At 72.1% G+C, this 57,390-nt stretch carries 48 protein-coding genes (1 of these 48 cut by a window edge); 21 read left to right on the plus strand and 27 right to left on the minus strand.

Annotated features, from left to right (window positions below; genetic code table 11):
- Positions 1-306: 306 nt before the first annotated feature.
- Positions 307-2,751: an RICIN domain-containing protein gene (locus AB0F29_RS28755; RefSeq protein WP_361877777.1), complete on the plus strand. Its 2,445-nt coding sequence runs from the start codon at positions 307-309 to the stop codon at positions 2,749-2,751.
- Positions 2,752-2,812: 61 nt separating this feature from the next.
- Positions 2,813-5,164: an AbfB domain-containing protein gene (locus AB0F29_RS28760; protein ID WP_361877780.1), complete on the plus strand. Its 2,352-nt coding sequence runs from the start codon at positions 2,813-2,815 to the stop codon at positions 5,162-5,164.
- 373 nt (positions 5,165-5,537) lie between these two features.
- Here AB0F29_RS28760 and AB0F29_RS28765 read toward each other — a convergent pair whose 3' ends face one another.
- Positions 5,538-8,930 carry a LamG-like jellyroll fold domain-containing protein gene (locus AB0F29_RS28765; protein ID WP_361877783.1) on the minus strand — a complete coding sequence of 1,131 codons (3,393 nt, stop codon included), beginning with the start codon at positions 8,928-8,930 and terminating at the stop codon, positions 5,538-5,540.
- Positions 8,931-9,632: 702 nt separating this feature from the next.
- Here AB0F29_RS28765 and AB0F29_RS28770 point away from each other — a divergent pair.
- Positions 9,633-10,049, plus strand: a complete 417-nt coding sequence (locus AB0F29_RS28770) for an ATP-binding protein (protein ID WP_361878022.1) — start codon at positions 9,633-9,635, stop codon at positions 10,047-10,049.
- Between the two features lie 103 nt (positions 10,050-10,152).
- Here the strand turns inward: AB0F29_RS28770 and AB0F29_RS28775 are convergent, their stop codons facing one another.
- From AB0F29_RS28775 to AB0F29_RS28805, 7 genes are all read right to left on the minus strand, one after another.
- Positions 10,153-10,539, minus strand: coding sequence for a YkvA family protein (locus AB0F29_RS28775; protein WP_361877786.1), 387 nt, complete (start codon positions 10,537-10,539; stop codon positions 10,153-10,155).
- An 85-nt stretch (positions 10,540-10,624) separates the two neighbouring features.
- Positions 10,625-10,891, minus strand: a complete 267-nt coding sequence (locus tag AB0F29_RS28780) for a WhiB family transcriptional regulator (RefSeq protein WP_361878024.1) — start codon at positions 10,889-10,891, stop codon at positions 10,625-10,627.
- Between the two features lie 96 nt (positions 10,892-10,987).
- Positions 10,988-11,524, minus strand: coding sequence for a pyridoxamine 5'-phosphate oxidase family protein (locus AB0F29_RS28785; protein WP_361877789.1), 537 nt, complete (start codon positions 11,522-11,524; stop codon positions 10,988-10,990).
- Positions 11,525-11,593: 69 nt separating this feature from the next.
- Entirely contained in the window at positions 11,594-12,052 is a 459-nt protein-coding gene (locus AB0F29_RS28790) for an SRPBCC family protein (RefSeq protein ID WP_361877792.1), read from the minus strand.
- Positions 12,052-12,402, minus strand: coding sequence for a metalloregulator ArsR/SmtB family transcription factor (locus AB0F29_RS28795; RefSeq protein WP_361877795.1), 351 nt, complete (start codon positions 12,400-12,402; stop codon positions 12,052-12,054). The genes AB0F29_RS28790 and AB0F29_RS28795 overlap by 1 nt, the downstream gene beginning before the upstream one ends.
- A 169-nt stretch (positions 12,403-12,571) precedes the next feature.
- Positions 12,572-13,675 (minus strand): PP2C family protein-serine/threonine phosphatase, encoded by a 1,104-nt coding sequence (locus AB0F29_RS28800; protein ID WP_361877798.1) that lies wholly within the window; start codon positions 13,673-13,675, stop codon positions 12,572-12,574.
- A 94-nt stretch (positions 13,676-13,769) separates the two neighbouring features.
- On the minus strand, positions 13,770-14,603 hold the full coding sequence (locus AB0F29_RS28805) for a Scr1 family TA system antitoxin-like transcriptional regulator (RefSeq protein WP_361877801.1): 834 nt from the start codon (positions 14,601-14,603) through the stop codon (positions 13,770-13,772).
- Positions 14,604-14,790: 187 nt separating this feature from the next.
- Here AB0F29_RS28805 and AB0F29_RS28810 point away from each other — a divergent pair, with 187 nt between their 5' ends.
- On the plus strand, positions 14,791-15,201 hold the full coding sequence (locus AB0F29_RS28810) for an ATP-binding protein (RefSeq protein WP_361877804.1): 411 nt from the start codon (positions 14,791-14,793) through the stop codon (positions 15,199-15,201).
- A gap of 92 nt (positions 15,202-15,293) precedes the next feature.
- Here AB0F29_RS28810 and AB0F29_RS28815 read toward each other — a convergent pair whose 3' ends face one another.
- A complete protein-coding gene (locus AB0F29_RS28815; RefSeq protein WP_361877807.1) occupies positions 15,294-16,007 on the minus strand; it encodes a ribonuclease H in 714 nt (237 codons plus the stop codon).
- A 205-nt stretch (positions 16,008-16,212) separates the two neighbouring features.
- On the opposite strand from AB0F29_RS28815, the gene AB0F29_RS28820 reads away from it, so the two are divergent.
- Positions 16,213-18,111 carry an ABC transporter ATP-binding protein gene (locus AB0F29_RS28820; protein ID WP_361877810.1) on the plus strand — a complete coding sequence of 633 codons (1,899 nt, stop codon included), beginning with the start codon at positions 16,213-16,215 and terminating at the stop codon, positions 18,109-18,111.
- 34 nt (positions 18,112-18,145) lie between these two features.
- Here AB0F29_RS28820 and AB0F29_RS28825 read toward each other — a convergent pair whose 3' ends face one another.
- Positions 18,146-18,430: a hypothetical protein gene (locus tag AB0F29_RS28825; RefSeq protein ID WP_361877813.1), complete on the minus strand. Its 285-nt coding sequence runs from the start codon at positions 18,428-18,430 to the stop codon at positions 18,146-18,148.
- Between the two features lie 150 nt (positions 18,431-18,580).
- Here AB0F29_RS28825 and AB0F29_RS28830 point away from each other — a divergent pair, with 150 nt between their 5' ends.
- The 3 genes from AB0F29_RS28830 to AB0F29_RS28840 all read left to right on the plus strand — a co-directional run bounded on the left by AB0F29_RS28830 (position 18,581) and on the right by AB0F29_RS28840 (position 21,734).
- Entirely contained in the window at positions 18,581-19,276 is a 696-nt protein-coding gene (locus tag AB0F29_RS28830; RefSeq protein WP_361877816.1) for a class I SAM-dependent methyltransferase, read from the plus strand.
- A gap of 316 nt (positions 19,277-19,592) precedes the next feature.
- Positions 19,593-20,189, plus strand: coding sequence for a carbonic anhydrase (locus AB0F29_RS28835; protein ID WP_361877819.1), 597 nt, complete (start codon positions 19,593-19,595; stop codon positions 20,187-20,189).
- Between the two features lie 75 nt (positions 20,190-20,264).
- A complete protein-coding gene (locus AB0F29_RS28840; RefSeq protein WP_361877822.1) occupies positions 20,265-21,734 on the plus strand; it encodes a SulP family inorganic anion transporter in 1,470 nt (489 codons plus the stop codon).
- An 81-nt stretch (positions 21,735-21,815) separates the two neighbouring features.
- Here AB0F29_RS28840 and AB0F29_RS28845 read toward each other — a convergent pair whose 3' ends face one another.
- The 6 genes from AB0F29_RS28845 to AB0F29_RS28870 all read right to left on the minus strand — a co-directional run bounded on the left by AB0F29_RS28845 (position 21,816) and on the right by AB0F29_RS28870 (position 29,677).
- Positions 21,816-22,601: an SAM-dependent methyltransferase gene (locus AB0F29_RS28845; protein WP_361877825.1), complete on the minus strand. Its 786-nt coding sequence runs from the start codon at positions 22,599-22,601 to the stop codon at positions 21,816-21,818.
- Positions 22,602-22,968: 367 nt separating this feature from the next.
- Complete coding sequence (locus AB0F29_RS28850; RefSeq protein ID WP_361877828.1) at positions 22,969-24,225, minus strand: lanthionine synthetase C family protein; 1,257 nt, start codon at positions 24,223-24,225, stop codon at positions 22,969-22,971.
- A 172-nt stretch (positions 24,226-24,397) separates the two neighbouring features.
- Positions 24,398-25,609: a cupin domain-containing protein gene (locus AB0F29_RS28855; RefSeq protein WP_361877831.1), complete on the minus strand. Its 1,212-nt coding sequence runs from the start codon at positions 25,607-25,609 to the stop codon at positions 24,398-24,400.
- Positions 25,606-26,877 (minus strand): hypothetical protein, encoded by a 1,272-nt coding sequence (locus AB0F29_RS28860; protein ID WP_361877835.1) that lies wholly within the window; start codon positions 26,875-26,877, stop codon positions 25,606-25,608. The genes AB0F29_RS28855 and AB0F29_RS28860 overlap by 4 nt, the downstream gene beginning before the upstream one ends.
- Complete coding sequence (locus AB0F29_RS28865) at positions 26,874-29,414, minus strand: DUF4135 domain-containing protein (protein WP_361877838.1); 2,541 nt, start codon at positions 29,412-29,414, stop codon at positions 26,874-26,876. The genes AB0F29_RS28860 and AB0F29_RS28865 overlap by 4 nt, the downstream gene beginning before the upstream one ends.
- A gap of 95 nt (positions 29,415-29,509) precedes the next feature.
- Entirely contained in the window at positions 29,510-29,677 is a 168-nt protein-coding gene (locus AB0F29_RS28870) for a hypothetical protein (RefSeq protein ID WP_361877841.1), read from the minus strand.
- 221 nt (positions 29,678-29,898) lie between these two features.
- On the opposite strand from AB0F29_RS28870, the gene AB0F29_RS28875 reads away from it, so the two are divergent.
- Positions 29,899-31,959, plus strand: coding sequence for a neutral/alkaline ceramidase (locus AB0F29_RS28875; protein WP_361877844.1), 2,061 nt, complete (start codon positions 29,899-29,901; stop codon positions 31,957-31,959).
- 4 nt (positions 31,960-31,963) lie between these two features.
- Here AB0F29_RS28875 and AB0F29_RS28880 read toward each other — a convergent pair whose 3' ends face one another.
- The 4 genes from AB0F29_RS28880 to AB0F29_RS28895 all read right to left on the minus strand — a co-directional run bounded on the left by AB0F29_RS28880 (position 31,964) and on the right by AB0F29_RS28895 (position 35,715).
- Complete coding sequence (locus tag AB0F29_RS28880; protein WP_018956709.1) at positions 31,964-32,446, minus strand: NUDIX domain-containing protein; 483 nt, start codon at positions 32,444-32,446, stop codon at positions 31,964-31,966.
- A gap of 23 nt (positions 32,447-32,469) precedes the next feature.
- The gene (lnt, locus tag AB0F29_RS28885) at positions 32,470-34,068 is read right to left on the minus strand and encodes an apolipoprotein N-acyltransferase (protein WP_361878027.1); all 1,599 of its coding nucleotides are present in this window, start codon (positions 34,066-34,068) and stop codon (positions 32,470-32,472) included.
- A 210-nt stretch (positions 34,069-34,278) separates the two neighbouring features.
- Positions 34,279-34,842 (minus strand): hypothetical protein, encoded by a 564-nt coding sequence (locus AB0F29_RS28890; RefSeq protein WP_018956711.1) that lies wholly within the window; start codon positions 34,840-34,842, stop codon positions 34,279-34,281.
- A gap of 87 nt (positions 34,843-34,929) precedes the next feature.
- Positions 34,930-35,715, minus strand: coding sequence for an aspartate/glutamate racemase family protein (locus tag AB0F29_RS28895; protein WP_361877848.1), 786 nt, complete (start codon positions 35,713-35,715; stop codon positions 34,930-34,932).
- 58 nt (positions 35,716-35,773) lie between these two features.
- On the opposite strand from AB0F29_RS28895, the gene AB0F29_RS28900 reads away from it, so the two are divergent.
- On the plus strand, positions 35,774-36,955 hold the full coding sequence (locus AB0F29_RS28900) for a glycosyltransferase (RefSeq protein ID WP_361877851.1): 1,182 nt from the start codon (positions 35,774-35,776) through the stop codon (positions 36,953-36,955).
- A 42-nt stretch (positions 36,956-36,997) separates the two neighbouring features.
- Here AB0F29_RS28900 and AB0F29_RS28905 read toward each other — a convergent pair whose 3' ends face one another.
- From AB0F29_RS28905 to AB0F29_RS28930, 6 genes are all read right to left on the minus strand, one after another.
- Positions 36,998-38,410 carry a TerD family protein gene (locus AB0F29_RS28905; RefSeq protein ID WP_361877854.1) on the minus strand — a complete coding sequence of 471 codons (1,413 nt, stop codon included), beginning with the start codon at positions 38,408-38,410 and terminating at the stop codon, positions 36,998-37,000.
- Between the two features lie 151 nt (positions 38,411-38,561).
- Complete coding sequence (locus AB0F29_RS28910) at positions 38,562-40,097, minus strand: SulP family inorganic anion transporter (RefSeq protein WP_361877857.1); 1,536 nt, start codon at positions 40,095-40,097, stop codon at positions 38,562-38,564.
- An 81-nt stretch (positions 40,098-40,178) separates the two neighbouring features.
- The gene (locus AB0F29_RS28915; protein WP_361877860.1) at positions 40,179-40,778 is read right to left on the minus strand and encodes a carbonic anhydrase; all 600 of its coding nucleotides are present in this window, start codon (positions 40,776-40,778) and stop codon (positions 40,179-40,181) included.
- A 369-nt stretch (positions 40,779-41,147) separates the two neighbouring features.
- Positions 41,148-41,807 carry a response regulator transcription factor gene (locus AB0F29_RS28920; RefSeq protein ID WP_026290318.1) on the minus strand — a complete coding sequence of 220 codons (660 nt, stop codon included), beginning with the start codon at positions 41,805-41,807 and terminating at the stop codon, positions 41,148-41,150.
- Positions 41,737-43,236: a HAMP domain-containing sensor histidine kinase gene (locus AB0F29_RS28925; RefSeq protein ID WP_361877863.1), complete on the minus strand. Its 1,500-nt coding sequence runs from the start codon at positions 43,234-43,236 to the stop codon at positions 41,737-41,739. The genes AB0F29_RS28920 and AB0F29_RS28925 overlap by 71 nt, the downstream gene beginning before the upstream one ends.
- Positions 43,236-43,622, minus strand: coding sequence for a hypothetical protein (locus tag AB0F29_RS28930; protein ID WP_361877866.1), 387 nt, complete (start codon positions 43,620-43,622; stop codon positions 43,236-43,238). Before AB0F29_RS28930 ends, AB0F29_RS28925 begins: the two co-directional genes overlap by 1 nt.
- Positions 43,623-44,093: 471 nt before the next feature.
- Here AB0F29_RS28930 and AB0F29_RS28935 point away from each other — a divergent pair, with 471 nt between their 5' ends.
- From AB0F29_RS28935 to AB0F29_RS28970, 8 genes are all read left to right on the plus strand, one after another.
- Complete coding sequence (locus AB0F29_RS28935) at positions 44,094-44,249, plus strand: hypothetical protein (RefSeq protein WP_018956719.1); 156 nt, start codon at positions 44,094-44,096, stop codon at positions 44,247-44,249.
- 130 nt (positions 44,250-44,379) lie between these two features.
- On the plus strand, positions 44,380-45,621 hold the full coding sequence (locus tag AB0F29_RS28940; protein ID WP_361877870.1) for a hypothetical protein: 1,242 nt from the start codon (positions 44,380-44,382) through the stop codon (positions 45,619-45,621).
- Positions 45,622-45,658: 37 nt separating this feature from the next.
- The gene (locus AB0F29_RS28945) at positions 45,659-46,174 is read left to right on the plus strand and encodes a hypothetical protein (protein ID WP_361877873.1); all 516 of its coding nucleotides are present in this window, start codon (positions 45,659-45,661) and stop codon (positions 46,172-46,174) included.
- Between the two features lie 107 nt (positions 46,175-46,281).
- On the plus strand, positions 46,282-47,538 hold the full coding sequence (locus AB0F29_RS28950; RefSeq protein WP_361878030.1) for an MFS transporter: 1,257 nt from the start codon (positions 46,282-46,284) through the stop codon (positions 47,536-47,538).
- 317 nt (positions 47,539-47,855) lie between these two features.
- A complete protein-coding gene (locus AB0F29_RS28955; protein WP_361877876.1) occupies positions 47,856-48,338 on the plus strand; it encodes a DUF6643 family protein in 483 nt (160 codons plus the stop codon).
- A 131-nt stretch (positions 48,339-48,469) separates the two neighbouring features.
- Positions 48,470-49,306, plus strand: coding sequence for an MOSC N-terminal beta barrel domain-containing protein (locus AB0F29_RS28960; RefSeq protein WP_361877879.1), 837 nt, complete (start codon positions 48,470-48,472; stop codon positions 49,304-49,306).
- A 36-nt stretch (positions 49,307-49,342) separates the two neighbouring features.
- On the plus strand, positions 49,343-49,948 hold the full coding sequence (locus tag AB0F29_RS28965) for a hypothetical protein (protein ID WP_361877882.1): 606 nt from the start codon (positions 49,343-49,345) through the stop codon (positions 49,946-49,948).
- Between the two features lie 168 nt (positions 49,949-50,116).
- Complete coding sequence (locus AB0F29_RS28970; RefSeq protein ID WP_361877885.1) at positions 50,117-52,546, plus strand: right-handed parallel beta-helix repeat-containing protein; 2,430 nt, start codon at positions 50,117-50,119, stop codon at positions 52,544-52,546.
- Here the strand turns inward: AB0F29_RS28970 and AB0F29_RS28975 are convergent.
- Positions 52,513-54,951, minus strand: coding sequence for a hypothetical protein (locus AB0F29_RS28975; RefSeq protein ID WP_361877888.1), 2,439 nt, complete (start codon positions 54,949-54,951; stop codon positions 52,513-52,515). The genes AB0F29_RS28970 and AB0F29_RS28975 overlap by 34 nt on opposite strands.
- A 264-nt stretch (positions 54,952-55,215) precedes the next feature.
- Here AB0F29_RS28975 and AB0F29_RS28980 point away from each other — a divergent pair, with 264 nt between their 5' ends.
- The 3 genes from AB0F29_RS28980 to AB0F29_RS28990 form a co-directional block, all read left to right on the plus strand.
- Positions 55,216-56,076: a DeoR/GlpR family DNA-binding transcription regulator gene (locus AB0F29_RS28980; protein WP_361877891.1), complete on the plus strand. Its 861-nt coding sequence runs from the start codon at positions 55,216-55,218 to the stop codon at positions 56,074-56,076.
- A 63-nt stretch (positions 56,077-56,139) separates the two neighbouring features.
- Positions 56,140-56,586, plus strand: coding sequence for an SRPBCC family protein (locus AB0F29_RS28985; RefSeq protein WP_361877894.1), 447 nt, complete (start codon positions 56,140-56,142; stop codon positions 56,584-56,586).
- Between the two features lie 177 nt (positions 56,587-56,763).
- On the plus strand, positions 56,764-57,390 hold the beginning of the coding sequence (locus AB0F29_RS28990) for an SDR family oxidoreductase (RefSeq protein WP_361877897.1). The gene runs 954 nt beyond the window's last position; only the first 627 of its 1,581 coding nucleotides appear in the window; it begins with the start codon at positions 56,764-56,766; the stop codon falls past the right edge of the window.

The raw sequence follows: 57,390 nt of genomic DNA on the forward strand, positions 1-57,390 counted from the left end.
GCCGTGCTGTCATACCGCCGGACACCTGTTTTCCAACGTTGGAAGAACGAGCGGCGTCCGACCGCCCCGCTACGCGACGGCGGCCTGCGGCGTGCGCCGACCGCCGCTGCCCCGCGCCCCCGGTCCGTCCGGCCCCACCACACGCCCGGCAGCATCCCGCTCACCGCTCGGCCGCACGTCAGCCGCACCTCAGCCGCACAGCGCACTGCCCAGCAGCCCCGCCCGCACGGCCACGGCGCCGTGCGGTCACCCCCACCGAGCCCGCCGCGGCACAGGCGGCCGGGCCCGAGAACAGGAGCCGCACCGATGCCCCTGAACCGCAGGCAGCTCATCACCTCCGCGGTGGCCACCGCGGTCGCCACCGGCGCGACGAGCCGGTGGGCGGCCGCCGCGACCCCCGACCGCCACCGGGCCCGGGCCGCCCGGGGCGGCCACTACTCTCCCAACGCCGCCCCGCTGCACCCCACCGCGTTCCTGAAGCTGCCGCCCGGCAGGGTGACCGCGCGCGGCTGGCTGGCCGGGCAGCTCACGCTGCAACTGGAGGGCCTGTGCGGCCGGTACGAGGAGTTCTCGCACTTCCTCGACTTCACGGCCACCGGCTGGGTGCGCCCGGACCGGGGCGGCTGGGAGGAAGTCCCGTACTGGCTGCGCGGATACACCGATCTCGCGATCGTCACCGGGGACGCGACCGCGCTGACCGCCACCCGCCGCTGGACGGACGCGATCCTCGCCACCGGGCAGTCCGACGGCTTCTTCGGCCCGAAGGCCCTGCGCACCTCGCTGAACGGCGGGCCCGACTTCTGGCCGTTCCTCCCCCTGATCCAGGCCCTGCGCTCCTGGCAGGAGTACAGCGGCGACACCCGGATCATCCCGTTCCTCAGCCGCTTCTTCCGCTACATGAACGCCCAGGGCCCGGGGGCCTTCGACACCAGCTGGATCGCCCTGCGCTGGGGCGACGGCCTGGACAGCGCCATGTGGCTCTACAACCGCACCGGCGACGCGTTCCTCCTGGACCTCGTCGACAAGATCCACCGGCACGGGGCCGACTGGGGCGACAACCTGGTCAACCCGCACAACGTCAACATCGCACAGGGCTTCAGGGAACCCGCCCAGTTCGCGCTGCGCAGCGGCTCGGCCACCGACACGCGTAACACCTACGGCACCTACGCGAAGGCCATGGACGCCTACGGGCAGTTCCCCGGAGGCGGCTTCGCCGGTGACGAGAACGCCCGGCCGGGCCACGGCGACCCCCGCCAGGGCTTCGAGACCTGCGGGATCGTCGAGTTCATGGCCAGCCACCAGCTGCTCACCCGGACCACCGGGGACCCGCTGTGGGCGGACCGCTGCGAGGAGCTGGCGTTCAACTCGCTCCCGGCGTCGCTCGATCCGTCGGGCAGGGCGGTGCACTACATCACCTGCGCCAACAGCGTGGACCTGGACAACGCGCCCAAGCGGGACCGCCAGTTCCAGAACGGATTCGCGATGCTCGCGTATCTGCCGGGCGTCGACCAGTACCGCTGCTGCCCGCACAACTACGGCATGGGCTGGCCGTACTTCACCGAGGAGCTGTGGCTCGCCACCCCGGACGGCGGGCTCGCGGCGGCCATGTACGCGCCGAGCGAGGTGACGGCGAAGGTCGCGGACGGCACGGAGGTGACGTTCACCGAGGAGACCGGCTACCCCTTCACCGACACGGTCACGCTCTCCCTCACCTCACCGAAGCCGCTGCGCTTCCCGCTGGTCCTGCGCGTTCCGGCCTGGTGCGCGGCCCCGGACATCCGGGTCAACGGGCGGCGGGTCACCGCCCCCGCCGGGCCCGCCTTCACCCGGATCGAGCGGACCTGGTCGAGCGGTGACGAGGTCACCCTGCGGCTGCCGCAGCGGACCGCCGTACGCACCTGGGCGGACAACCACGGCTCGGTCAGCGTGGACCACGGGCCGCTCACGTACTCCCTGCGGATCGGGGAGCGGTACGAGCGGATCGGCGGCAGCGACACGTTCCCGGAGTACGCGGTCCACGCCACGAGCCCCTGGAACTACGGCCTCGTCCTGGACACCGACCGCCCCGCCGCGTCCCTGCGCCACCGCTCCACCGGCCGGGAACCCGGCGACAACCCGTTCACCCTGGAGGGCACCCCGCTCACCATGACCGCCCGCGCCCGCCGCGTCCCGGAGTGGACGGCGGACGACGAGCGGGTGGTCGCTCCGCTCCAGGCGAGTCCGGCGCGTTCGGCCGAGCCGGTCGAGGAGGTCACCCTGGTGCCGATGGGCGCGGCCCGGCTGCGGATCACATCGTTCCCGACGGCCGCCCCGGACGCGGAACCATGGCTGGCGGACCGCTGGTACCGGATCGCGAACCGGCACTCGGGCAAGGTGCTGGGTGTGGACGGCATGTCGACCGCGAACAGCGCCCACGTCGTGCAGTTCGGGGACACGGGGACGGCCGACCACCTCTGGCGGCTGGTGGCCAACGGGGACGGCTGGTACCGGATCCGCAACCAGCACTCCGGCAAGGTGCTGGGCGTCGACCTGATGTCCACCGCGAACAGCGCGCACGTCGTGCAGTTCGACGACAACGACACCGCCGACCACCTCTGGCAGCTCGTCCCGGACGGCGACGGCTGGTACCGCGTCCGCAACCGGCACTCCGCCAAGGTGCTGGGCGTGGACGGGATGTCCACGGCCGACAGCGCCCACGTCGTCCAGTACGACGACAACGGAACGGCCGATCACCTGTGGCGGCTCCTGTGAGGCCCTCCCTGACGTACCGCCCGCTCCTCCCCGTACAACCATGAAAGGGATGTTCAAAACCATGCGACCAGCACCCGTACCCCGCCATCGCACCTGGTGGCGGAGGTTATCGGCCACCACCGGCCTCCTCGCCCTGGTGGCCACCGCCCTCGTGGGGACCGGCACCTCCCCTGCCGCCGCAGCGCCCGTGGACTGGGAGCCGAAGCCGGCGCCCATGACGACGCCTTGGACGAACCAGGTCCCCGTCGACAAACCGCTACCGGAGTATCCGCGCCCGCAGCTGACCCGCCCCGACTGGACCAACCTGAACGGTATCTGGGACTTCGCCGTCACCGGCCGTGACGCCGGGCAGCCGGCCACGTTCCCGGAGCAGATCCGGGTCCCGTTCGTCGCCGAGTCCGCGCTCTCCGGCATCCAGCGGCGCATCACCGAGATGGACAAGCTCTGGTACAAGCGGACCTTCACCGTCCCCGCGAACTGGGACGGCCGCCGGGTCAAGCTGCACTTCGGGGCCTCCGACTGGCAGACCACGGTCCGGGTCAACGGCACCGAGGTCGGGGCGCACAAGGGCGGCTTCGACTCGTTCGCGTACGACATCACCCCGCAGCTCAACAGGGGTACGAACACCGTCGTGGTCTCCGTGTACGACCCGAGCCAGACCGGCGGCCAGGCGGTCGGCAAGCAGCGGATCAACGACGTGAAGCCGCACCCGGGCGGCGGGATCTTCTACACCGCGGCCTCCGGCATCTGGCAGACGGTCTGGCTGGAGCCGGTGGCCGCCGCCCACATCACCCGCCTCGACATGACGCCGAACCTGGGCAACAGCACCCTGCGGGTGAAGGTGCTGACGGCGGGAGCGACGGGCCGGAACGCCCGGATCACCGTCTCCACCGGCGGTACGGTGGTGGGCACGGCGACCGGCGCGGCGGGCGGGGAGATCTCCGTACCCGTACCGAACCCCCGGCTGTGGAGCCCCGAGGACCCGTTCCTGTACGACGTGCGGGCGGACCTCCTCGACGGTTCGGCCGTCACCGACACCGTGGGCAGCTACACCGGCATGCGGTCGGTGGGCCTGGCGAAGGTGGACAACATCCTGCGGCCGGTGCTCAACGGGAAGTTCGTCTTCCAGACCGGCACCCTGGACCAGGGGTACTGGCCGGACGGCATCTACACCGCGCCGAGCGACGAGGCGTTGAAGTACGACCTCCAGGCGCACAAGGACCTCGGGTTCAACATGGTCCGCAAGCACATCAAGGTGGAGCCGCAGCGGTGGTTCTACTGGGCGGACAAGCTGGGTCTGCTGGTGTGGCAGGACATGCCGTCGATGGACACGGGCAAGGTGCCGGACGGGCCCGCGCGCACCCAGTGGGAGGCTGAGTACCGCACCATCATCGACCAGCACCGCAGCTCACCGTCGGTGGTGATGTGGGTCAACCAGAACGAGGGCTGGGGGCAGTACGACCAGGCCCGGATCGCCGACGAGGTCAAGGCCCAGGACCCCTCGCGCCTGGTCAACAACATGAGCGGGGTCAACTGCTGCGGCTCGGTCGACGGCGGGAACGGCGACGTGGTCGACCACCACATCTACGTCGGCCCCGGCAACACCCCGCCGAGCGCCACCCGGGCCGCCGTCCTGGGCGAGTTCGGCGGGCTCGGCTACAAGGTGCCCGGTCACGAGTGGTACCCGGGCGGCGGCTTCAGCTACGAGGACCAGCCGAGCATCGCGGCTCTCAACAGCCGGTTCGTCGGACTCCTCGACAGCATCCGCATCGGCCAACTCCCCGCCGGGCTCTCCGCCTCGGTCTACACGGAGATCACCGACGTGGAGAACGAGGCGAACGGACTGCTGACGTACGACCGCCAGGTGGTCAAGGTCGACACCGCCCGGGTCAAGGCCGCCAACCAGGCCCTGATCCAGGCGTCCCGGAACCCCGCACCCCCGGTGAACCTCCCCACCGGGCAGAACAGGTCGCTGCGGGTCACCACCCCCGGGCACACGACGAAGCACCTGCGGCACACGGACGGGCTGGCCTTCACCGAGGTGGTGAACAGCGGGAGCCCGGCGGTGCTGAAGGCGGACGCCACCTGGAAGATCGCCCCCGGTCTCGCCAACGGCACCTGCTACTCCTTCGAGTCCCGGAACTATCCCGGCGAGTTCCTCCGCCACCGGGAGTTCCGGGTGCGGCGCGACGCCGACGACAACTCCGCACTGTTCAAGGCGGATGCCACCTGGTGCGCGGTCGCGGGGAACGGCGGGGTGCGGTTCACCAGCGCCAATCTGCCCGGCAGCTTTCTGCGCCACATCGACTCCGAGGTGTGGCTCGCCACCCCCGGCGGCGGGCGGGCCTTCGACAGTCCGGTCTCCTTCGCCGAGGACACCACCTGGGCGGTGGACGCGCCCTGGACCCCGTGATCCCCGGGGGCCGATGACGATGAGCGGGTGAACGACCCGCCGGTCCGGCCGCGACGGAGAGAGGCTTCCGTCCCGGCCGGACCGGCTGTGTTCGAGGGGGTGCGCCCGTCGTCAGAAGCGGTCAGGGGCGCGCTCAGGGGGCGGAGACCCCGGGACCACGTCCTCGTTCCGGTCCTGCCGTGCCTGCTCGTTCGACTCGGCGGTCGCCCGGCAGCACGTCCTCGGCCGGGAGCCTGCCGGTGAGCGGGTAACGGTCGACCGCACTGTCCAGCACGGCCGGTCCGCGCGTCGCGCGAAAAGAGTTGCAGGGGCCCGCCGCTCCCCGCGCCGGGAGGTCCGGCGCGAGGAAGGCGGGCCCGTGGTCCTTCCCGCGTTACGGCTGCTGACGCCCGTGGAGTGCGGACACCTCCTCGGCGGTCAGGGCCTTGTCGTACACCCCGACCTGATCGACGGAGCCGTTCCAGAAGTCGCCCCTGGCACCGTCGTACTGGGCCCGCCCGACGGAGAGCGGGCCGGTGCTCACATCGGCCGGCCCGGCCTCGGCGGTGGCGGCGGGCTTCCCGTCGACGTACAGCGTGATCGTGTCGCCCTCGCGGACCCCGACCAGGTGGTACCACTTACCGGTCTCCGGGGTGATCTCCAGGCGGGCGCGCTTGCCGCCCGGCGTGGAGAAGGCGAACGCGCCCTGTCCGTACTGGAGGTAGAAGGGGTTCTCGGTGCGCCGGCCGTCCTGGCTGACGACGGTGGCGTAATTGCCCGGTACCGCGTCCAGTGAGGCCCACGCGGAGACCGTGTAGTCCTTCGTGGTGTCCACGACCGGGCCGGCGCTCTGCGCGTACTGCCCCTCACCGTCGAAGTTCAGTGCCGAGCCCGTGACGCCCGGCGCCCAGGACGTGCCGCCCTCCAGGGCGAGGTGGGCCTCGTTGGGTCCGCTGTCGCGGGCGGTGGCGCCCTTGTTCTCGTCGAGCGACCAGGAGCCGCCGCCCTTCAGCTCGTCGCGCTCACCGGCGTTGGCCCCGGCGGCGATGACCTGGCGGTTGATCTCCCGGACCTTCTTCGGGTCGACCTTGATCTCCCGACGGTCGTACGTCCACAGACCGTTCAGCTCGTTCTCCAGGTCGCTGACCTGGGTGTAGACGGAACCGGACAGCTCGGCGCCGGCGGCGGCGAGGTAGTACGTACGGGTGTTGTCGACGTACTTCGCGGTGAGGGCGGCCTTGTCCGCGACCCCGCTGTAGATGTTGGCGGGCGCGCCGGGCCACATGTGCCCCGGCGTCCGGAGCGTGAAGCCGCCGTGCTCGCCGTCCATCGCGGCACGACGGTCGTCCGGGAAGGCCGGGTCGTTGTTCACGTAGTCGTGGTGGTCGATGATCTCGCCCTTGCCGGAATCGCCCTTGGAGGCGCAGCAGTTGACGCCGCTGTGCGCGTTGACGACGCGGGACGGGTCCAGTGCCTTGACGTCCTCGGCGATCTTGCCGGTCTCGGTGCGGTCCCACTCGCCCCAGCCCTCGTTGAAGACGATCCAGCCGCTGATCGAGGGGTAGTTGTGGAACTGCTTCATCATCTCCTTCCCCTGGGTGAGGAAGGCGTTCTTGCCGGTGTCGTTGTCGATGTCGGCGTTGACGAAGTCCTGCCACACGAGCAGTCCGAGCCGGTCGGCGTGGTAGTACCAGCGCGGCGACTCCACCTTGATGTGCTTGCGCACGGCGTTGAAGCCGAGGTCCTTCTGTGCCTTCAGGTCGAAGGTGAGGGCGGCGTCGCTGGGCTGCGTGTACAGCCCGTCGGGCCAGAAACCCTGGTCGAGCATGGCGAGGGAGAAGAAGGGCTTGCCGTTGAGGACGAGTTTCTGGTAGCCGCCCACCTTGTCGATCTTCAGCTGGCGCATCCCGAAGTAGCTCTCGACGCTGTCCTTGGAGCGGCCGTCGGCGAGGGAGACGTCGAGGTCGTACAGGTAGGGATCGTCCGGCGACCAGAGGTGCTGGTTCTTGACCGGCAGGCTCAGCTCGCGGTTGGCCGGTCCGGTGACCGTGCCGACCACCTTGCCCCTGCGGTCGCGGGCGACGGCGGTGATCCGGGCGTCGGCGGAGGCCTTCGCGGAGTTGACGGTGACCGCGAGGCGGCCGGTGTCGATGTCCGGTGTGGTGGTCAGGGAGTCGATGGCGGCGGGGGCGACCGGCTCCATCCACACGGTCTGCCAGATGCCGGAGGTCGGGGTGTAGACGATGCCGCCGGGGTTGGTGGACTGCTTGCCCTTGGGCTGGTTCGGGCCGGTCTCGTCGGTGACGGCGACGACGATCTCCTGGGGGCCGTTGCCCTTCAGCGCGTCGGTGATGTCGGCGGTGAACCCGGTGTAGCCGCCGGTGTGTTCGGCGACCTTGGTGCCGTTGACCCAGACGGTGGACTGATAGTCGACGGCGTCGAAGTTGAGCTTCAGCCGCTTGCCCTTGCCGTTCTTGTCCCTTCCGCTCTTGTCCCTTCCGCTCTTGTCCTTGCCGACCGCCCAGTTCTTCGGCACGGTGACGAGCTTGCGGTAGAACATGTGGTCCTCGTCGCGCTCCAGGCCGGAGAGCTGGGACTCGACCGGGAACGGCACGATGATCTTCTCGTCGAGCTTCTTGCCGAAGACCGGCTGCTCCCCCTCGGTGGCCCCGGCGAACTCCCAGGGGCCGTTGAGGTTCTTCCACTGGTCGCGGACCTGCTGCGGCCGGGGGTACTCCGGGAGCGGGCGGTTCTTGTCCAGCTTGTCGCCCCAGGTGGTGGTGAGGCGGTGCGTGGAGAGGTTCTTGCCCGTACGGCCGATCTCCGGGACGGTCTCGGCCCCCGACTTCAGACCGCCCTGGCCGTCGTAGACGACCTTGACGCGCTGGTCCTTCTGGACCGGCGCGGCGAGATCGACGATCAGCGCCCTCGGGTCGTCCGAGGCCCGGTTCACCGACTTCACCGGCATCGGGGAGGTGTCGACCTCGATCTTGAGGTGCTCCTTCACCTTCCGGTAGTCCGAGACGCGGTCGCGGAAGGTGGCCTGGAGGCGCTTGCCGTTCTTCGCGACGCTCAGGGCGACCGGGTAGACCTCGAAGTCGGCGGGCGGGGTGAACGCGGACTCGGGCACGATCTGCTTCTCGAGGGTGTCGCTCCCCCACCGCAGGAACATGCTGGCGCCGCCGATGTCCTGGAACATCTCCAGCTTGAAGTCGTGCTTCTCCCCGGCCTTGAGGGAGATCGGAGCGCTGTGCTGCTCCTTGTCCCAGTCCGGCTCCCAGTGATCGATGACAACGTTGCCGTCGAGGGAGAGGCGGAAGCCGTTGTCGCCGATGGCGGAGAAGGTGTACTCCCCGGTCTCGGGGGCTTCCAGCTGTCCCGTCCAACGGGCCGTCGTGTGCTCGGTCTTGCCGGTGGCAGACTCGAACGTCCCCGTGAGCCCCGGGAAGTTGATCTCGGGCTCCAGGGAGGTGGCGCCGAGTTCCGCGAAGTCCCGGGCGCCCGGGGCGGACATGCTGAAGTACTCGCCCTTCAGCCCGTGGACATCGGTGACCGGGTCGTCGGCCGTGAAGGCCTTCACGGTGGCTTCGGACGGTACGGCGGGTGCGGCGGGTGCGGCGGCCGCCGTCGGGACCAGGGTGGCACCGACCGGTATGAGCAGCGCCGCAGCGCAGGTCAGAGCCCTGAACAGGGCACGGGGGCGCGGGTGTTGTCGTCTCAAGGCGTCGTCCTCGTCGAAGAGCCGGGGGTGCCTCGAACCAGCGAGGCACTGCACATAGTCGAACATTGAGCCACAACACCAAACACTGCACAACGGTCGTGCACGCGAAATTTTCAACGATAGAAATCTGGCCTGTGCCCCTCGGTGGCCGACGGGCGGACAGCGGCCGAGCCCGGAAGCTCTCGCCGCGGAGAACGGCCCACCGACGCCACCAGGAGCCGGCCCGGCCTCATCGGCGGTGGAGACCTCGGGGTTTGACGGACGCGACCTCGGAAAACGCGCGGAGTGGAGGGGGCAACACCCATGTCGGAACTCAAGCGGGGGGCTGCCTGGGCGGGCGGGCTGATGTGCATCGGGCTCGGGGGCCTGCTGATGGTGATTGCCTCGATGATCGCGTTCGGCACCGGACTGGACGAATGGGCCGCGCCGGACCGCGAGGCCGATGCGGTGGTGACCGATTTCGTGCGGATCCGGTCCGGTGGAGGGCCGATCGGCAGCCAGTCCGCTCCCCGGGTGACCTATGAGGTCGAGGGTCTCCGCAACACTTCGCTGCGCGGCACACCGAAAGGGCGCACGCTGCGCGTGGGCGACACCCTCCGGGTCGCCCACCGGGCCGACGAGCCCGGCCGGCCCTTTCCCCGGCACTACGCCGAGGGGGATCAGGGGCGGCACATGAGCGGTGACGCTTGCCGGCAGCCGACTTCCATGAAAGGCCGATTCGGGGGTACCCGGAATCCACGAGAAAGCACACGCGACGGGGTGGAAACCATGAACGACCGCATTCTGATGACGTTTTCACCGGACGGCGCGACCCGCACCGACTTCGTCTGCCGGCCGGAGAAGGCCGCCGACGCTCGGGACGCGGTCAGCGCCTTCGTGGCACGGCTGCACCCGGCGCCGACCTCGCACACGGTCCAGAACCTTCTGATCCTCGTGTCGGAGCTGGTCACCAACGCCGTCCTGCATGCGGGGGCCGTCACCGCGCTGTGGCTGACCGCCGACGGCCGGGGCGTCCACGTCCGCGTCACCGACCCGAGCCCGGCGCACCCGCAGGACCGGACGCCCGATCTGACCGGCATGACCGGCGGATTCGGCTGGCCGATGGTCCAGCGGCTGGCTCAGGATGTACGGGTCCGCGATGCGGCGAACGGCGGCAAGGTCATCCTCGCCACCGTGCCGCGCTGAGCCTCTCGCCACCATCCCACGCTGAGCCCCTTGCCTCCGGTTGCCTCTGGTGACCCGGTGCCCGGCCCGGCACCGGGGACAGCCTCCCAGAGGGCTCCCGTGTTCAGCCGAGGAGGCCGGGGTCCGCGGGGCGCGGATCGGCTTCGCGGGCCCGGTCTCGGCCCACGACGTCGGGGCGGCTCTCCGCCGGAGTGCTCTTCCCCCGCGCACCCGCGCGCACTCCGGCGGCCGACGCCGCCGAGTGGAGGGAACGGAGGGCGACCAGCAGGAAGCCGATGTCGTCCAGATAGACGGGGTCGGGCAGGAGGTCGACCGGTGACACGGTGTAGATGACGGCCGCCCAGACCAGCGCCTTGCTGCGCAGCGGGATCCCGGCGTCGACCAGCAGCTTCCTGGCCTTGAGGACGCGCACCAGAAGCACGACGGCCGAGGCCAGCATGATCAGCACGGCCACGGCGCCGAGAACGAGCCAAACGGTGGTGGTGTCCATGGGGCATCGTGTACCCATTCCTCCCCGTACCACGAACCTGTGGCGGTGGTGTCACCGTTCGGGCCGGGGAGTACCGCGGTACGGGTCAGGCCGCGCCGTGCCCCCGGGCCTCCGCCCGCCTGCGGCTGCGGCGCTTCAGGGAGCGCCGCTCGTTCTCGGAGAGGCCGCCCCAGACGCCGGAGTCCTGCTTGTGCTCCAGGGCCCATTCCAGGCAGGCGGCCTGTACCGGACAGGTCCGGCAGACGGCCTTGGCCTCCTCGGTCTGGACGACGGCGGGGCCCGTGCTCCCGATGGGGAAGAAGAGGTCCGGGTCCTCCTCACGGCAGGCGGCGTGCAGGCGCCAGTTCTCGATGCTGTTCAACTCCGCTCACTCCCGATGTCGATACGTCGTACGTCGCTCGCCGTACGTGTCTTCCGTGCGGGTGACCGACGATCGGCGCCTCAAACATCACCGCCGTTCGGAAGGCCGGCGGTGGAAGCGGTAACGGGTCTGGCTGTACGCCTTGCCCTTCCCGAAGGCGAATCCGACCTCCGGGTCGAGGCGGTACAGCTGGACCGTGCCCGCGCGGATGGTGTCACCGAGGCCGTGCCAGGTGCCGTCCGGGCTGGTCAGCAGGGAGCCGTACTTGCCCTCGTAGGCGTCGGCGGTGGTGCCGCGTTCTGCCGGGTCGCGCACCAACTCGGCGCGGCCTTCCACGGTGATGTCGAGACCGTCCAGGACGTTCGTGCCGGTTGTCATGACGCAGTGCTGGTTGCCGTGGAGGTTACGCGCCTTGCGCTCCTGGTCGCCGGTGGCGAAGTACAGGGCTCCGCCGGTCCAGACGGCCAGCAACGGAGTCACGTGGGGCCGGCCGTCGGGGCGGACGGTGGACAGCCAGAACAGTCGCGCCCGCTGGAGCTCATGCAGTGCGGTCGGCCAAGGGGTCGCGTCGGCGCCGGAATCACCGAAGGGGCCGAGCTCGGTGATCGGGTCACGGTCGGACATGGAAGCTCCTCAACGGGTCGGGCGGGAATGCGGTCGGACACGCTCTCGTCGACGGGAGGCGCCGCGGGCTCACTCGTGCCCTCCCGCACCCAGCTCGACGCCCAACGCGTCGAGCCAGTCGCCGGTGCCGTGGCTCCGCCAGGAGGGCTCCTCCCGGCCGTCGAGGAAGGTGCCCTGCTCGGTGAGGACCAGCCGGGTGCCCCCATCGGCCGGGCCGAACGCCACGGTCGTCAGCGACGCCGCCGCGAGATCGTCTCCCACGTGCAGCACGGAGGTGTAGACAATGCGCTCGTTCGGGACGATGTCGCGGTACAAGGACTCGAACGTCAGCGATGGGCTGCTGCCCGGGCGGCTGCGGTTGGCCTCCCGGCCGCCGACCCGGAAGTCCAGTTCATGGTCGGCGTCGGGCGTGGAGAACCAGCGGGCCTTCGTCTTCGGGTCGGCCCATGCGGCGAACACCCGGGCCGCCGTGGCGGGGTAGAGGCGTTCGAGGGTGAAAGTGGCGTGCGTGACAGAACGGTCGATCATCACAGGTTTCCTCGCTCCGGTGTGCCGGGATCATCGGGCAGGTGGTCGCCGAGCCGGTCCAGGCGCCGTTCCCAGGGAGTGCGCTGCTCGGCAAGCCAGCCCTCGGCCGTCCGCAGCACGTCCGGCTCGATGCGGCAGGTGCGGACCCGGCCGATCTTCTCGGAGCTGACCAGCCCGCAGGCTTCCAGCACCTGAATGTGCTGCATGACCGCCGACAGCGACATCTCCAGCGGCCTGGCCAGTTCGCTCACCGATACCGGTCCGCGGACCAGGCGCTCCACCATCGCCCGGCGCGTTCCGTCCGCCAGCGCCTGGAACACCCGGTCGAGCGATCCTCCATAGTTAGGCATGTCCTTAACTATGGACCGGCATATCTTCTATGGTCAAGCACTTCCTTGACCAATGTCCTGATCGCGGCGTCCTCAGGTGCTCTCAGGCGCTCCCCTGCCAGGGAGATCCGCCCTTCTCGCGGCAGACGACGCGGGCTGTCGCACGGGGCGCGGCTACGCGGGGCGGCCGTTACGGGTAGGGGCGGGCCCGGGGCCGGTGCAGGGCGAGGAGCGCCTGATCGTCCTGGATCCGGCCGCCGGTGTGCCGCCCCACGTCCTCGATCAGCAGGTGGAGGATCTGCGCCGGGGTCGCCGGGTCGCCGGTCAGCGCGCGGTGGTGGACGAGGGAGGGCAGCCGGACGGACGCGTCGTAGAAGGCCCCGGACTCGTCGCGGGCCTCGGTGACACCGTCGGTGTAACAGACGAGGGTGGCGCCGGGCGGGAACGGGAAGGTGTCGACCGGGCAGGACCAGGGCCCCAGGGCGCTCATGCCGAGCGGGGGCGCCTCCTCGGAGGGCCCGAGAACGGTGGCCCTGCCCTCCGCGTCCAGCAACACCGGCGGGGGGTGCCCCCGGTTGACAACGCGTACGGCGTCGAGGTCATCGGCGAACTCGGCGATCAGGGCGGTGGTGAACCCCTCGTCCTGCTCCTGGCCGCCGCGTCGGCCCCCCTCACGCAGGAGGGCCCGCTCAAGCGCGGTCACGAGGCCGGGCAGGTCCTCCGCCTCGTCCGCCGCGTACCGGAAGGCCCCCAGGTCCGCGCAGACCGCGCTGACCGCGCCCAGACCCTTCCCGCGGACGTCCCCGACCATCACGCGCACCCCGTGCGGGGTGTCCTGGACGACGTAGAGGTCACCGCCGATCATGGCCTCGTCCTCGGCGGGCACGTACCGGGCGGCGATCCTGAGCTCGCCGAGGCGCGAGGGGGGCCTGGGCAGGACCGCGCTCTGGGCCACGGCGGCGATATGGCGCGCGCGGCGGGTCCGGGCGTCCCGGCCCTCCAGGGCGCGGTTGATGAAGACGGCCAGCATGGTTACCGCCAGAAGGGTGAGCTGGTTGGCGACGCCCCGCTGCCAGCCGAAGGTGCCGTCGTACCAGGCGAGGCCCGCGTGGACCGCCATCGAGAGGGCGCCGATCGCGATGATGCCGCGCAGGGTCAGCAGCGGTGCCGCGGCGACGGGGGCCGCCATCAGCAGGGGCGCGGAAGTGACGCCCGTCGGGGTCACCAGGTCCAGCACGACGGCCAGCACGACGACCCCCAACGGGATCCACTTGGCCCTGCGCGGCTGCACCACTCCCCCACGCTGTACGGCGCCGGAGCCCGCCGCATCCCGGGCGCGCCGGGCGTGCCGGGCGTGCCGGGCGTGCCGGGCGTGCCGGGCCCGCGGGTCACTCCGGCAGCGGGGTCCCGGGACCGGGTGCGGCGGCGCACGCCGCGTCCAGCCGGATGCGGTGGGCCATCACGGCTTCGGGATCGTCGATGACGTCGACCCGGACGCCCGGGGTCTCCAGCACCGCCTGGTCCCCGATCTCGGGAGCGGGCACCCGGAGGATGTGCAGGGGCGGTACGCCGGTCAGGGGGTGCGGCGGGTGGTCCATGGGCACGACCTGGACGGTGACGTGCTGTTCCTTCATCGCCTCGGCCAGCGCGGCCCGCTGCCCGTCCATGGTCTCCCGGTCGCCGACCCGCGTAAGGAGGGCCACTGCCGGGAACAGGGCCCACAGGGCGGCCCCGCGCTCGCGCATGCGGCGGCGGCGCTCCCGCAGCAGCTCGAGTCGGCGCTCCCGGCGCCCGGGGGTGTCCTCGGGGTACTGCGTACGGTAGAGCGCGGCGGCGTACGCGGGGGTGCGCAGCAGTTCGGGCACCAGTGCCGGGTGCCAGGTCCGGACGAGGCTCGCCGAGGACTCCACTCCGATGACGTCCTGCTGCCAGCCGTCCATCGCGTCCCGCCACCGGTGCCACCAGCCGGGCAGGTTCGCGGCTCCGAGCCCGGCCATGATGGGCTCGGCCACGGCGGGCGGAACGCCGTAACAGCGGAGCAGTTCGCCGACCTGCCGGGCGTCGAGTCCGGTCTCGGCGCGTTCGATGCGCCGGACGGTGGCGGGGTGGGCGTCCAGCGCGTCGGCCGCGGCCCGAAGGCTGATTCCCGCGCGTTCCCGCAGCATACGGAGGCGGACCGCGAGAACGCGGTGCTCCACGGTGGGACCTGAACGGGCTCGCATGCGCGGAACCTTCCTCGTCGAGCCCCGGGGCGGAGCACTACACACTCTGTCGCTTGCAAAGTATGCGTTTTGCGTCGAGAGTGCATACATGTCGGAAATAGTCAGTTGCGCGGAGCGTGCTCCCGATGACGGAGGTGTCCGAGGTGCCGGAGGTGACCGAGGTGCGCACAGCTGGTGGGTTCCCCGATTGCCCGGGGGTGTTCCGGAGGCCCGGCACCGGGTCCAGGAGGCCATGCGGGCCTGGGGCGAACCGGCCGAACGGACCGAGGCGGCGGCCCTGATAGTGACCGAGCTGGTCACCAACGCCGTGCGGCACACCAACACCCGGCGGATCCGCTGCCGGCTCCTGCGCTCCGCGGACGGCGTGCGCATCTGCGTGTGGAACCGCGGCCGGGCCCGGATCCCGGCACCGGCTTCCCCGGGCGACTCGGCGGGCCTTCCGGTCACCGGGTCCCGGGCGACGGGCGGCCCCGCGGACGACGACACGCTCGACCACCTGGCCGAGGACGGCAGGGGCCTCCTGCTCGTCGACGCGCTGGCGGCCCGCTGGGGCACCCGCGCCGCACTGGCGGGCCGCCTCGTCTGGGCCGACGTCTGAGGCTGCCCACCACGCGGCCGCGACATCTCCACAACGCTTGTACGACCGACCGGACCGCCTTCCGGGCCTCTCCTCCCGATGTCCTCGCGTGATCAGGCGGGAGCGGTGCGGCACTCCGGGTGGCCCCAGCCGTTCGGGTTCTTCGCGATCGGCTCCTTGGCCGCGTACGGCTTTCCGCAGTGGCACCGGCCCGCGAAGCGCGCCGCGATCGTGCCGGTGGACCGCCCGCCCCGGGACGCGCCCGCCGCACTCCGCCCCTTCGCGCCGCCCGACGCCCCGGACGCCTCCGATCGCCCCTTCGTGGACCGCGCGGGCGCGGGCACCGGCAGAGCCGTGGCACCGTGCGCCGTACCGGCCGGGCTCTGGGCCACGGCCGCCTCACTGGCGGCCTGGTCGGCGATCGCGTTGAGCGGGTCGCCGTTCACCTGGTGCGCGGGCACGTAGCGGAACGTCACCGAGCGGTCGGCGAGCAGGGCGTCGATGCGGGTGACCAGCTCACGGTTGGCGACGGGCTTGCCACCGGAGGTCTTCCAGCCGTTGCGCTTCCACCCCGGAAGCCACTTCGTCACGGCGTTCATGGCGTACTGCGAGTCCATCCGCACCTCGACGCGCGCCGCCGGGCCGGTGGACTCCAGCAGCTCCGCCAGCGCCGTGAGCTCGGCGACGTTGTTCGTGGCGGTGCCGAGCGGACCGGCCTCCCAGCGCACGGGGTTCCCCTGCGCGTCGGCGACGACCCACGCCCAGGCGGCCGGACCCGGATTTCCCTTCGACGCCCCGTCACACGCGGCGATCACGCAATCGTTCATCCCCTGATCATGCCAGCCCCGCATGACCGTTCCGACCGTCCGCGCGACCGCCGCGGACAGGGCGCCCTCCGGCGCCTCCACTCCGCCACCCTTGACCTCAATCAAACTTGAGGTCCTAACGTTCCGAGTGAACCCGGGCCGCACGGCCCACGGGATCCGCAGGCCGTCGGGGGAAGCCGGGGGCCGTCAGACTTCGGAGCGCCCCATGGACATGGAAGTCACCGCGTGGCATTCGCTGCACAGTGCGATGAACGCCCAGCAGGACCGCCGGCCCTTCTCCCGGACGGCGTTGCGCCGCATCATGGTCTTCGCCCGCCCCCATCGGCGGCGGATCTACCGCTTCCTGGTTCTGAGCGTCCTGACGGCGCTGCTCGCGGTGGCCACTCCGCTGCTGGCCGGGAAAGTCGTCGACGCGATCGTGAACGGTGCGGAGACCGGGACCGTCACCCGGTTCGCCCTGCTCATCGCGCTCATCGCCGTCGCCGAGGCCGGTCTCGGCCTGCTCACCCGCTGGCTGTCGTCGACCCTGGGCGAGAGCCTGATCCTGGACCTGCGCACCGCCGTCTTCGACCATGTGCAGAAGATGCCGGTCGCCTTCTTCACCCGGACCCGGACCGGCGCCCTGGTCAGCCGGCTCAACAACGATGTGATCGGCGCGCAGCGGGCGTTCAGCAACACGCTCTCCGGCGTCGTCTCCAACGTCGTCACCCTGATGCTGACGCTCGCCGTGATGCTCACGATCTCCTGGCAGATCACGCTGCTATCGCTGGTGCTGCTCCCGGTGTTCGTGGTGCCGGCCCGCCGGATGGGGGCCCGGATGGCGGGACTCCAGCGGGAGGCCGCCGACCACAACGCCGCGATGGGCACCCAGATGACCGAGCGGTTCTCCGCCCCCGGCGCGACGCTGGTCAAGCTCTTCGGGCGCCCTTCCGACGAGTCGGCCGAGTTCGCCGCCCGCGCCGACCGGGTGCGTGACATCGGCATCCGTACGGCGATGGCCCAGTCGGCGTTCATCACCGCCCTCACCCTGGTCTCCGCCCTGGCCCTGGCCCTGGTCTACGGGCTCGGCGGCTACTACGCCCTGCGCGGCAGCCTGGAGCCGGGTGCCGTCGTGGCGCTGGCGCTGCTGCTGACCCGGCTGTACGCGCCGCTCACCGCGCTGGCCGGGGCCCGGGTCGAGGTGATGAGCGCGCTCGTCAGCTTCGAGCGGGTCTTCGAGATCCTGGACCTGAAGCCGCTGATCGAACAGAAGCCGGACGCCCGCCGGGTGCCGGAGGGCCCGGTCTCCGTGGAGTTCGACAAGGTGTCCTTCGGCTACCCCTCCGCCGACAAGGTCTCCCTCGCCTCGCTGGAGGAGGTCGCCACGCTCGACGACCGGGGCGGCACAACGGTCCTGCACGACGTCTCCTTCCGCGCCGAACCCGGCCAGATGATCGCGCTGGTGGGCTCGTCCGGAGCCGGCAAGTCGACGATCGCGCAGCTGCTGCCCCGGCTGTACGACACGGACACCGGTGCCGTGCGGCTGAACGGGGTCGACGTACGCGATCTGAGCGCGGACTCGATCCGGGACACGCTCGGCATGGTCACCCAGGACGGGCACCTCTTCCACGAGTCGGTGCGGGCCAACCTGCTGATCGCCCGGCCCGACGCCTCCGAGGACGATGTCTGGGACGCCCTGCGCCGCTCCCGGCTCGACGGCCTGATCGCCTCGCTGCCGGACGGGCTCGACACGGTGGTGGGCGAGCGCGGATACCGGCTCTCCGGCGGGGAGCGCCAGCGCCTGACCATCGCCCGGCTGCTGCTGGCCCGTCAGCGGGTCGTGATCCTCGACGAGGCGACCGCGCACCTCGACTCCACGTCGGAGGCCGCCGTCCAGGAGGCGCTGGCCGAAGCGCTGGCCGGCCGGACCGCCCTGGTGATCGCCCACCGGCTCTCGACCGTACGGGCCGCCGACCGGATCCTGGTGGTGGAGGCGGGCCGGGTCGTCGAGAACGGCACGCACACCGAGCTGCTCGCGGCCGGCGGCAGGTACGCGGAGCTGTACCGCACCCAGTTCGAGCGGCCGTCGTCGGAGGGGAGGAAGCGGGTCCAGCCGGTCCGCTGACCCGGCGCCCGTCCCCACGCCGTCCGGCCGGACCTCACCGGCCGGACGGCGTCAGCGCGTGCCGCCGCGGGAGGGACGCCCGGTCGGCGGTCCGCAGCCGCCGCAGCGCGTGGCCGCCGCACCGGCGCCACTCCTTGGGCGACACCCGCGGACGGTGACCGCCACTGGTGACGAGCGCGTTCACCGACGTCATCGGGTCCGCCGCCATGGTCTTGGCCAGCAGGGCGCCGACCACGAGCGGGAGCAGCGTGACGGCCAGGGCGGAGCCGGCGGTGGTGACGTGCTGGATACGGGGGCGGCGCGGCGCTTCGGAGGTCATGCGCCCATCGAACAGTGACCCGGGAACCGGAACATCGGAGAACGTACTCAGGGGTGCGGGACCGGCATACTCAGGCGCTCCCGGGGGGACGCTCACAGCGGCCGGGCGCGCGGATCCCCGCCGGCCGCCGACCACGGAAGGATCGCCTCGATGGGTGAGCGCCAGGGACTCGGTGGCAGCGGAGAACCCCGTGGCGGCCAGGGGCTTCCGGACGCGGGCGCCGGACCCGGACATCCGGCCGCGGCGGTGTTCGACGCGCTGGGCGCGGAGTACGAACGGGCCTTCGCCGCTTCGGCCGCCCACCGCGAGTCGCTGGAGCGGCTGCTGGCCGGCCTGGCCCCGGGGAGCCGGGTGCTGGACGTGGGCAGCGGGACGGGCCGGCCCACGGCACGGGCCCTGGCGGACGCGGGGCACCGGGTGCTGGGCGTCGATGTGTCGCCCGTGATGACCGCGCTCGCGGCCCGGCAGGTACCGGAGGCGGAGTTCCGGTGTGCGGACGTCCGCGATCTTCCCCTCTCCGAGGGCGAGTTCGACGCGGTCTGCGTGTACTTCTCGCTGCTGCAGCTGGCGCGGGGTGACCAGCGCGAGCTGCTGGAGCGGCTCGCGGGGTCGCTGCGGCCCGGCGGACTGCTGGTCGTCGCGACGGTGCCGGTGGACGCCGCGGGCGTCGACGCGGTCTTCATGGGGCAGCCGGTCCGGGTCTCCAGCTTCGGCGCCGAGGAGTTCACGGCCCTGGTCACGCAGGCGGGCATCGCCGTGGAGTGGGAACACAGCACGCTCTTCACCCCGGACCATCCGGCCGGCGCACCCGAGCCGCACCTCTTCCTGCACGGCCGCCGCACCTGACGGCGCCACCTTCCCTCGCAGCACCCCCCACCCATTGGCTATCACAAAGAACAAGCCGAATGAATGACATGGGTGGCGCATTTGTGTTCCTTCACGAGAAGGTAATGCGATAGCAAAGTTCTGGTCGTTATGCTCTGGTGCAGTCGTATCCGCAAGGAGCGATCGGAGTGGGCTTCACCGTGGCCGCCATCCGGCAAACCACAAGGTGAGGCACCCTCACCATTCCGAACATTCATCCGGTTACAAACAGAGCATTCGTCAATATGACCCGACCACACCGCTCCCCGGCACCGCCGGATGCAGGAGGCAGGCCACCATGCAGTCCCTCGTAGAACACGCCCGGACATTCACCGAGCACGTCGCCGCGAACGCAAAGCACTTCGAACATCTCGCGGACGGCCAGACCCCCGAAGCACTCTTCGTCACGTGTTCCGACTCGCGTGTCGTCCCCTCGCTGATCACCGGAGCCCGCCCGGGTCAGCTCTTCGAACTCCGCACCGCGGGCAACATCGTTCCCTCCTATCCGGCGCAGGACCGGCCCGCGGGCGAGGCCGCGACCATCGAGTACGCCCTGCGCGCCCTCCAGGTGCGCGACATCATCGTGTGCGGGCACTCCCACTGCGGCGCCGTGGGCGCCGTGTTCCGCGGCGACGACCTCTCCGCCATGCCCGCCGTCCGCCACTGGCTGGAGCACTCCACGGACGGCCGGGACCCGGCCGCCGCCCCCGACGACCTCCCCCTCGCGATCCAGGCCCACGCCCTCGCCCAGCTCAACACCCTGCGGGGCTACCCCGCGGTGCGCGAGCGGCTCGCCGAGGGCACCCTCGGCCTGCACGCCTGGTACTACGAAGTGCACACCGGCTCCGTCAGCGTTCACCGGCCGGAGCGCGGGACCGAGTTCGCCCGCCTTTGACGGTTTTCCCTCCCCCCACGCTCGCGCGCTCGGCCCCCGGCCGGGCGCGACCGTACCCACAAGGGAAAACCCATCGTGATTTCCGCGAAGGAACTCAAGAACCCCCACGTCGTACGACGTGACCTGCTGGCGTCACTCGTCGTCTTCCTGGTCGCGCTGCCGCTGTGCGTCGGTGTCGCCGTCGCCTCCGGAGTGCCGGCCGAACTGGGCCTGGTCACCGGCATCGTCGGCGGGCTCGTCGTCGGCTTCCTGCCGGGCAGCAAGCTCCAGGTCAGCGGACCGGCCGCGGGACTCACCGTGCTTGTCTACGAGGCGGTCAAGGAATTCGGCCTCGGCACGCTCGGCCCGATCGTGCTGGCCGCCGGACTGCTCCAGGTGGTGCTGGGCCTGGCGCGCTTCGGCCGCTGGTTCCGCGCCATCTCCGTCTCCGTGGTGCAGGGCATGCTCGGCGGCATCGGCCTGATCATCGTGCTGGGCCAGGTGTACGCCATGGCCGACACCGAACAGCCGGGCAGCGGTCTCGCCAAGCTGGTCGGACTCCCCGGTCTCGCCGTCGAGATCATCACGAACCAGGAGGCCCTCACCGCCTTCGGCCTCGGCGCCGGAACCGTCGCCGTGCTGCTGCTGTGGCCGAAGCTCCCGGCGACCGTGCGCCTCGTCCCGGCGCCCCTCGCCGCGGTCGCCCTGGCCACCGCCATCGCCCACCTGGCCGGTCTGCGGCCGGCCGTGGCCGATGTGAACGGGCTGCTACAGGCCATCGATCTCCCCGGCGGGGCGGATTTCGCCCGGCTCGCCGACGTGGCGGTCATCGGCACCGTCCTGGCCTTCGCCCTCATCGCCTCGGCCGAGAGTCTGTTCAGCGCGGCGGCCGTCGACCGGATGCACGACGGGCCCCGCACCGACTACGACAAGGAGCTGGTGGCCCAGGGCGTCGGCAACACCATCTGCGGGGCGCTCGGCGCGCTGCCCATGACCGCGGTCATCGTCCGCAGCGCCACCAACGTCCAGGCCGGGGCGACCACCGCGCTCTCCCGGATCGCCCACGGACTGTGGCTGCTGCTCTTCGCCGCGCTGCTGCCCGCCGCCGTCGGAATCATCCCGCTGGCCGCGCTGGCCGGGATCCTCGTCCACGCCGGATGCAAGCTCGTGCCCGCCAAGGAGTTCGGCCCGTTGTGGCGCGAACACCGCGGGGAGGCCGTGCTGCTGGCGATCACCGCGATCGCGATCGTCGTGACCAACCTGTTCGAGGGGGTCGTGCTCGGCCTGCTGCTGGCGGTGGTCAAGTCGGCCTGGGAGACCTCGCACGTCCAGCTCACCACCCGTCGGCTCACCGGCGGCCGGGTCGTGGTGACCCTCACCGGGAACGCCACCTTCCTGCGACTGCCCCGCATCCTGGAGCAGCTGGAGAAGCTCCCGCAGGATCAGCCCATAGAGCTGGACCTGACAGGCCTGCGCCACCTCGACCACGCCTGCCGGGTGGCCCTGGAGAACTGGGCGCGCCGGCACAACAACGCGGAGATCGAGCCGGTGACGATCCGCCGGTAGCCGGGACCCGGGGCAGCGGCCCCGGACAGCGGCACGGGACGCCGGGCGCTTCACACGAGCGCCCGGCGTCCCTCCGGGTCATTACGGCTTGCGGGCGACGAGCCCCCACTGGTCGACCGGCACCGCGTCGTCCTCCTCGGGCCGCCAGCGGTCGATCGAGACGAACCCCGGCTCGACCAGCTCCAGGCCCTTGGCGCAGTCGGTGATCTCCTCAGGCTTCCGGACGAGGTAGGGCGGGTTGTCGCCCGACGCGTACGCCTCCTGGGCGGCCAGCGTCTGAGGCGTCGTCACCGTGTCGCAGAGCACCAGGTAGCTTCCCGCCGGCATCCGGGCCAGATACCGCTGGACGACCTCGATGCCCTCGGCCGGAACGAGGTGCCCCAGGGTCGAGAGCAGGAGAACCGCGACGGGCTCGGACAGGTCGAGCGTCTTGGCCGCCTCGTCCACTACCGCGTCCGCATCGGACAGATCGGCGTCCACGTAGGCCGTGCGGCCCTGCGGGGCGCTGGTCAAAAGCGCCTCCGCGTGGGCCAGGACGATCGGGTCGTTGTCCACGTAGACGATCCGCGACTCGGGTGCGATGCTCTGCGCCACCTCGTGCGTGCTGTTCGCCACCGGAAGCCCGGTGCCGACGTCCAGGAACTGGCGCACCCCCGCCGAGGCGAGGTAGTGGATCGCCCTGATCTGGAAAGCGCGTGACGCACGGGCGATGTCGACCATCTGCGGGTAGGCCGCGCTCACCACGTCGGCCAGCTCCCGGTCCACCGGATAGTGGTCCTTGCCGCCCAGCCACGCGTTCCAGACGCGCGCGGAGTGGGGAATGTCGGACCGGATCCGGCGGCGGAAATCGTCGTTGTCGACGCTCATATCTCTCCTCTACTCACTGTCCGTACAAGGCCGTTGACCGAATTCCCGCTGGCCGGGGCCCTGGGGGTGACCGTACCCCGCCGTCCGGCGGCACGCAGCGGGGGCGGGCCACCTTGCTCGCGAGCCCGGCGCACCGGCCGCGGCGCGGCGCAACCCGGCGGCACCAACCACCCACCGTCAGTCACTCTGCGTATCATGAAGGTGACCATGTCTGGTCCGAGGCTCCGTGGAACTGTTCCACGCTGCCTCCGGACGGCGGCGCGCAGGCTACGACGCGTGGAGCCAGGAGGTCACGCTCGGCCGCTGAGCCCCGCCGTGGGCCCCACCGACTCGTTGACGTCACCCTGTTCCCGCACGGCCTGAGGGGTCAGCTCAGCAGCAGGGCGCTGTCCCAGGACGTGGTCGGCTCGTTCCCGGTGGCGTACGTGTGCAGGGCGAGGGCGATGCCCGCGGCTCCCTCCAGGAAGCCGGGGCGGTCGAGTTCGCGCGCCGCCAGCGTATGGGAGTAGCGGTAGCCGAACGGGGCCTCGGGATCGAACCCGTCCAGCACCCGCGCCGCCAGCTCTTCGGCGGTGGCGTGGAGGTCCGGGTCGGCGGTGTCGTGGGCGGTGCGCAGCACGATCTGGAGGTGGCCGGCCCAGCCGTGGCAGAGCGCGGAGTCGCGGATCAGACCGTCGTCGGCCGCCGTCAGGGCGCCGAGCAGTGCGGCGCGCGCGTCGGCGTGCCAGTCCGGCCGGTCCAGCGCGGTGCCGGCGAGATGGACGGCGCGGGCCGCGCCGAGAGCGCCGTAGCACCAGGAGTCCCGTCCGCGTCCCGGCGCCGCTCGGTTCTCGATGCGCTCGCGGGTCATCAGGTGCGGCCAGCGCGGGCCCGCCTCGTCGGTGGTGCGCAGGCGGGTCAGCAGCGCCATGATCCGCTCGATGGCCTCGTCCTGACGGTCCACCCGGAACCCTGCCCGCCAGGCGACGGAAAGGAGCGCGAGCGGCCCGGGGACACCGTGGGCGAGGCCGAGGTTGACGTGTTCGGCGAGCCCGTGGTCGAGGCCCTCGGTGATCCACCAGGAGGGCAGCCGGGAGCCGTGCCTCATGAGGTCCTCGGCGGTGGCGAGGGCCACGAGGGAGGTGAGCACCTCGGTCAGCGCGACGCCCGCCGCCACGCGCTCCTCCCCTCCGTCCGCCGCCCGGTGACGGGCCAGCAGATAACGGCCGATCCCGGCGGTGCCGCCGAGGACGTCGTAGCGGCTCCACGCTCCGGCCGGCTCCCCGGCGTCGGCCCGCTCCAGGTCGGCCCGTGCACGGGTGCGGGCCTGGTCGACGATGTGCCGGTCCAGCCCGGTGAGCATCGTGGTGTAGCCGCCGGAGCCGACGGCCGCCGTGTGCCCGGCGTACGCGAGGGCCACCATGCCGCCGAACAGCGACTGGGGGCGCAGCCGTATCCCGGCGGCGAGCGCGGCGGAGAGGTGCGCGTGGGCCCGCTCGCGCGCCTCGGCGTCATCGGCCGCCAACTCGGCGTGGAGCAGCGCGACTCCGGGGTGCCCGTCGGAGAGCGACAGGGGGTCCCACACCGGTTGGGGGTCGCCCGGGTAGTGCATCAGGTTGCCCGGCACGCCCGCGATCCGGGCCACGCGCTCCGGGTCGGCCAGCCGGTCCGCGATCTCCGTGACGACCCGGGCGGCGGCCTGCCGGTGGGCGGGCCCGCGGACGGCGGGCCCGGGCGTCCCACCGGTGGGTACCCGGTCGGTGGGTGTTCGGTCAGTTGGAGTTCGGTCAGTTGGGGTTCGGTCGGCGGATGCTCGGTCAGTGGGTGTCGACGCGGGTGACGGCACGGAAGCTCTCCAGTTCCTGCAACAGTCGGCGGACGTCCGCGCGCCGGGCCTCGGGCAGTTCCCCGACCCGCACCGTCGCACCGGCGTCCAGCCGGCGCAGCACCGCGAGTGCTTCGGCGCCGGTCGCGCCGGAGGTGACATGGCCGTTGGCGGCCCAGCGATGCGGGCCGTCGCCGGGAGCGGGCAGCAGCGGGGCGCAGCCGCGTACGGGGGTGTCGTCGTCCAGGAGGCGCGGCGCGGCGGGCGGCTCGGTGGGCCAGAAGCCGCCCGCCGTCCTGACGCGCAACGCGAGCGCGGTGGCCCGGTCGGCGAACCGCTCCTCGTCCAGGTGTTCCGCGAAGGCGTCCACGGCGTCGGCCAGGGCCCTGGGCAGTTCCCCGGCCAGCCGGCCGTCCGGACCGGCGTCCGGGGTGAACAGCGGGGCGGAGCTCTTCGGCCGGGTGCCCCGGAACAGGTCCTTGATCTCGTAGTACGGCCGGTGCTCGCGGCGCGGAATGCCCACGTTGACGCTGGTCGCCGGGGCGTCCGAGGCGCTCTCCCCCACGTGGTAGTAGCGCGCGGGCCAGTACAGCAGGTCTCCCGGTTCGACCTCGGCGACGAACGAGGACGCCAGGTACGGCTGGTAGTCCAGCACCGTGTGCACCGGGTCCGACCACGGCCGCTCGGCCCAGAACCGCATCCGCTTGGTGCCGCGTACGCAGAACATGAAGGTGGCGAAGCGGTCCTGGTGCACGCCGACCGGGCTGTGCTCGTAGGAGCCGTGGAACATCGTGGAACCGGCGGTGTGCGTGGGCTGGCCGACCCGCTCCCACAGCCCGGCGTAGAACCGCTGCGCGCGGTCCCACAGCGGGTGGGAGAAGGAGTGGAAGCGGTGGACGACGAGGGCGTAGCGCTGCCCGTCCAGCCGGTCGGCCATGCGCCGCTCGTAGCCGTCGAGCGAGCCGTCGCGCGACTGGGGAAGATAGTCGAGGGGCCGGGTCTGCTGCCGCCGCCGCACGAGGAACTGGAGGTTGCCCGGCACGGCGAGCGGGTGGGGCGGGCGGCTGCCGAGCACGGCGGCCCGGAACACCTCGCGCTCGTCGAACGGCGCCGTGTCGAGGCCCTTGTAGAGGACGGGCGCCCGGTCCCAGAAGCGGCTCGCGAAGGTGTCCCAGCCGAAGGACCTCTCGACGGTCAGCGTCATCGCGCCCTCTCCTCGGCCAGGTCGATGCCGCGCAGCCGGTACAGCCTGTCGAGCAGCGCGAGCACCGTCGGGTCGTTCCTGTCGTCGCCGCCCGCGGCGAGGGCGCGGCAGACGTCGTCGGCGCCGGTCTCCTCGCCGTCGCCGAGGGCGGCGTACACACGGTCGCTCGCGGCCCTCGGCAGGGTGAAGACGTTCCCGTCGACCGCCCAGACCTCGTGCGCGGGCCCGTCGGCCATCCGGACGATCTCGCCGGTACGGCGGAAGCGGGTGTCCCGGGTGATGGTGACGCCGTCGCGTGGCACCGGAATCGGTTCGAGCCCGGCGGCCGAGCGCAGCGCGGCCCAGCGGATCCGCAGCGTCCTGCGCAGCCGTTCGCCGTCCACGGCTCCGCGCAGTTCGTCGCCGAGCGCGGTCAGGCGGGGCAGCACACCGTCCCGGTCGTCGATGCGGGTTCCGGGGCCGAACGGAAAGTACGGCACGGTCTCGTCGTTGTCCCGGCCCGCGTGCACCAGGTCGGCGAGCAGGTCGCGCAGCGCGGTGAACGGCAGCCCCCGGTCGACCGGGACGCGCAGGCGCAGGGCGACGCACCGTTCGCGGTAGGTGTCCACGTGGCGCTGGTCGCCGGGCCAGTACAGCAGCTCCCCGGCCCCGGCGCCGAGGGTGCGGGCACCGGGCACGTCCCGGTCCGGGTCGGCGATGTCCGCCGGTGGGGGCCCGCCGCGCTCGTCCCACAGCGTCACGTCCATGCGCCCGCGCAGCACCCAGGTCAGCGCCGCGTGCGTCGGGGCCTCGGCCGCGCCGGCGTGCTGGGTGAACCGGTCGCCGGTGAGCACCTCGGCGGTGAGGGGGAGGTTGGGCCAGCCGACGTGTCGCCAGAGCCCGCTGACCGTGTCCCGTACGGCGGACCACAGGGCGTGGTCCAGGAGGAGCGGCTGGCGCACGGTCAGCAGGTAGCCCTGTCCGGGGACCTCGGTGTCGAGCCGGTCGAGGTAGTCGTCGAGGGTCAAGTCCGTGGTGTCCGGCAGCAGGGTTCCGGGGGCGCGCAGCCAGCCGTCGCCGAGGAGGAACCGGACGTCGGGCATCACCCAGAAGCGGGTGCCCGCGCGGAACGGTGCGCAGGAGGCGACGTTCAGGGGGTGGATCGCGTCGAGGCCGAACGGCGGCCGGGCGCTCAGCCGGACGGGCCGCCGGTCCCAGCAGCGCTGCCCGAACAGCTCCCAGTCGACGCCGTCCGGCGTCCGCCGCGCCTCGGGGGCCAGCGTGCTCATGATGCTTCCCTTCCGGTCAGGGGGAACCGCCGCCGGATCCGGTCCGTGTGGTCGGCGAGCGGTTCCATGCCGAGGGCAGCCCGGCGGTGGTCCACGTCTTCCGGGTCCTCCACCGGCCAGGGGACCAGCACTCCGCCGACGGGCTCGAACTTCGTTCCGTACACCTGCGGAAGCCCCTCGGTCACCCGCAGCTCATCGGTCAGATAGGCGATTTCCCGCCACGGCAGATCGCGGCGTTCCGCGGCGTCCCGCATCAGCTCCAGGCAGTGCCGGCGGAAGTCCAGGTGCTCCCGGGCGTGCTGGACGAGGCGGCTCGCGGCGGCGGCCGCCTCCGCGCCGACCAGGGCGTGTCCGGGCCAGCCGTGGTCGGCCACGACCGTGGTGAGCCAGGTGATGCCGGCGTCGGTCAGGTCCCGCAGGCGGCGCTCGGCCGTCCCGTCGCTCATACCGCCGTCGGCCCATGGCGTCCGGACGGCGCCGTCGAGCCGGTCGAGCCGCAGCAGCCTGCGCCGGATCTCTCCGGCGGGCCGGGGCTCGACCGGGGCTTCGGGCGCGTCGATCGGGTCGATGCGCAGCCGTACCTTCTGCCGGTCCCAGAGGTAGGTGATCCGTCGGCCGGCCTCCGGCCAGTCGAAGGCGACCTGGCCCTCGGCGGGGCTCTGGAGGTGGAGCCGGACGCCCAGCGGGGCATCCGCGACGACGTGGTCCGTCACATCGTCGAACACGTGCTCGGTGGCGTCCCGGAGGGCCACTCCGAGACCGGCGAGGGTGAGGTTCTCGCCCTCCAGCAGCTCCCGCAGTGGGGGCCAGCCGCCCTCGGGTTCGGGCCGGGCGGCGACCCGGACCGTCCCGAACGGCACGGGCGGCGGTGCGACGCTCAGCACCGGCCCGCCCGCCAGGGAGCGGACGAAGTAGGGCACGTCCAGGCGTCGCAGTTGGCCGCGTTCGGCCCGGTCGAAGCGGACGTCGGGTCCGGTGGGGCGGGGGGCCGCGCCGCCGCCGGACAGCCAGCGGGGCATGAGCGCGTCGAAGTACCGGAACGTGGGCTGTCGCAGGACGCGTACGTGGTGACCGGCGGTGGCGGTCGCCAGGAACTCACCGATGGCGGGCCGTTGTCGGCACATCAGGGTCCAGGCGTCGAACATGCCGCGCAGCATGGCCGGGAGGTAGGGCCCGTAACCGGTCCGCCCGTCGGTGTCGGCGACCACGTTCCTGGTCTCTTCCCGGGCAAGGGGCATGCGGCGGCGGTCCAGTCGCAGGCCTCCCGTCGGCCGCTCGGTCCAGCACACCGGCGGGCCCTCGGCGTCGCACCAGCGGGCGGAGCGTTCCAGACCGACGTGGTGCTGGTCGATCTCGGCGGTCGCGTCGTGCAGGAGGCCGGTGTCGTAGAGGCGCGGGACCCGGCAGAAGTAGATCTCCAGGTCGATCGGGTAGAGCAGGGGCTCGGGGTCGCCGGGCCTGCTCCCGGTGACCACGTTGCCGCCGATCATGTCGGTGATCCCGAAAGCGAACATCGCGGCGGTCAGCGAGCCGGTGCGATGCCAGAACCGCCCCGACTCCTCCGGGGTGAGCCGGGTTCCGGTCAGCTCCCACGGTCCGGAGGCCCGGATCGGTCCCCATTGTGCGGGCGGCTCGATCCACTCCTGCCACAGGTAGCCGGGCTCGGCTCCGGGCCAGCAGGACAGCACGGGCAGCCGGACCTCGCCGGACGCCGTGGGCGCGTGGTTGAGCAGATCGAACAGCGAGGCGGGCGAGGCGGATCGGGAGGATGCGGCGGATCCAGTGGACGCGGTAGACGCGGTAGACGCGGTGAACAGCAGCTCGCCGGAGGCCGGTCGCGGTTTGTAGGCGACCCGGCCGCCGCCGGCGCAGTCGAGGCGCAGGACGCGCTGGCGTCCGTTGTGGGTCTCCTCGCCGTGGGCCCACAGTCCGACGACCGGCCCCCGGAACGCGGGTTCACCGGGCCAGCAGGCGTTCATGTCCCGGAGGAATCGGTCGAGGAACAGCGTGAGGAATTCCTCGCAGCGCACCGCCCACTCGGCCACCCGGTCACGGGCGTAGTGCGGCCTTCCGGCAGCGCAGGCCACGAATGCCTCGGATACCACGGGGCCGAAGATAGCGGCGTTGGTGATATCCAGTATTCCGGCGGAAACCACGGACGAATAGCGCGGTCCGGAGAATAGGCACCAGGCGTCCAGCCGGTCCCACAGGTCCAGCAGCGGAGCGAACCGCCGGTCGCGGAGCGCGTGTTCGATCATCCGTGCGTCCGCCTCGCCGCCGAGCAGCCGGCCGATCGCGACCGTCCCGTCGGGGCCTGCCGTGACGACGGGCGGGAACAGTCCGCCGGCCTCGCCCTTCCGGACGGCGTCGATCACCCGTCGCGCGACTGGGGGGAGTTGGGGTGATCCGTCCCGCTCGGCACCCTGGCCGGATCTCGGGGCGGACCCTCGCCCGGTGTCGCCGCCGAAGTCTCGGCCGGGGTCTCCACCGAAGTCTCGACCGGGGTCGCTCATCTCCCAGAGGGGCTCGACGTCCATGGGTGAATCCGGCACAGCAGCCCTTCGGCTCATCACGGGGAGGGAGGTGCGGCGCACCCGGGTGGCGCCGACGTGGCGACACCACCCGGCGCGCGTCAACAGCAGTAGATGCTCGCGCACGAACCACAGGAGGTGCCGCTGCCCGAGTTCGTCGGTGAAGCGAGCGGCGGAATTTCCTGTTCCAGATCGCCGATCACCAGATCGAATACATCATCGGCGTTCCGGTCCGTTCCGCCCTGGACCTTTTCTTCAACTGCCTGCATGAATACCCTCCTCCCGTACTGGCCAATTGATCCGCCACTCAGTAGAACAATGCGGCATGCCCATGTCAACGAACGGAGCGGGGGCACATCGCTTTACTGGCCGGTAGGCATCTATGCGACGCAGGTCACACTCCTCTACGGTCGGGACACTGCCCGGCTCCTCCCGTCAGCGAGCCGCCGACCGGGTCCGGGCATTCCCGTCTCCCGCCCCAGGAGGTTCCATGCCGCCCCCCACCGCCCGCTGCTCCCGGCGCAGGCTCCCCGTCGCGGTGCTTGCCGCCACCCTCGGCGCGGTCACCCTCGGCGCCCCCTCCCCCGCGTCGGCGTCGAGCACCGGCGACGGAGGGAACTACCTCGTCGGGCGAGGCATCTCCGATGTCACGGGCGAGGCCGCCGAAACCGGGATGATGGGCTACTCCAGCTTCGACCAGAAGACGTCGGGCATCCATCAGCGACAGCGGTCACGGGCCTTCGTCGTCGTCGACCGGTCGAGCGGCAAGCGCGTGGTGTACGTCAACGCCGACCTCGCGATGATCTTCCAGTCCGTCCAGCAGGGGGTCATCGCCCGTCTGAAGGAGCGTTACGGGGACCTGTACGGCGAGGAGAACGTCCTGCTGTCGGCCACCCACACCCACTCGGGGCCCGGCGGCTACTCCCACCACGTCGCCTACAACCTCTCCGTCCTCGGCTTCCAGAAGGAGACCTACCGGGCGATCGTCGACGGCGTGACGGACTCCGTCGCCAAGGCCCACGAGGATCTGAAGCCCGGCACGATGAGCCTGGGCACGGGCACCCTCGCCAACGCCAGCGTCAACCGCTCCCGCGAGGCCTTCGACCGCAACCCGGCGGCCGACCGGGCGGCCTTCCCCGACGCGATCGACCCGGCGATGACCGTCCTGCGCTTCAAGCAGGGCGACAGGGACGCGGGCGCGATCAGCTGGTTCGCCACCCACAACACCTCGATCACCAACAAGAACACGCTCATCAGCCCCGACAACAAGGGCTATGCCGCCTACGCCTGGGAGCACAACCACGAGGGCGTGCGCTACCTCGACGACACCCCCGGCTTCGTCGCGGCCTTCCCCAACACCAACGCAGGCGACATGTCGCCGAATCTCGACCTGAGGCCGGGGTCGGGGCCCACCGAGGACGAGTTCGAGAACACGCGGATCATCGGCGAGCGTCAGCTCGACAAGGCCCGCGAGATCTACGACGACACACGGCCCGTCTCCGGAGGCGTCGACTCCCGGCTCGCCTACGTCGACATGGAGAGCGTGACCGTACGCCCGGAGTACACCCCGGACGGCAAGGAGCACCGCACCTGCCCCGCCGTCGTGGGCGCGTCCACGCTCGCGGGCAGCGTCGAGGACGGTCCCGCGATCCCCGGCTTCGAGGAGGGCACCCGCACCCCGGTCGCGGGCATCATCGACGCGTTGCGCATCGACACCCCGTCCTGGCTCGCGACCTGCCAGTACCCCAAGGCGAGCCTGATCCCCACCGGGCTGCTGAGCAACGTCCACCCGGTCACCCCGAAGCGCCTCCCGCTCCAGATCATGAAGATCGGCGAGCTGCACCTGGTGGCCGCCCCGGGCGAGTTCACGATCACCTCCGGCCTCCGCGTACGCCGCACGGTGGCCGAGCGGCTGGGCGTCCCGCTGGACCGCGTCCTGCTCCAGGGGTACGCCAACGCCTACAGCCAGTACGTGACGACGCCGGAGGAGTACGACACCCAGAACTACGAGGGCGGCTCCACGCTGTACGGCCGCTACACCCTGCCCGCCTACCAGCAGGAGTACGCCCGGATCGCGGACTCCCTGCGCGAGGGCACCACCCTGGAGCGGGGCGCGACGCCTCCTGACGAGTCGGGCCGGCAGTTCACCTTCCAGACGGGGGTCGTGTACGACAACCCGCCCGCCGGCAAGGCGTTCGGCGGCGTCCTGAAGGCCCCGGAGAACTCCTACACGCGCGGCTCCACCGCGACCGTCGAGTTCGCCACCGGGCACCCGAAGAACAACGTCCGCCGGGGCTCCACCTTCCTTGAGGTGCAGCGGCTGGAGAACGGCACCTGGCAGCGGGTGCTGGACGACGGCGACTGGGAGACCGCCTACCGCTGGACACGGCTCAACGGTCTGACCGGCACCTCGAAGGCCACGATCACCTGGGACATCGCGGCGGACACGGCACCCGGCACGTACCGGATCGTGCACCACGGGGACGCCAGGAGCCTGCTCGGGAAGATCACGCCGTTCACCGGGACGACGGCGTCCTTCACGGTGAACTAGAGAGTTACGGAGTCCGCGGGGTGGGCTGGAACCAGGCGGGGCCCTCGGTGAGGGCCTGCTTGATCCGGAACAGAGCGAACTCGCCGAGGGGCGGGAGCCCGTCCAGCGGGAACCAGCCCACCTCCAGCGACTCGTCGTCGTTGACCCGCGCCTCACCGCCGGTCGCCCGGCAGCGGAAGGTGACGTCGAGGTACTGGCAGATGTCGCCGTTCGCGTACTGCACGGGATCCAGCGCCTGCGTGAGCACCACCCGCTCGGCCACACAGTGCACACCGGTCTCCTCCAGCACCTCGCGCTCCGCCGTCGCCGCAGGCTCCTCCCCCGGCTCGGAGATCCCGCCGATGACCGACCACTTCCCGGTGTCCGCGCGCCGCCCGAGCAGCACGCGGCCCTCGTCGTCGAGGACGATGGCCGTCACCCCGGGCAGCAGGAGGAGCTGGTGCCCGGCGGTGGCGCGGATGTCACGGATGAAGTCGGGAGTAGCCATGGATCCGAGCCTACGTGGCCGGGTCAGGCGCTACTGGCCGGTCCCCCGCTCCGGCGGGCCCGGAACGCCGAGACGCTCACCCAGCCCAGGCCCGCCAGGGCCAGCAGCGCGATGACGCCCTCGGGCAGGGGGCCCATCCGGGTGGCGGGGGTGAGCGAGGAGCGCAGCGGGACCTCGTCGACGAGGGCGGCGGGGGTGAACATGCCGCTCTTCTCGACGATCGTGCCGTCCGGGCGGATCACCGCGCTGACCCCGCTGGTGACGGGGACGACGACGGCCCGACCGTGCTCGACGGCCCGCACCTGGGACATGGCCAGCTGCTGGTAGGTCATCTCGCTGCGGCCGAACGTCGCGTTGTTGCTCGGCACGGCGATCATCTGGCCGCCGTGGGTGACGGTGTCGCGTACCGCGTCGTCGAAGGCGGCCTCGTAACAGGTCACGAGCCCCACCTTCGTCCCCGCGAGGTCGAAGACGCCAACCTCGGTGCCGGCGACGAACTCGCGCTGCACCCGGTCGACGTCCTCGCTGAAGAAGCGGGCGACGGTGCGCATCGGCATGTACTCGCCGAACGGCTGGATGTGCCGCTTGTCGTACGTGTCGACGGGGCCCTGTTCCGGGTCCCACTCGATCAGGGTGTTGCGAAGGCTGTCGGAGCCCTTCTCGACCACCGAGCCGACGACCGTGGGGGCGCCGATCGCCTTGACGGCGTCGTCGATGACCTGGCGGGCGTCCGCGTTGAGGTAGGGATCGAGGTCGGAGGAGTTCTCCGGCCACAGCACGAAGTCGGGCTGCTTCTCCTTGCCCGCCTTCACGTCCTCGGCCAGCTGCGCGGTGCGCCGCGCGTGGTTGTCGAGGACGGCGCGGCGTTGGGCGTTGAAGTCGAGTCCCAGGCGCGGCACGTTGCCCTGGATCGCGGCCACGGTGGCCGTGCCGTTCTCCGCCGAGTCGTCGACCAGGGGCAGCGCGGCGAGGGCCCCGGCGACCGGCACGAGGACGCTCACGGCGGCGCCGACGACGGCCGCGCGCGGGACCTTTCCGGTCCTGCGGTACGCGACGAGCTGCCGCACGGCCTCGTAGAGCCCGAAGCCGCACAGGACGACGGCGCAGGAGAGCAGCGGGGTGCCGCCGAGCGCGGCCAGCGGCAGGAAGGCGCTCTCGGACTGGCCGAAGGCGATCTTGCCCCAGGGAAAGCCGCCGAACGGGATCCGGGCACGGACCGCCTCGTCCAGCGTCCAGACAGCGGCCGCCCACACGGGCCAGTACGCGAGCCGGGTCACCGCGGCGATGCCGACGCACCCCACCGCGATGATCAGCGCCTCTACGACGGCCAGGGCCAGCCACGGCACCGGGCCGACGTCCGTGCCGGTCCAGTGCAGCAGCGGAAGCATGAAACCGAGGCCCGAGAGGAGGCCGAGGCCGAAGGCTGACCGGAGCCGGCGCCCGTGCAGCACCCATCCCAGCAGGGCGAATCCGGGCAGCACGAGCCACCACAGGGGCCGGGGCGGGAAGCTCGCGTAGAGCAGCAGTCCGGAGAGCACGGCGGCGGCCGGGCGGAGGAGCCGCGGCAGCAGTCCGGCGGCCGGGGAGGCTGTGGCGGGCGGCGGGGCATCGACGGGAGTCATGGTGGCGCTCACCCGGCGGAGTCTACGGTGGGCGGCCTGGGGCGGCGGCGTTGACCCGCATGGGGCCGGGACGCCGGCGGCCCGGGGTGCCTCTCGGCAGGCGGTGGGCGGCCCGGTCGGTCGCCGGGACGGTGGCCGGGACGGTGGTCCGCTCGGTCGCCGGGACGGTGGTCCGCTCGGTCGCCGGGACGGTGGCCGGTGCGGCCCAGGTCAGTCGCCCGGTCGTTTCCCGGAGGCCGGCAGGTGCAGGCGTTGCCGGATGAACCGTACGGCCGTCTCCGCGTCGTCGACCGTGACGGTGAAGGTGCGGCCGTCGCCGAGGTGCAGGGCCACGCCCTCGCCCTTGCGGACCACGACGGCCGTGCCCTGCTCGGGACGCCAGCGGTAGCCCCAGCCGCCCCACTGGCGCGGGTTGATCCGGGGGACGAATTCCGCGCCCGTCACATGGCTGAGCAGGATCCGGCGGCGTGGCAGGCCGGCGTGGCCGCAGCGCACCTCCAGGCTGTCCCCATCGACCTTGACGGCCACATGGACGAAGGCGAGCGTTCCGAAGAGGATCAGCAGCCCGGCGGCGAGGCAGCCGATCACCGACATGAGCAGCGGGGCGATGCCCGAGGTCCAGGCGCCGTCGACGGCCAGCTCGATGCCGAGGGCCACACAGCCCGCGCCCGCGAGGGCCAGCAGCCACTGGATGCGGTTGGTGGCTCGGCCGTTCCACTCCGTGGGTGGCGCCTGGCTCGACCCGTGCGTCGCACTCTCGGGGAGGTCCGTCATATGCAGCAGCGTAGCCGCGTTCCGGGTTCCCGGCCGGGGCCGCGGGGGCCGATCGGGCTACCCGGCCCTGCTCCGCCGGAGGCTCGGTCAGCGGGCGGGCACCGCGGCGGCCAGCATCCGGCCCTCGGCATAGGTCAGAGCTGCCTGCGGGAGGGCGGCGGGGCGACCGGCCTGGAGCACGGTGAGCTTGGCGGAGGGCTCGGCCGTCGGGGCGGGGTCCGCTCCGATCCGGCGCAGCGCCTGGGCGGCGACCGCTCCGGCGGACCCGTGCAGGGCGAGCGGCGGGCGGCCGGGCCGCTGCACGGCGTCGCGGATCCGGGCCGCGACCAGCTCGTAGTGGGTGCAGCCGAGGACGACGGCCCGGACGTCGGGCGGGGTGAGGGCGGCGGCGGCCGCTACGGCCCGGTCGATCGCGGCCTCGTCGCCGTGCTCCAACGCGTCGGCGAGCCCCGGGCACGGGACCTCCGTGACGTCCGCGGTCCCGCCGAAGTCACCGATCAGCCCGCGCTGATAGGGGCTGCCGGTGGTGGCCGGGGTGGCCCAGATGGCGACGGAGCCGCCGCCCGCCGCGGCCGGCTTGATCGCGGGGACCGTGCCGATGACCGGCAGCGCGGGCTCCAGTTCGGCGCGGAGCGCCGGCAGGGCGTGGACGGAGGCGGTGTTGCAGGCGACGATCAGCGCGTCCGGCCGGTGGGCCGCGGCGGCGCGGGCGACGGCCAGGGCGAGCGCGGTGATGTCCTCGGGGGTGCGGGGACCCCAGGGCATGGAGCCGGGGTCCGAGGAGAGGACGAGTTCGGCGTCGGGCCGCAGGCGGCGCACTGCGGCCGCTGCCGCCAGCAGGCCGATTCCGGAGTCCATGAGCGCGATCTTCACCCGGTCACCCTAGCCGACGGCCCTTGCGGACCGGGCTCAGTGGGGCAGACTTCGGCGGATGAGCGCCGTTGCCTGGATCGCCGTGGGTTCGCTGATCGCGTGGGTGTGGCTGCTGCTGGGGCAGGGCTTCTACTGGCGGACGGACCAGCGGCTCCCCCGGCGCACCGACCCGGCGCGCTGGCCGTCGGTGGCGGTGGTGGTGCCGGCCCGCGACGAGGCGGAGATGCTGCCGGTGAGCCTGCCGTCGCTGCTGGTCCAGGACTATCCCGGGGACGTCCGGGTCATCCTCGTCGACGACTGCAGCAGCGACGGTACCGGGCAGCTGGCCCGGGAGCTGGCCGCCCGGTGCGGTGGGTTCCCGCTGACCGTGGTGGAGCCCGGGGAGCCGGAGCGGGGCTGGACGGGCAAGCTCTGGGCCCTGCGGCACGGGATCGCGGTGGCCCGGCGGGACAAGCCGGACTTCCTGCTGCTGACCGACGCGGACATCGCGCACGAGCCGGACAGTCTGCGCGATCTGGTGGCCGCGGCCGGCTCCGGGGGCGAGGGCGGCTTCGACCTGGTGTCGCAGATGGCGCGGCTGCGGGTGGAGAGCGTCTGGGAACGTCTGGTGGTGCCGGCGTTCGTCTACTTCTTCGGGCAACTCTACCCGTTCCGCCGGGTGAACAGGGCCCGGTCACGGACGGCGGCGGCCGCGGGGGGCTGCGTCCTGCTGCGCACCGAGGCGGCCGAGCGGGCGCGGATCCCGGACTCGATCCGGCAGGCGGTGATCGACGACGTGTCGCTGGCGCGGGAGGTGCGGCGCAGCGGCGGCCGGATCTGGCTGGGGCTCGCGGACCGGGTGGACAGCGTGCGGCCGTATCCGCGGCTGGCGGATCTGTGGCGGATGGTCTCGCGCAGCGCGTACGCGCAGCTGCGGCACAGTCCGCTGCTGCTGGCGGGGACGGTCCCGGGGCTGCTGCTCGTCTATGTGGCGCCGCCCGCGACGCTGGCGGCGGGGCTGCTGGCGGGTGACGGGGCGGCGGCGTGGGCGGGCGGCGCGGCGTGGGCGGTGATGACGGCGACGTATCTGCCGATGCTGGCCTACTACCGTCAGTCGCTGTGGCTGGGGCCGCTGCTGCCGCTGACGGCGGTGCTGTATCTGCTGATGACGGTGGACTCGGCGGTGCAGCACTACCGGGGGCGGGGCGCGGCCTGGAAGGGCCGCACCTACGCGCGCCCGGAGGCCGCGCCCGACCGGTGACGTCGCGGGGAGGTATGCGGCCGGTCCGGGCGGGCGCGCGGATCACTTGCGGCCGGGCGTCCAGTTCATGCCCCAGCCGTAGGCGGCGTCGATGGTGCGCTGCGGGCTCACGCCCCGGTCCGGGACCAGGTAGCGGGCCTCGCGCCGCACGGTGAGGTCGCCGCCGTTGCTGGTGATCAGTGCCAGGGCGCAGACGGTGGAGGGCACGGTGCACTCGTCGAGGGAGAAGTCGATGGCCGCGCCGTTCTGCGGCTGGAGGGTGACCGTGGCGTGGAGATCGGCGAAGCTCCGGGCGCCTTCGTAGATGGTGACGAAGATCAGTACGCGCCGCAGCAGGTCCTTGTGGTCGAGGTTGATGGTCATGTTCTCGCCGCTGGAGAGGGCGCCGGTGCGGTCGTCGCCGTCGAGATGGATGAAGGGCGGCCTGTTCAGTGAGCCGAACGCGTTCCCGAGCGACTGCACGACCCCCTTCCGGCCGTCGGCGAGTTCGTACAGTGCGCAGAGGTCGAGATCGAGATCGGCGTGCATGGCGACGGCCCGGCCGAGCTTCGCTCCCCAGCTCTTGAACTGTTTGCGCACTTCCCAGTTGAGGTTGACGCGCAGCGCGCCGGAGGTGCCGCCCTGTTTGGCGAGCGAGACGGACGGCGCGCTCTTCGTCAGCGTGACCTTGGTCAGCCGTACGGGCGTCGCGGCGGGCGGGGCCACGGAGGCGGCGGGCGCGGGGGCGGCGGGCGCGGGGGCGGCGGGCGCGGGGGCGGCGGGCGCGGGAGGTGCCGGCGGGACGGGGGCCGCGGGCGGGGCGACCGGGGCCGGGGTCGGTGCCGGAGCCGGAGCCGGAGCCGGGGTCGGGGCGGCGGGGCGGGGTTGCGACGGGGTGACAGGGGCCGCCGGGGCCTGTGGGACGGGCGGGGCCTGTTGCGGTTCGTCCACGGAGATGCCGAAGTCCGTCGCCAGGCCTTCGAGGCCGGTGCTGTAGCCCTGTCCGACCGCGCGGAACTTCCAGGCGCCCTGCCGCAGGTACAGCTCGCCGAGGATGAAGGCGGTCTCGACCGTGGCGTCCGTACTGTCGAAGCGGGCCAGCTCCGCGCCGCTCGCCGCGTCGGTGACCCGCACATACAGCCCGCTCACCCGGCCGAAGGTCCCGCCGTCCGCCGAGGCGGCGACGACGATGCGGTCGATCCCGGGCTCGACCCTGCCGAAATCGACGACGAGGGTGTCGGTGACGTGGTCGGGGGCGGTCCGCTTGCCCTCGTGCCGGACCGCGCCGGACGCGTGGGCCGGCTGGTTGTAGAAGACGAAGTCCGCGTCGCTGCGGACCTTGCCCGCCACCAGCAGGAGAGCGGAGGCGTCGACGTCCGGGGTGCCCGCTGCGGCGTGCCGGCCCAGTTCGACGCGCACCGTGCCGGCCGGCACCGCGACGTTGCTTCCTTTTTGCATGGTCATGCTCGCCCCCATCACGAATCCGGCTGCCCGCAGGCTTTCCCCCCACAACCTAACGGCCTGTGGCGGGAAAGCCTCCGGGCACCTGGACCGTGGCGGAGGAGAGCGTGTCCGGCGGACCCGGTCAGGATCCGCCGGACACGCTCTTGGGTCCCGGCGTACGGAGCTAGGGCCTCTCGTTGCGCGGAGGGCCTTCACCGTCCGGAGCGGCGCCCGCGAGGGCGGCCTCGCGCGGTGTGTCGTCCGTCGTCGCTTCGGCGCCCTGGACGGCGCCGCTGTGCGCGGTCCACGCCTCCAGGGCGGTGCGGCAGGCGTGGTCCAGGTGGCGGAGCCGCGAGAGGTCGAGCTCCACCGGCCGGTCCTTCGGCAGGGCCTCCAGGGTGTCGAGGATCAGCGGCAGGCGCAGGAAAGTGGCGCTGCCGCTGAGGGAGACCCTGGTCCGGTCGTCCTGCTCGTCGATGTCGAGGCGGACCGCGGAGGTCTCCCAGGCCGTCTTGATCACGGCCAGCCCGATGCCGAGCAGCACGCCCATGAACATGTCCGTGAGGACGATCGCCAGCGCGGTCACCACCAGGACCACGGCCTCGCCCCGGTGTTCACGCCAGAGCGGTCGGAAGGTCGCGACGGGGATGAGCTTCGCGCCGGCGTGGACCAGGATCCCGGCGAGGGCGGCCACGGGGATCAGACCGAGTACGGCGGGGAACAGGGCCGCGAACAGCAGCAGCCACGCCCCGTGCATGATCCGGGAGACCTTGGTACGCGCACCTGCCTGCACGTTGGCTGCACTGCGCACGATGACGGCGGTCATGGGCAGCGCGCCGACGAGGCCGCAGATGGTGTTGCCGGTCCCCTGGGCGATGAGTTCCTTGTTGTACTGCGTGCGCGGGCCGTCGTGCATCCGGTCCACGGCGGCGGCGCTGAAGAGGGATTCGGCCGAGGCGATGAGCGTGAAGGCGAGGATGACTCCCAGGAGACTGACGTCGGCCAGGAGGCCGAAGTCGTCCAGGCTCGTCAGCCGCAGTGAGTCGATCAGCCCCTGCACCTTGATGGGAGCGACGGGCAGGTTGAACACCGCCACCGCGGCGGTGGCCAGCCCCACGGCCACCAGCGGCCCGGGGAGCACCTGGGGCAGGCGGCCGGGAAGCCGCTTCCAGAGGATCAGTACGGCGATGGTGCCGACGCCGATCGCGGTGGAGGATATCGCCTCGGCTCCCGTGATCTGTGTGAACAGTTCCGGCAGCCCGGCCAGGTTGTCGAGACCGTTCCCCGGGGCGCTGGCCCCGGCCATGGCGTAGAGCTGGCTGCCGATCAGGACGAGGCCGATGCCCGCGAGCATGCCGTGCACGACGGCGGTCGATATGGCGCGGAACCACCGGCCGAAGCCGACGAGGCCGAGCCCGACCTGGATGAGCCCCGTGGACAGGACGAGGACGCCGAGCGCCGCGACGCCGTGGGTGGTGACCGCCTCGTACACCAGGACGGTGAGCCCGGCGGCCGGGCCGCTGACCTGGAGCGAGCTGCCCGGCATCGCGCCGGCGATCAGCCCGCCGACGATGCCGGTGACCAGGCCCAGTTCGGCGGGGACACCGGAGGCGACCGCGATGCCGACACACAGGGGCACGGCGACGAGGAACACCACGATCGAGGCGAGGATGTCGCGGGACAGGGCGTCCGGGCGTAACCGGAGTTGTGGAGACGACATGAGAGCTTCAGCTCCTAGAGGAGTGGGGGGAGACAGCAGGTGGCGGCGGGAGCGGCCCGCGTGTTCACCGGTGGGTCGCTGTCACAGGGAGGAGAAGGTTCCGGTGGAGGGGCGGTGGGCCTGCACAGCGCCGGTGTGGACCTCGTAGTACCAGGCGTGCAGCCCGAGACGGCCTTCGCGCACGGCGCGGCTCACGCACGGGTAGTCGCGCAACGCGTCCAGTTGCGCCACCGCGTGGCGCTGTACCGGCTGTTCGCAGTCGGGGCCGAACTCGTCGGGGTGCTGAGGACCGGCCGTCCGGGCGCATCTGCCGAGCCAGCCGCGTACCGCCGGCAGGGTCCGCAGATCGTCGCCCCTGGCCAGGGCTCCGACGGCGCCGCAGTGGGAGTGCCCGCAGAGGATGATGTCGGACACCTCCAGCACGCAGACGGCGTACTCGATCGTCGCCATCTCGCTGGTGGGCGCGTCCGGATCGTAGGGCGGGACGATGTTTCCGGCCGTGCGCATCTCGAAGAGCTCGCCGGGGCCGGAGTCGGTCAGCAGGGTGGGGACCACCCGGGAGTCGGAGCAGGTGATGAACATCGTGGAGGGCCGCTGGCCGGCCTCGAACTCCTTGAGCTCACGGCCTGCTCCGCCACAGCGGGCAGAGAAGGTGCGGGCGTGTTCGATGAGTTGTCGCACAGGAGTGTCCTCCATACGGAAGTGGCGTGTGGCTCTTCACGCGGGGCGGGATCTCACCCCGCCCACAACCGGGCCTTCGTGGCACACGGGTGGCCCGGGTACCACGGGGGATCAGGTGCGGGTGCTCGCGTCGCAGGGCAGGCGGGGGGTTCGCCTCCGTGTCTGCTGGTCCGGTGTGGCGGCGGCGCCCTGTTTCCGGGCGGGACCGCGGCGACCGTCTGCGCCGCTCACGGGCCTCGCGTCACCGATGACCCGTAACGAGGAGTCTCGGGGCGGGCGATGAGGTGGCGGTGAGACAGCGGTGAGACTGTTCTCATGGGGTCCGGCGGGGTGCGTCCGCCGCCGGACGAAGGCCGCCCGCCCCGGTGGTCAGGCGCGGAGCCGGTAGCCGACGCCCCGCACGGTCTGGACCCGGTCGGCGCCGATCTTGCGCCGGAGATAGCGGATGTAGACGTCGACGATGTTCGAACCGGGGTCGTAGTCGAACCCCCACACCTGGCTGAGCAGTTGCTCGCGGGAAAGCACCCGGTCGGGGTTGCGCATGAGGATCTCTGCGAGGGCGAACTCCCGCGCGGACAGGTCGGAGACGCGCTCGCCCACCTGGGCCCGGCGGGTGCGGAGGTCGAGGATCAGATCGCCCACCCGCAGCAGAAAGTTCTCCGCCGGCTCCTCGCGGCGCAGGCGCAGTCGTACGCGGGCCAGTAACTCGTCGAAGGCGAAGGGTTTGACCATGTAGTCGTCGGCGCCGCTCTCCAGTCCGGCCACGATGTCGCTCACGCTGTCGCGGGCGGTGAGGATGACGACGGGCAGGGAGATGCGCGCCTTCCGCAGCTTGCGCAGCACCGTCAGCCCGTCGTCGCCGGGCAGTCCGAGGTCGAGGATCAGGAGGTCGAAGTCCCGGCCGCGGGCGTGCTCGTAGGCGGAGACTCCGTCGGTGACGACCCGGGTGACATACCCGCTACGGCGCAGGCCTTTTTCGACGAAGGCGGCGATTCTTTCCTCGTCCTCGGCTATCAAGATCCTGCTCACCATGGGTTCCTTCCGTCGTGGGCTGCAGTGCGGGAAGGTCGATGACGAATCTCGCGCCGCCCCCGGACGCCTCCTCGACGTGGGCGACGCCGTCGTGTGCCTGGGCGATCTCGCGGACCAGCGCGAGGCCCAGTCCGATGCCGGGAGCGGCCCGGCCGGGAACCGCGTTGCCCCCCTGATAGAAGCACTGGAAGATCCGTTCGCGGTCCTCCGGGGCCACACCGGGCCCGGTGTCCGCGATCCACAGCATTACCCTGCCGCGCCACAGGCGTGACCCGATCTCGATGGCATCCCCTTCCCCGGTGTGACTGACCGCGTTGGCCGCGAGCTGCATCAGGGCCTGGGTGACCCGCTGCTCGTCCAGGTGCACGCTGACGTCGGCGACCTCGGCCACCGTCCAGTGCCTGCGCCCCAGCGCCTGGGCCTTGGCGGCCGTGTCGACCACCAGGTCGGTCAGACTGGTCTGGCCGAGGCTGAGGAAGTCGGGGCGCTCGGCCCGGGCCAGGAGCAGCAGGTCCTCCACGATCCGCCGCATCCGGTCCAGTTCGTCGAAGAGCAGGGCACGGGTCTGGCCGCGCTGGCTGTCGGGGTCCTCGTCCATCAGCTCCAGATGTCCGCGCAGGACCGTGATCGGGGTCCGCAGTTCGTGCGCCACCTCGTCCAGGAACTGGCGTTGCGTGGTGAAGGCGCCCGACAGGCGGTCGAGCATGTGGTTGAACGTCTCGGCCAGTTCCGCCACGTCGTCGTTGCCCCGCACCGGCAGCCGCTGGGTCAGGTCCGTCTCGCTGATCCGCTCGGCAGTCTGCCTGACCAGCCGGATCGGAGCCAGCACCCGGCCCGCGACCAGCCAGCTGGCCAGTCCCGCGACCACCAGGGCGAAGCTTCCCGATGCCAGCAGCAGCCGTGCCATGTGGCGTTCCTGCCGCAGTTCCCGGTCCCGGAAGGTGACCAGGACGAGGCGGGTGTCGGTGTGGTCGCCCGCCATCTGTACCGGGACGACACCGTAACGGACCGTGCCGGCCGAGGTGTCGAGCGACCGGATACGAGTGTCGGCCGTCCGCGCCATCAGGGCCACGACCTCCGGGTCCCGGTCCAGGCGGGCCGGGGGCATGCCGGGGCTGCGGTAGTCCGCCCGTCCGTCCACGACGCTGAAGAAGGCGCCGTTGTGCTCGGGCCGGTGGACCGCCATGAACGCCGTCAGCAGCGAGGCGGCCGTGGTGAAGCGCTCACCGGGGTACGCGTCGCGTGAACGGCGGGCGAACGCGCGTAGCTTGTCGGCCTCGGACAGGAGTTGCGCGTCGACCTGCCGGTCCAGCTCCGCCTGCCAGACGATCGTGATCCCGAAGGTGGGCACGGCCAGGGCAGCGCTGAGAAGCAGGAGCATCCAGCCGACGATCCGGGACCGGGCGCTGGTCGGGCGCCTGAGCATCAGTCGTCCCACTCGTCGTCCGCATCCCCCCGATTGCCGTGTGACGCTTCGTCGTTCTCGTCGTCGGGCTCGCCCTCTGCGTCCTCCTCGTCTCCCACAGCGTCTGTGTCGCCCACGTCGCCCCGGGGAACACGCGAGGCCTTCTCGTCGTCACCGGTGGTCCGTGACGCTCCCTGGGCCCCGCCGCCTCCGGGGAGCCGAGGGGATTCGGTGCTCCTGTCGTCGGACTGGGGCGGCGGCGGGGGCGACACGGCCCGGCCGCCCGGGCAGGAGCCGGACGGGGCGGGGGACGGTGTCGGTGACACGGCGGGGCGGCCGGGGACGGTCGGCGCGGTGGCCGGAGGCGTGGGGACGTGCAGGAAGGGCACGACGACCACGGGCCCCATGGAGGGCGGCACCTTCTGCCCGGGCCATATCCATACAACCAGTAACACCAGTGTTCCTGCTCCACATCCCGCCAATACCGACCCCACCCCACGCCACAGCATCGGACCAGTCTGCCTTCGCGGGGTCCCGGGGGCGGACATGAGGAAAACATTCTCATCTTCGGTGGCCGTCGACACGTCCGTCACCGCGTCGGCGCCCCCGGGCAAGCCGGGCAACCCGCTCCCATCAGGGGCTCTGCGGATGATGCGGCCGGGTGCGCGAGCCGCGACCCGAGTCGGCGTCGACGCGACACCCGCAGAGCAGAATCACGCCAAACCAGTCCTGAATGGGGCTGCTTCCATGGTTCGACATTGCCATTCATTGACAGTTGCGCAACCACGCTTTTACATTCAGCGGGCAGGCCGAGGAGAAAGCCATTCACCGTCGGCCCGTCTCAGGGAGTACCTTCCGCACTATCACCGGAGGACCTCATGGAACACCTGATCAAGAAGATGGCCCAGGACAACGTCTGGCAGAATTGGCTCGCCGTCAACTCGGCCCAGCAGGCCGCGAAGAACGGCTGCATCAGCGCGGCGCCCAAGAACGGGTGTATCAGCGCGGCACCGAAGGCCGGCTGTATCTCCTGATCGGCCGGGGGCGCCCGGGATCAGCTCTGTGAGAGATTCCTCCCCCACCACAGCATGCTCCCGGGCGCCTCGACTCCGTCTCCCTCATAGCCTGCATTTCTTCAGCTATGCGAAACATGAGAAGGAATTAATGAAGGGCCAGCCGACCAGCGATGTCATCGAGCAGATTCGCGACATACCGATCTATCAGGAGTCCCTGGCGAAGGGCCACTTCCCCCTGCTCGACAAACCGGAGATCGCCCGCGGGTTCCCCGACAACTGGATGACGCCGCGGCTGGCGGCGGCGCTGGAGAACGGCGAGGCGGAGTTCGTCCTGTCCACGGGCACCAACCACGCCCGGATGCAGATCATCCGGCCTCCGTACTTCCTGCTCCGTTCCTACTACGAGTTGTGGCGGAACCACCCCGACATCGGCGAGACGTGGGAGTCGGGCTGCCGCCGGGTCTCCCTCACCACGGTGCTCGCGACGGAACACGTGGCGCGGGTCAACGCCGCCCGCCGCGGCGTGGAGCACAAGGGAATACCCATCCTGGCCGACCGCTGGCTCGACGAGCGCACCTGCTACCTCAACCTGCGGCTGGATCCTGCGCAGTGGGTCCGCAAGGACGTACTGCGGATGCTCCGCGAGATCGACCTGGCACGGAGCACACACCCACAGGGCCAGTACCACCTCGACTGCTCCGGCTACCACTTGGCGCACCTGGTGCGCAAGGCGGAGGCCTGGGGCCTGCTGGACGCCTTCCCCGCGCCGGCCAGCGTCATCACCGCCTACGAGTACACCCCGGTGAACGTACGGCGGTTCCTGCACCGGCGCTTCGCCTGCCCGGTCATCGACCTGTTCGGCAGTACGGAGTTGGGCTACCTCTACTACAGCGACCGGGAGGGCCGGTACTGGCCCCACCTGGCCGGGATGAGCGTCGAGCTCCTGCCGGTGGCCCCCGGAAGCACGATCCACCAGCTCGTCGTCACCAGTGTGCGCAATCCCTACATGCCGCTCGTCCGCTACCGGTCGGGCGATTGTGTGCGCACCCTGGACGGCTCGCCGGACCCCGCGGCGATCACCCAGTTCTGTGGCCGTCAGAAGGAATTGCTGAGCACACCGAACGGCCCGGTCGCCCAGGGCGACCTCGACCGGCATATCGCAGACGCTTCCCCCCGGATCTTCCTGCACCAACTGCACCTCCACGGCGACGCCGACGCCACCCTGTCGTACACGACGTTCACCGACGAACCCCTCGGAGCCACCGAGGCCGCCGCGTTGCGGCAGGCCGTCGCCGAACTGACCGGACGGAACTGCCGGATCGAACACCGCACCCATATCCCCATCGGGCGCTCCGGCAAGTACGCCTGGCTCGTCAGCGCCGGCGCCTGACGCGCCGCCGCCTCTCCCCCCTCAGAAACGGAGTGCCATGACCAGCGGACAGACACTCTCCGCCGACGACCTGAAGCGTCTTCTCGGGGACGCGCTGCACACCGAGGTGGTACGGCATTTCCGCGACAAGGCGCCGGACATACCCCAGGACTTCGTGGAACGTCAGGTCACCGAATGCCTGCGGTACCTCTACCTCGTCTCCCGGTACCGGGACCGGCTCGCCGGGCTTTTCCTGCCCGTCGAACAGGACATCGACGAGATCTGGCACTACCTCATCCTGCAGACCCGAGAATATCGCGCGCTGTGCGAAGAGCGACTTCCCGGGCGGTTCTTCATCAACCACCGCAGCATCGCCTACGAGGACTACCAGGAAGAGCCGGGACGCGAACAGGCATTGGAAGAGGCATTGCGCTGGATCCCCCTCTACTGCCAGGAATTCGGGCCGTTCGACGAAGGCGCGCTGCCGCACTGGACCATGGTCCGGTTCCTCCATGAACAGCTGGACGTTTCCCTCACGGACATCGCGGAGCTGAAACCCATGGCCGTTGCCTGAGTGAAAGTGTCCTCGCCCGCATGACGATCGGAAGCTCTCCCTTGTCGACTCGCAGCGGACATCCGGTCGCCACGGGTGAGATTCCGGAACAGCGGCGCATTCTGGCCGTGCTGGTGCTGGCCCAGATCATGAGCGGCGCGGGTCTCACCGCGGGGATAACCGTCGGAGCCCTGCTCGCCGAGGAGATGCTCGGCTCCACCGGCCTCGCGGGAGTACCGAGCGCGCTCTTCACCGCGGGGGCCGCACTCGGCGCGCTCGGCATCGGCCGGCTCTGCGCCCGCTGGGGCCGCCGCCCCGGACTGGCGCTGGGCTACGCGACCGGGGCGCTCGGCAGCGTCGGTGTCGTGGTGGCCGCCGCCACCGACAGCGTGGCGCTGCTCTTCCCGGCCCTCGTGGTGTACGGGATGGGTACGGCGACCGGCCTCATGGCGCGCTACGCCGGCGCGGACCTGGCCTCCCCGGCCCGGCGTGGACGGGCCGTGAGCGCGGTGCTCTTCGCCACCACCCTGGGCGCGGTGACCGGGCCCATGCTGGTGACGCCGGCCGGCGAGGTCGCGCACGCCTGGGGCGTGCCGCGTCTCGCCGGGCCCTTCCTGCTGGCGGCCGCGGCGTTCGCCGCCACCGCGGTCGTCCTCGCCTGCCTGCTGCGGCCCGATCCGCTCCGGCTCGCCCAGGAGCTGGCCGTCCGGGCGGCGGGCGCCCCGGAGGAGGGCGCGGACACCGGCGAGGAGGGTGACGCGCGTACGGGCGGGATCCGCGCCGGGACCGCGGCGCCCGCCGGGCGTCACGACGTCGCCGTCGGCGCCACCGTGATGATCCTGGCCCAGGTCGTGATGATCGGGATCATGACGATGACGCCGGTACACATGCTGGCGCACGGTCATACCGCCCAGGCGGCTGGGCTCGTGATCTCCCTGCACGTCGGAGCGATGTTCCTGCCCTCCCCGCTCACCGGGCTGCTCGTCGACCGGATCGGCGGACGACGGGTCGCCCGCGCGTCCGGACCGCTGCTGCTGGCGGCCGGGGCACTGGCCGCCCTGTCGCCCGCGGGCTCGACGCCCGCGCTCGGCGCCGCTCTCGTACTCCTCGGCCTGGGCTGGAACTTCGGGCTGATCAGCGGCACCGCGATCGTCACCGACGCCCTGCCCCCGGACCGGCGCGCCTCGACCCAGGGGCTGGTGGACGTGGGGCTCGCGGCCGCCGGAGCGGCCGGAAGCCTGGCGTCCGGCCTGGTCGTGGCGTGGGAGGGCTACCCTGCGCTGGCCCTGATGGGCGGGCTGGCCGCCCTGTTGGTGCTGCCGGTGGCCGGCCGGTCCCCGCGTCGCGCACCGCGCACCGCCGGTACCAGCGGGCCGGGCGGGTGAGGGCGGTGCCAAAAGCCTTACGAGGGCTGGCGGAAGGCAGGGCCTTTCGGGTCGGCGGACGATCTCCGAGACGTCGAACCGTACGCATCGCGCTTTGGCCAAACGCTATTCGCCTGCCTCCCGGATGCTTCGACACCGTCCCCCTTCACGGTCGGGAGCGCGGGGCCGAAGCCCTCGCCCACCAGCGGAAAGGTCCCTCCCGTTAACGAAATCTTTAACGATGCTTTGGCGGGCCGGCCGCTCAGAACCAGCGTAAAACGGATAGCCCAAAGATTGGGGCTCCCCATACAGCACATTGTGGGCTTAACTTAGGTGGCATGACGTCCCCCCGCTCCACCTTCGGCGGCGGCTACCACGCCGCGTCGTTCCCCGACACTCCGATCTACGACTCCTTGGTCGCGGAGCGGGGAACCCCTCAGATCGCCCCCATCCGGGTTCCGGCCGCCTATGACACCGGCAACAGCTACCTGCCGGCCCTGCCGTCGGCGCTGCCCGCCCTGCCCGCGGCCCCGTCGCAGCAGACCGGTTACGGCTACCCGCAGCAGCAGCCGATGCCGCAGTACCAGCAGGCTCCGGCGCAGCACGCGCCGATGCAGCCCGCCCAGCTGCAGCACGCGCCCGCGCCGTACATCCCGCAGCAGCCCTCGGCGGTCCGCGGCTACCCGCAACAGCCGCAGCAGCCGCGGCCCGCGCCCGGCACCGGGTACGAGTCGATGCGCCCGGCCTCGCCGCGGCCCGCGCCGGCACAGTCGCCGTACGAGGACCCGTACAACCGCCCGTACCAGAGCCGGGGGTACTGAACCCGCGACTCCGTGCGACGAGGTGCGCCGGGGGACGCACCGGGCACCAGCCCCATCCCGGACATAGGGGTGTCAGTCGGTGCCCGGGAATCCACGCGTACGGGGTCAGAGGTTGCTGGCAGGATGGGTGCATGAGCTTTCCCGTGCTCCGTTCAGCCCACGTCTATCCGGTCAAGTCGCTTGCCGCCCGCGCCCGCGACCTGGTCGCCGTCGAGCCATGGGGACTCGACGGCGACCGCCGCTGGATGCTGGTCGACAAGGCGGCCAGGGCCGTCACACAGCGTCAGCAGCCGTCCATGGCGCGGATCTCGGCCGAGCCGCTGCCGGGCGGCGGCGTGCTCCTGTCCGCGCCGGGCTTTCCACTCCAGCGCGTCGAGGGGCCGGACCCCGGACGCGTGATCACCGTGGAGCTGCACCGGGACACCGTGGTGGTGGAGGAGGCGCCGGGCGACGCCCATGACTGGCTGAGCGCGGTCCTCGGCGCGGAGGTCCGGCTCGTGCATCTCGACGATCCGTCGCACCGCAGGCCCGTCGACCCGCTCTTCGCCCGGCCCGGGGACATGGTCTCCCTCGCCGACGGCTACCCGCTGCTGGCGACCACCACCGCGTCGCTCGACGCGCTCAACACCCTGATCGCCGCGGGCGACCGGCCCGGGGAGGGTCCGCTGCCGATGGACCGTTTCCGGCCCAACGTGGTGATCGGGGAGACCGAGGCGTGGGCGGAGGACCACTGGCGGCGGATCGCCATCGGCGAGGTCGCCTTCACGGTGGCCAAGCCCTGCGGCCGTTGTGTGATCACGACGACCGACCAGCGCACCGCCGAGCGGGGCAGGGAACCGCTGCTCACGCTGGCCCGCCACCGGCGGTTCGGCAAGCAGTTGGTCTTCGGCCAGAATCTGATTCCCGAGGGGGCGGGCGTGATCAGGGTCGGGGACCCCGTCCGGATCCTCGACGTCCTCGACGGATAGATCGACCGGATCGACAGAAGGGGCAGGGGGACGGGCGTGTGGGTGCTGTGGGCACTGCTGCGCGGGCGGGGCAGTCCGCTGCGCCGTGCCACCGACCGCCGCGAGGCCTGGGTGGCCCTCGGAGCGCTGCTGCTCCTCGTGGTCGGCGCCCCGGCCGCGGGCTGGGCGGGCGGGGCGGTGGCCGACGCCGCCCTCCAGCGGTCGGTGCGGGCCCAGCACGAGGAGCGTCACCCCGTCGACGCGGTGGTGGTGGGCCCGGCGGGGAGGGGGCGGTTCGCCGGTGATCCCGAGGGCGGCGCCGAACGGGCCGCGCGCACCTGGGTGGTGGCGTCCTGGGAGGCCCCGGACGGCAGTCCGCGCACCGGAAAGGTGGCCACCACGTCGCGGCCGGGCGGCCCGGGGTCCCCGGTGCGGATCTGGACGGACGCGGCGGGCCACCCGGTGCCGCCGCCGATGGACGGGCGCACCGCCCGGACCCACGCCGTGCTGGGCGGCATCGGCACGTTCCTGCTCACCGGCGCGTGCGTCGAGGCAGGCCGCCGACTGACCGTGCGACGCATGGTGCGGCGGCGGTACGCACGGCTGGACCGGGAGTGGGCAGCGGCCGGTCCGGACTGGGGCAGGGCCGGAAAGGGCGGCTGACCACGGCCTCCCCCGGCCGGGAGCGGGCAGGGGGAGACATCGCCCCGCGGGGCGGACTCGTCAACTCCCGCCCCTCACGCGCGCTACGGTGGTCCGACCCCGTCCGCCTCCCCGGCGACGGACGGACCCGAGGCATCGCACAGCACGAGGTGGGGGCAGAGCAACGCCATGGCACAGGGCACGGTCCAGGTGACGCACACCGGCACATCGCGATGGCGCCGCCGCACGGGCGAGTACGCCTCCCTCTCCGCGGCCCTGGAGGCGGCAGCCGACGGCGACGTCCTCACCGTCGCGCCCGGGACCTACCGGGAGAACCTCGTCGTCCACCGCGCGGTGACGCTGCGCGGGCCGGAGGGCTCGGTCGGTTCCGTGCGGATCGCGCCGATCGACGGCGTACCGCTGACCGTGCGCGCCTCCGCGGTCATCCAGGACCTCCATGTCGAGGGCCAGGACTCGGCGGCCCCGGCGCTGCTGGTCGAGGACGGCACGGCGGAGCTGACGGACCTGCGGATCGTGACGCGGTCCGCCGCGGGCATCGAGGTGCGCGGCGCGGCGCGGCCCACCGTGCGACGGTGCACGGTCGACAATCCGGCCGGGGTCGGCATCGCCGTGCTGGACGGTGCGGGCGGGGTGTTCGAGGAGTGCGAGATCGTCTCCGCGGGCCAGTCCGGGGTCTCGGTCCGCGACGGAGGGCATCCGCGCCTGGACCGCTGCCGGATCCACCACGCGTCCGGGGCGGGGATCGGCGTCACGGGCGAGGGCAGCGGCCTGGAGGCGTTCGGCTGCGAGGTGTACGAGATCAAGGGCAGCGGCATCCAGGTCACCGCCCGTGCCTCGGCCCACCTGACCGACTGCACCGTGCACCGCACCTCCGCGGACGGCGTCACTCTGGACACCGACGCGGTGCTCACCCTCGCCGACTGCGACATCCACGACATCCCGGAGAACGCGATCGACCTGCGGTCGCGTTCGGTGCTCACGCTGACCCGCTCCACCGTCCGCCGCTTCGGCCGCAACGGGCTCTCGGTCTGGGATCCGGGGACCCGGGTCGACGCCAACCAGTGCGAGATCCACGACAGTACCGGGGACTACCCGGCGGTCTGGGTCAGCGACGGCGCGACGGTGATACTGGACGCCTGCCGGGTGCACGACGTTCCCGACGCCCTCTTCGTCCTGGACCGGGGGTCGCGCGCCGACGTCGTGGACAGCGACCTCTCCCAGATCCGCAACACCGCCGTCTCCGTGAGCGACGGGGCCACCGCCCAGCTGGACGACTGCCGGATCCGGGAGGCGTCCACGGGCGCCTGGTTCCGCGACCACGGCAGCGGCGGCACGCTGAACAACTGCACCATCGACGCGGCGCAGACCGGGGTCATCGTCACCAAGGGCGCGGACCCCACCATCGAGCGCTGCACGGTCACCTCGCCGGCCGAGGCGGGGTTCTACGTCTCGGCCGAGGGCCGGGGCACCTTCGACAGCTGCCGGGTGACGGGCAGCGAGGGCTACGGCTTCCACATCATGGACGGCTGCCGCACCACGCTCACCCGCTGCCGCACCGAGCGGTGCGCGCGGGGCGGTTACGAGTTCCCCGAGGGCGACGCCGGCGCGGCCGGCCCGGTGGCCGAGGACTGCACGAGCGACGAGAGCGGTCTGCGTACGGCTTCGGCCCCGCCACCGCCCGCTGTGCTGACGGAGACCCGGTCGACGCCCGGTCTGCTGGGCGCGCTCCCCGGGCAGCGCGCGGTCGAGCCCGCTCCGGAGCCGGTCGTCCCGGTGGAGCCGGCCCGGGACTCCTCGGCGGTCCTCGGCGAGCTGGACGCGCTGGTGGGCCTGGACAGCGTCAAGCGCGAGGTGCGGGCGCTGACCGACATGATCGAGGTGGGCCGCCGCCGTCAGGAGGCCGGGCTCAAGGCCGCGTCCGTCCGCCGGCACCTCGTCTTCACCGGCTCCCCCGGTACCGGCAAGACCACGGTCGCCCGGCTGTACGGGGAGATTCTGGCCTCGCTCGGAGTGCTGGAGCGCGGTCATCTGGTCGAGGTGTCCCGGGTGGACCTGGTGGGTGAGCACATCGGCTCGACGGCGATCCGGACCCAGGAGGCGTTCGACCGGGCGCGTGGCGGGGTGCTGTTCGTCGACGAGGCGTACGCCCTCTCGCCCGAGGACTCCGGCCGGGACTTCGGGCGGGAGGCCATCGACACCCTGGTGAAGCTGATGGAGGACCACCGGGACGCGGTGGTGGTGATCGTCGCGGGTTACACCCACGAGATGGAGCGGTTCCTCACCGTCAACCCCGGGGTGGCCTCGCGGTTCTCGAGGACCATCACCTTCGATGACTACCTGCCCGAGGAGCTGCTGCGGATCGTCGAGCAGCAGGCAGAGGAGCATGAGTACAGCCTGGCGGAGGGCACCGGGGAGGCGCTCCTGAAGTACTTCACGGAGCTGCCCAAGGGCCCCGCCTTCGGCAACGGCCGCACCGCCCGCCAGACCTTCGAGTCGATGGTGGAGCGGCACGCGGGCCGGGTCGCCCAGCTCGCCGAGACGAGCACGGACGACCTGACCCTGCTCTACCCGGAGGATCTCCCCGAGCTGCCCTTCTGAAGGCCCGCCTCCGCCTGCCGGGGGACGAGCGGGCCCAACTCCGCGAGGAGATCGGCCCGCTCCTCGGCGAAGACCGGGTCGGCCTGGTAGTCGGAGTGCCCGAGGATCGGTTCGGGCAGCGGGAGCTTCGTGGTCCGCCCGTAGGCCAGTGGGTCCTTCAAGGGGCCCCGGTCGACGCCCGGGTCGGGGTCGGCGCAGATGCGGACGGGCCCGCCGATCGGGTCGGTGTGCCGCCACAGATTGCGCCAGCAGTGCACCGAGCGGTGCAGCCCGAGCAGCGGTCCGGGGCCGAAGTAGGCCGGGAACCACCGTCCGTACAGCCGCTCCAGGGGCGAGCCGTAGGTGAGCAGCGCGACCCGGCGGCGGGTCGCGTCGGGCAGTTGCCAGACGGCGGACGCGGCGAGCACGCTGCCCTGTGAGTGGCCCGAGATGACGAGCCGGCCCCGGGGCGTGGTCGTCGTCCAGGCGGACATCCGGGAGGCGAGGTCGGGAACCGCGCGCTCGGCGTAGCACGGGGGTGCGAAGGGGTGGGCGGCGCGAGGCCAGAAGGTGCCCACGTCCCAGAGGATGCCGATGGTGCGGCGGGCCGAGGCGTCCTTGTAGGCGCGGCGGCCACCGGCGACGAACAGGACGAAGCCGAAGCCGATCAGCCAGGAGCCGGTCGACTGCGCGGCCTCGGCGAACGATTCGACGAGCGGCCAGCTCCCGTCGGCGGCCCGGCCCGGCACCTCGTCACTGCGCCAGGAGCCGACGATCGCGCCCGCCCCCAGCAGCAGGGTGGCCCCGGAGACCACGCCGACGATCCAGGGCGCCGAGTCGGTGAGGGCGGCGGTCGCGCGGATCCGGGCGATGCGGCGGGTACGGCCCTCGTCGGGCGGTTCGGCGGCGTACTCCGCCTCGATGATCGGACCCAGCCGGCGGGCGGTGCGCGTGGTGCGGACGATCAGCACCAGGACCGGGACGAGCAGGAGCAGCAGGAGCACCGGGATGACGGAGGCCTGCCAGCTCAGCAGGACAGGCGGTCCGGCGATGTCGGTGCCGTGGCCCATGCCCGGGCTCCCCGGACCGTCGAGCCAGTCGGCGACCCGCTGGGCCACTCCCCCGGTCATCACTCCGCCGAGGGCGCAGGCGAGCATCGCGACCGCGGGGCCGCCGAGTCCGTGCAGGACGGTGCGCGGTTCGGGGTTACGCCGGAAGATGCCCTGGGCGACCAGGGCGAGGCCGACGACGAGGACGCCCTGGCCGAGGGCGAGGAGCCGGAAAGCGGTTTCGCCGGGCAGGCTGCCCGAGGACTCCCAGTCCGGGCGCGACCAGGAGGCGTACACGACGGCGAGGGCGAGCAGGGCGAGCGCGGAGCCGGGCAGATAGGTGATCAGGGCGGCGTCCAGCTTGGTGTCGCGGGTCCGTTCGCTGCGGCCCCGGCTGCACACGACCCGGACGACGACGAGCGCGCACAGGACGATCCCGCCCTCGACGGCCGCGCCGAGGAGCGGGGGCACCGGGCCTTCGGCGCTCCGGTCGTGTCGGGCGGCGGCGCCGGCGACGGCCGCGGCGACGGTCAGGAACCCGGCCGCCGTGTGGGCGGCGCGGAGCCGGGCGACGATGCGGCGGCCGTACCAGAAGCCGGGCCTGCCGAGCGCGGGGCGGATCGGGGCGGGCGGGCGCGGGGCCTCGTCGGTGTCCGGGTCGGGGGTGTCGGGGCCGTGGGCGTCGTGCCCCCCTTCGGGGCCCTGGGCGTCGATGTCCCCTTCGTCCAGCGGTGCTTGGGATTCGTACGCGCTCCAGGTCCGGTTGGACAGATACCACAGGAGCCCCACCAGGGCCGCGGGCACGACGGCGGCCAGGGCGAGACGGCGGCCGGGCTGCGACCACCAGCCGCCCTGCCGGGCCGACAGGAAACCGAGCCAGGAACGGCGTTCGGCGCAGGCCTCGGCGCCCGCGCACTGCCAGGCCAGCAGGTCCAGGGCGACCTCGCAGGCGGCCGCCGTGAGCAGCACGGTGAGGCTGAGCGCGACGAGCCGCACCAGTACGCCGTACAGCCGGACCGCGCGGGTGCGGCCGGTGGCGGTGGGGCGCATCCAGTGGGCGAGGTTGACCACCATGAACGGCAGGAGCAGCAGCCACAGGGCGCGGGAGCCGTTGCCGGAGGTGAGGCCGGACCAGCAGTACGCCTCCGCGACGGGCTCGTCCCGGTAGCGCTCGGGGTGCTTCTCGCCGTGGGCGTCCTCGGTGCGCCGGTACACGGCCGCGGTCTCGTCCCCGGTGACGCGGACGGTACGGGGATCGCCCAGCACCTCCTGCGGGGTGGCGCCGCCGACGCCGTGGACGAGCAGTTCCAGTGCGGTCCCGGTGTGGTGCGCGGACGGGGAGTCGGGCGGGGACGGGGGCAGGGCGGCAGGGGCCAAGGGGGGACTCTCTCTCGGGCGCGTCGGCCTCGCGGCCGACGGGGACGTGCGCAGGAGCGGATGGTGCGGGGCCGGGAGGTCGTGGGGGCCAGCGTGGTGACCCGCCGGACGCGAAGTCCCGAGGATTCCGGGCGCGGGGCGGGCGTGTGAAGCGGTCTCACGGAATCTCCCCAGGTGATACGCCGGACATGCCTGCGTGGCAGGATGAGCGTGTCGCGCAGACCGCTGCGGACCGTACGGCAGAGGGAAGGACCGGGCCCGGCGTTGAGCGAGAATCAGAACCTGCTCGCGGAGCAGCGACGTGCGCTGATCCTCGACGAGGTGCGCAGGCGTGGTGGGGTCCGGGTCAACGAGCTGACCCGCAAGCTGAACGTCTCCGACATGACGATCCGCCGGGATCTGGACGCGCTGGACCGCCAGGGCGTGATCGAGAAGGTCCACGGCGGCGCGGTACCGGTCGTCGAGGCGAGTACGCACGAGCCCGGGTTCGAGGCGAAGTCGGCGCTGGAGCTGAGCGCCAAGGAGGACATCGCGCGGGCGGCGGCGGCGCTGGCGGTGCCCGGCAGCGCGATCGCGCTCTCGGGCGGGACGACGACCTTCGCGCTGGCCCGGCATCTGCTGGACGTGCCGGATCTGACGGTGGTGACCAACTCGGTGCGGGTGGCCGACGTGTTCCATGACGCGCAGCGTCCGGCCGGGGGGCGCGGTGCGCGGCCCGGGGCGGCGACGGTGGTGCTGACGGGCGGGGTGCGCACTCCATCGGACTCGTTGGTCGGGCCGGTCGCGGACCGGGCCATCGGCTTCCTCCACTTCGATGTGTTGTTCCTCGGTGTGCACGGGATCTCGGCCGAGGCGGGGCTCTCGACGCCCAACCTCGCGGAGGCGGAGACCAACCGCCGTTTCGTCCGGGCGGCGCGCCGGATCGTGGTCGTGGCCGACCACACCAAGTGGGGCACGGTGGGGCTGAGTTCCTTCGCGACGCTGGAGGAGGTCGACACGTTCGTCACGGACGCCGGTCTGGCTCCACGGACGCGCGCGGAGATCGAGGAACATCTGCCGGGGCTGCTGGTGGCGGGCGACTCTCCCGCCGGGGCCGCCGACGCTTCGCCCGCCACCGAGGGCTGAGGCGGGGCGCTCCGGATTCCGTTCGGATCGGCGGGTCCACCGGACACCCCATAGGATCGTGGTGTGGCCGTCTTCCGGATCGAGCGCTTCTCCCCTCTCCCCGCAGCCGAGGCCTGGCGCCGGGTGACCGACTGGGAACGGCACGGCGCGCAGGTGCCGTTGACCGCGGTCTCGGTCCCGACGGGACTGCCCTCGCAGCTCGGGACGGTCTTCGTGGCGCGTACGGGGCTGGGCCCGCTGGCGTTCGACGATCCGATGGAAGTGGTGCGGTGGACGCCTCCCACCGGGGGCCGGGCCGGGGTCTGCCGACTGGAGAAGCGGGGTTCGGTGGTGCTGGGCCGGGCCTCGATCGACGTGCTTCCCACGGATTCCGGTTCCCATGTGGTCTGGGTCGAGGAACTGCGGGTGCGGCTGGTGCCCCGGTGGGGTGATCCGCTGCTCGCCTCCACCGGACGGCGGATGTTCGGCAAGGTCCTGGACGCCCTGCTCGCCTCCCCCGGCGACCGGTAGGACCGCCGGCCGGAGCAGGCGTACCTCAGCTTCTCCGTGAAGGTCACCGGCGACCGGGTGGCCGATGCGGTACGGGTGAAGCGACCGTCACACGATTGCGCCGTTTCCATGGCATCGATGCCGCCGTACGGAGCCCCCGACCGGTCGTACCGCCCGTTCGGTGCCAGACTCGGCCAGATGACGGATCTGGACGATACCTCTGCCGACCTGAGTCTCCCCGATGGCCCGGACGGCCCCGACAGCTCGCGTCCGCGCGCTCTGGTGACCGGGGCGACCGGCTACATCGGCGGCCGGCTGGTGCCCGCTCTGCTCGATGCGGGGCACCGGGTGCGCGCCCTCGCCAGAACGCCGCAGAAGCTGCGTGACTATCCCTGGGCGGACCGGGTCGAGGTGGTGCGCGGCGATGTCACCGACGGCGCGTCCCTGGCTGAGGCGATGCAAGACGTCGATGTGGCGTACTACCTGGTACACGCGCTCGGTTCCGGTTCGGACTTCGAGGAGACCGACCGCAGGGCGGCCCGGACCTTCGGCGAACAGGCGCGGGCGGCCGGGGTGCGCCGGATCGTGTACCTGGGCGGGCTGACCCCGGCCGGGGTGCCGGAGCGAGACCTGTCGCCGCATCTGCGCTCGCGGGCCGAGGTGGGGCGCATCCTGCTGGACTCCGGGGTGCCGACGGCGGTACTGCGCGCGGCGATCGTGATCGGCTCGGGGTCCGCCTCGTTCGAGATGCTGCGGTATCTCACCGAGCGGCTGCCACTGATGATCACCCCGAGCTGGGTGCGGACCCGGATCCAGCCGGTGGCC

Source organism: Streptomyces sp. NPDC026589 (genome assembly GCF_040638385.1).
GTDB lineage: Bacteria > Actinomycetota > Actinomycetes > Streptomycetales > Streptomycetaceae > Streptomyces.

Bases quoted from the DNA above. Each gene is read 5' to 3' on its own strand.
- AB0F29_RS28755 (WP_361877777.1), top strand. From the start codon at position 307: ATGCCCCTGAACCGCAGGCAGCTCATCACCTCCGCGGTGGCCACCGCG.
- AB0F29_RS28760 (WP_361877780.1), top strand. From the start codon at position 2,813: ATGCGACCAGCACCCGTACCCCGCCATCGCACCTGGTGGCGGAGGTTA.
- AB0F29_RS28765 (WP_361877783.1), bottom strand. From the start codon at position 8,930: ATGTTCGACTATGTGCAGTGCCTCGCTGGTTCGAGGCACCCCCGGCTC.
- AB0F29_RS28770 (WP_361878022.1), top strand. From the start codon at position 9,633: ATGAACGACCGCATTCTGATGACGTTTTCACCGGACGGCGCGACCCGC.
- AB0F29_RS28775 (WP_361877786.1), bottom strand. From the start codon at position 10,539: ATGGACACCACCACCGTTTGGCTCGTTCTCGGCGCCGTGGCCGTGCTG.
- AB0F29_RS28785 (WP_361877789.1), bottom strand. From the start codon at position 11,524: ATGTCCGACCGTGACCCGATCACCGAGCTCGGCCCCTTCGGTGATTCC.
- AB0F29_RS28790 (WP_361877792.1), bottom strand. From the start codon at position 12,052: ATGATCGACCGTTCTGTCACGCACGCCACTTTCACCCTCGAACGCCTC.
- AB0F29_RS28795 (WP_361877795.1), bottom strand. From the start codon at position 12,402: ATGCCTAACTATGGAGGATCGCTCGACCGGGTGTTCCAGGCGCTGGCG.
- AB0F29_RS28805 (WP_361877801.1), bottom strand. From the start codon at position 14,603: ATGCGAGCCCGTTCAGGTCCCACCGTGGAGCACCGCGTTCTCGCGGTC.
- AB0F29_RS28815 (WP_361877807.1), bottom strand. From the start codon at position 16,007: ATGAACGATTGCGTGATCGCCGCGTGTGACGGGGCGTCGAAGGGAAAT.
- AB0F29_RS28820 (WP_361877810.1), top strand. From the start codon at position 16,213: ATGGACATGGAAGTCACCGCGTGGCATTCGCTGCACAGTGCGATGAAC.
- AB0F29_RS28825 (WP_361877813.1), bottom strand. From the start codon at position 18,430: ATGACCTCCGAAGCGCCGCGCCGCCCCCGTATCCAGCACGTCACCACC.
- AB0F29_RS28830 (WP_361877816.1), top strand. From the start codon at position 18,581: ATGGGTGAGCGCCAGGGACTCGGTGGCAGCGGAGAACCCCGTGGCGGC.
- AB0F29_RS28835 (WP_361877819.1), top strand. From the start codon at position 19,593: ATGCAGTCCCTCGTAGAACACGCCCGGACATTCACCGAGCACGTCGCC.
- AB0F29_RS28845 (WP_361877825.1), bottom strand. From the start codon at position 22,601: ATGAGCGTCGACAACGACGATTTCCGCCGCCGGATCCGGTCCGACATT.
- AB0F29_RS28855 (WP_361877831.1), bottom strand. From the start codon at position 25,609: ATGACGCTGACCGTCGAGAGGTCCTTCGGCTGGGACACCTTCGCGAGC.
- AB0F29_RS28860 (WP_361877835.1), bottom strand. From the start codon at position 26,877: ATGAGCACGCTGGCCCCCGAGGCGCGGCGGACGCCGGACGGCGTCGAC.
- AB0F29_RS28865 (WP_361877838.1), bottom strand. From the start codon at position 29,414: ATGGACGTCGAGCCCCTCTGGGAGATGAGCGACCCCGGTCGAGACTTC.
- AB0F29_RS28870 (WP_361877841.1), bottom strand. From the start codon at position 29,677: ATGCAGGCAGTTGAAGAAAAGGTCCAGGGCGGAACGGACCGGAACGCC.
- AB0F29_RS28875 (WP_361877844.1), top strand. From the start codon at position 29,899: ATGCCGCCCCCCACCGCCCGCTGCTCCCGGCGCAGGCTCCCCGTCGCG.
- AB0F29_RS28880 (WP_018956709.1), bottom strand. From the start codon at position 32,446: ATGGCTACTCCCGACTTCATCCGTGACATCCGCGCCACCGCCGGGCAC.
- lnt (WP_361878027.1), bottom strand. From the start codon at position 34,068: ATGACTCCCGTCGATGCCCCGCCGCCCGCCACAGCCTCCCCGGCCGCC.
- AB0F29_RS28890 (WP_018956711.1), bottom strand. From the start codon at position 34,842: ATGACGGACCTCCCCGAGAGTGCGACGCACGGGTCGAGCCAGGCGCCA.
- AB0F29_RS28900 (WP_361877851.1), top strand. From the start codon at position 35,774: ATGAGCGCCGTTGCCTGGATCGCCGTGGGTTCGCTGATCGCGTGGGTG.
- AB0F29_RS28905 (WP_361877854.1), bottom strand. From the start codon at position 38,410: ATGGGGGCGAGCATGACCATGCAAAAAGGAAGCAACGTCGCGGTGCCG.
- AB0F29_RS28910 (WP_361877857.1), bottom strand. From the start codon at position 40,097: ATGTCGTCTCCACAACTCCGGTTACGCCCGGACGCCCTGTCCCGCGAC.
- AB0F29_RS28925 (WP_361877863.1), bottom strand. From the start codon at position 43,236: ATGCTCAGGCGCCCGACCAGCGCCCGGTCCCGGATCGTCGGCTGGATG.
- AB0F29_RS28930 (WP_361877866.1), bottom strand. From the start codon at position 43,622: ATGGGGCCCGTGGTCGTCGTGCCCTTCCTGCACGTCCCCACGCCTCCG.
- AB0F29_RS28935 (WP_018956719.1), top strand. From the start codon at position 44,094: ATGGAACACCTGATCAAGAAGATGGCCCAGGACAACGTCTGGCAGAAT.
- AB0F29_RS28940 (WP_361877870.1), top strand. From the start codon at position 44,380: ATGAAGGGCCAGCCGACCAGCGATGTCATCGAGCAGATTCGCGACATA.
- AB0F29_RS28945 (WP_361877873.1), top strand. From the start codon at position 45,659: ATGACCAGCGGACAGACACTCTCCGCCGACGACCTGAAGCGTCTTCTC.
- AB0F29_RS28955 (WP_361877876.1), top strand. From the start codon at position 47,856: ATGACGTCCCCCCGCTCCACCTTCGGCGGCGGCTACCACGCCGCGTCG.
- AB0F29_RS28960 (WP_361877879.1), top strand. From the start codon at position 48,470: ATGAGCTTTCCCGTGCTCCGTTCAGCCCACGTCTATCCGGTCAAGTCG.
- AB0F29_RS28970 (WP_361877885.1), top strand. From the start codon at position 50,117: ATGGCACAGGGCACGGTCCAGGTGACGCACACCGGCACATCGCGATGG.